The sequence below is a fragment of the Pedobacter fastidiosus genome, from assembly GCF_014306625.1.
Taxonomy (GTDB): Bacteria; Bacteroidota; Bacteroidia; order Sphingobacteriales; family Sphingobacteriaceae; genus Pedobacter; species Pedobacter fastidiosus.
Genome location: NZ_JACRYL010000009.1, coordinates 125,382 through 183,052, shown reverse-complemented (window position 1 = coordinate 183,052; position 57,671 = coordinate 125,382). Strand labels below are relative to the sequence as shown.

Annotated in this window: 55 protein-coding genes (2 of these 55 cut by a window edge); 22 read left to right on the top strand and 33 right to left on the bottom strand. The window is 35.5% G+C overall.

Translation table 11 applies throughout. The annotated features are described in order from the left end of the window. The 3 genes from lnt to H7U22_RS11975 form a co-directional block, all read left to right on the top strand. Positions 1–331 carry the end of an apolipoprotein N-acyltransferase gene (gene lnt, locus H7U22_RS11985; protein WP_187071594.1) on the top strand. Its footprint begins 1,301 nt before the window's first position, so the window shows 331 of its 1,632 coding nt (coding positions 1,302–1,632); its start codon lies beyond the left edge, outside the window; its stop codon occupies positions 329–331. Positions 332–342: 11 nt separating this feature from the next. Next, positions 343–876: a signal peptidase II gene (gene lspA / locus H7U22_RS11980; protein ID WP_187071593.1), complete on the top strand. Its 534-nt coding sequence runs from the start codon at positions 343–345 to the stop codon at positions 874–876. 100 nt (positions 877–976) lie between these two features. Then, a complete protein-coding gene (locus H7U22_RS11975; RefSeq protein WP_187071592.1) occupies positions 977–1,393 on the top strand; it encodes an OsmC family protein in 417 nt (138 codons plus the stop codon). A gap of 47 nt (positions 1,394–1,440) precedes the next feature. On the opposite strand, the gene H7U22_RS11970 is transcribed toward H7U22_RS11975, so the two are convergent. From H7U22_RS11970 to H7U22_RS11960, 3 genes are all read right to left on the bottom strand, one after another. After that, entirely contained in the window at positions 1,441–2,130 is a 690-nt protein-coding gene (locus H7U22_RS11970) for a response regulator transcription factor (protein ID WP_187071591.1), read from the bottom strand. 78 nt (positions 2,131–2,208) lie between these two features. Further along, entirely contained in the window at positions 2,209–3,849 is a 1,641-nt protein-coding gene (locus H7U22_RS11965) for an NAD+ synthase (RefSeq protein WP_187071590.1), read from the bottom strand. Positions 3,850–3,872: 23 nt separating this feature from the next. Further along, positions 3,873–4,553 carry a porin family protein gene (locus H7U22_RS11960; RefSeq protein ID WP_187071589.1) on the bottom strand — a complete coding sequence of 227 codons (681 nt, stop codon included), beginning with the start codon at positions 4,551–4,553 and terminating at the stop codon, positions 3,873–3,875. A gap of 26 nt (positions 4,554–4,579) precedes the next feature. Here H7U22_RS11960 and gldB point away from each other — a divergent pair, with 26 nt between their 5' ends. Together gldB and H7U22_RS11950 are read left to right on the top strand one after the other, a co-directional pair. Continuing rightward, positions 4,580–5,614: a gliding motility lipoprotein GldB gene (gene gldB, locus H7U22_RS11955; protein WP_187071588.1), complete on the top strand. Its 1,035-nt coding sequence runs from the start codon at positions 4,580–4,582 to the stop codon at positions 5,612–5,614. Between the two features lie 103 nt (positions 5,615–5,717). After that, complete coding sequence (locus H7U22_RS11950; protein ID WP_187071587.1) at positions 5,718–6,488, top strand: patatin-like phospholipase family protein; 771 nt, start codon at positions 5,718–5,720, stop codon at positions 6,486–6,488. A gap of 106 nt (positions 6,489–6,594) precedes the next feature. On the opposite strand, the gene H7U22_RS11945 is transcribed toward H7U22_RS11950, so the two are convergent. The 4 genes from H7U22_RS11945 to H7U22_RS11930 form a co-directional block, all read right to left on the bottom strand. After that, the gene (locus H7U22_RS11945; protein ID WP_187071586.1) at positions 6,595–7,305 is read right to left on the bottom strand and encodes a 2-phosphosulfolactate phosphatase; all 711 of its coding nucleotides are present in this window, start codon (positions 7,303–7,305) and stop codon (positions 6,595–6,597) included. A gap of 74 nt (positions 7,306–7,379) precedes the next feature. Further along, positions 7,380–8,459, bottom strand: coding sequence for a glycine cleavage system aminomethyltransferase GcvT (gene gcvT / locus H7U22_RS11940; RefSeq protein ID WP_187071585.1), 1,080 nt, complete (start codon positions 8,457–8,459; stop codon positions 7,380–7,382). A 209-nt stretch (positions 8,460–8,668) separates the two neighbouring features. Further along, on the bottom strand, positions 8,669–9,871 hold the full coding sequence (locus H7U22_RS11935) for a glycosyltransferase family 4 protein (RefSeq protein ID WP_187071584.1): 1,203 nt from the start codon (positions 9,869–9,871) through the stop codon (positions 8,669–8,671). Between the two features lie 22 nt (positions 9,872–9,893). After that, positions 9,894–10,502 (bottom strand): ribonuclease HII, encoded by a 609-nt coding sequence (locus H7U22_RS11930; RefSeq protein WP_187071583.1) that lies wholly within the window; start codon positions 10,500–10,502, stop codon positions 9,894–9,896. Between the two features lie 86 nt (positions 10,503–10,588). On the opposite strand from H7U22_RS11930, the gene H7U22_RS11925 reads away from it, so the two are divergent. Then, positions 10,589–10,930, top strand: coding sequence for a TfoX/Sxy family protein (locus H7U22_RS11925; protein ID WP_187071582.1), 342 nt, complete (start codon positions 10,589–10,591; stop codon positions 10,928–10,930). A gap of 26 nt (positions 10,931–10,956) precedes the next feature. On the opposite strand, the gene H7U22_RS11920 is transcribed toward H7U22_RS11925, so the two are convergent. Genes H7U22_RS11920 through H7U22_RS11910 form a run of 3 tightly spaced genes read right to left on the bottom strand, consistent with a single transcriptional unit; the run spans position 10,957 to position 14,190 of the window. Next, complete coding sequence (locus H7U22_RS11920; RefSeq protein ID WP_187071581.1) at positions 10,957–12,099, bottom strand: ABC transporter permease; 1,143 nt, start codon at positions 12,097–12,099, stop codon at positions 10,957–10,959. Then, positions 12,099–13,235, bottom strand: coding sequence for a glycosyltransferase family 2 protein (locus tag H7U22_RS11915; protein ID WP_187071580.1), 1,137 nt, complete (start codon positions 13,233–13,235; stop codon positions 12,099–12,101). The genes H7U22_RS11920 and H7U22_RS11915 overlap by 1 nt, the downstream gene beginning before the upstream one ends. Continuing rightward, on the bottom strand, positions 13,213–14,190 hold the full coding sequence (locus H7U22_RS11910; RefSeq protein ID WP_187071579.1) for a lysylphosphatidylglycerol synthase transmembrane domain-containing protein: 978 nt from the start codon (positions 14,188–14,190) through the stop codon (positions 13,213–13,215). The genes H7U22_RS11915 and H7U22_RS11910 overlap by 23 nt, the downstream gene beginning before the upstream one ends. A 41-nt stretch (positions 14,191–14,231) precedes the next feature. Between H7U22_RS11910 and ruvC the strand changes: the two genes are divergently transcribed. Then, positions 14,232–14,819 (top strand): crossover junction endodeoxyribonuclease RuvC, encoded by a 588-nt coding sequence (ruvC, locus tag H7U22_RS11905; protein ID WP_187071578.1) that lies wholly within the window; start codon positions 14,232–14,234, stop codon positions 14,817–14,819. Between the two features lie 71 nt (positions 14,820–14,890). Here the strand turns inward: ruvC and H7U22_RS11900 are convergent, their stop codons facing one another. The 13 genes from H7U22_RS11900 to H7U22_RS11840 all read right to left on the bottom strand — a co-directional run bounded on the left by H7U22_RS11900 (position 14,891) and on the right by H7U22_RS11840 (position 25,308). After that, positions 14,891–15,736, bottom strand: a complete 846-nt coding sequence (locus H7U22_RS11900; RefSeq protein WP_187071577.1) for a DUF4349 domain-containing protein — start codon at positions 15,734–15,736, stop codon at positions 14,891–14,893. Between the two features lie 12 nt (positions 15,737–15,748). Next, the gene (locus H7U22_RS11895) at positions 15,749–16,594 is read right to left on the bottom strand and encodes a DUF4349 domain-containing protein (protein WP_187071576.1); all 846 of its coding nucleotides are present in this window, start codon (positions 16,592–16,594) and stop codon (positions 15,749–15,751) included. A 289-nt stretch (positions 16,595–16,883) separates the two neighbouring features. Beyond that, entirely contained in the window at positions 16,884–17,099 is a 216-nt protein-coding gene (locus H7U22_RS11890; protein WP_187071575.1) for a hypothetical protein, read from the bottom strand. Between the two features lie 60 nt (positions 17,100–17,159). After that, the gene (locus tag H7U22_RS11885) at positions 17,160–17,927 is read right to left on the bottom strand and encodes a 5'-nucleotidase, lipoprotein e(P4) family (RefSeq protein ID WP_187071574.1); all 768 of its coding nucleotides are present in this window, start codon (positions 17,925–17,927) and stop codon (positions 17,160–17,162) included. Positions 17,928–17,969: 42 nt separating this feature from the next. Continuing rightward, positions 17,970–19,097, bottom strand: a complete 1,128-nt coding sequence (locus H7U22_RS11880; RefSeq protein ID WP_187071573.1) for an ATP-binding protein — start codon at positions 19,095–19,097, stop codon at positions 17,970–17,972. Between the two features lie 185 nt (positions 19,098–19,282). Beyond that, positions 19,283–20,167: an ATP synthase F1 subunit gamma gene (atpG, locus tag H7U22_RS11875; RefSeq protein ID WP_187071572.1), complete on the bottom strand. Its 885-nt coding sequence runs from the start codon at positions 20,165–20,167 to the stop codon at positions 19,283–19,285. 87 nt (positions 20,168–20,254) lie between these two features. Further along, positions 20,255–21,829 (bottom strand): F0F1 ATP synthase subunit alpha, encoded by a 1,575-nt coding sequence (atpA, locus tag H7U22_RS11870; RefSeq protein WP_131556008.1) that lies wholly within the window; start codon positions 21,827–21,829, stop codon positions 20,255–20,257. Between the two features lie 93 nt (positions 21,830–21,922). After that, the gene (atpH, locus tag H7U22_RS11865; protein WP_187071571.1) at positions 21,923–22,462 is read right to left on the bottom strand and encodes an ATP synthase F1 subunit delta; all 540 of its coding nucleotides are present in this window, start codon (positions 22,460–22,462) and stop codon (positions 21,923–21,925) included. 91 nt (positions 22,463–22,553) lie between these two features. Next, a complete protein-coding gene (locus H7U22_RS11860; RefSeq protein WP_187071570.1) occupies positions 22,554–23,048 on the bottom strand; it encodes a F0F1 ATP synthase subunit B in 495 nt (164 codons plus the stop codon). 88 nt (positions 23,049–23,136) lie between these two features. After that, positions 23,137–23,352 carry an ATP synthase F0 subunit C gene (atpE, locus tag H7U22_RS11855; RefSeq protein WP_055912908.1) on the bottom strand — a complete coding sequence of 72 codons (216 nt, stop codon included), beginning with the start codon at positions 23,350–23,352 and terminating at the stop codon, positions 23,137–23,139. A gap of 41 nt (positions 23,353–23,393) precedes the next feature. Continuing rightward, positions 23,394–24,524: a F0F1 ATP synthase subunit A gene (gene atpB / locus H7U22_RS11850; RefSeq protein WP_187071569.1), complete on the bottom strand. Its 1,131-nt coding sequence runs from the start codon at positions 24,522–24,524 to the stop codon at positions 23,394–23,396. Positions 24,525–24,538: 14 nt separating this feature from the next. Then, entirely contained in the window at positions 24,539–24,946 is a 408-nt protein-coding gene (locus H7U22_RS11845) for a hypothetical protein (protein WP_248284734.1), read from the bottom strand. Between the two features lie 140 nt (positions 24,947–25,086). Then, positions 25,087–25,308: an AtpZ/AtpI family protein gene (locus H7U22_RS11840; RefSeq protein ID WP_187071568.1), complete on the bottom strand. Its 222-nt coding sequence runs from the start codon at positions 25,306–25,308 to the stop codon at positions 25,087–25,089. Positions 25,309–25,419: 111 nt separating this feature from the next. Between H7U22_RS11840 and porW the strand changes: the two genes are divergently transcribed. The 3 genes from porW to uvrC all read left to right on the top strand — a co-directional run bounded on the left by porW (position 25,420) and on the right by uvrC (position 32,487). Continuing rightward, positions 25,420–28,188: a type IX secretion system periplasmic lipoprotein PorW/SprE gene (gene porW, locus H7U22_RS11835; RefSeq protein WP_187071567.1), complete on the top strand. Its 2,769-nt coding sequence runs from the start codon at positions 25,420–25,422 to the stop codon at positions 28,186–28,188. A 102-nt stretch (positions 28,189–28,290) separates the two neighbouring features. Then, the gene (locus tag H7U22_RS11830; protein WP_187071566.1) at positions 28,291–30,507 is read left to right on the top strand and encodes a transglycosylase domain-containing protein; all 2,217 of its coding nucleotides are present in this window, start codon (positions 28,291–28,293) and stop codon (positions 30,505–30,507) included. A gap of 177 nt (positions 30,508–30,684) precedes the next feature. Beyond that, positions 30,685–32,487, top strand: coding sequence for an excinuclease ABC subunit UvrC (gene uvrC / locus H7U22_RS11825; RefSeq protein ID WP_187071565.1), 1,803 nt, complete (start codon positions 30,685–30,687; stop codon positions 32,485–32,487). A 71-nt stretch (positions 32,488–32,558) separates the two neighbouring features. On the opposite strand, the gene porN is transcribed toward uvrC, so the two are convergent. The 6 genes from porN to H7U22_RS11795 form a co-directional block, all read right to left on the bottom strand. Then, a complete protein-coding gene (gene porN, locus H7U22_RS11820) occupies positions 32,559–33,470 on the bottom strand; it encodes a type IX secretion system ring subunit PorN/GldN (protein WP_187071564.1) in 912 nt (303 codons plus the stop codon). A gap of 7 nt (positions 33,471–33,477) precedes the next feature. Further along, positions 33,478–35,010, bottom strand: a complete 1,533-nt coding sequence (gene porM, locus H7U22_RS11815; protein WP_187071563.1) for a type IX secretion system motor protein PorM/GldM — start codon at positions 35,008–35,010, stop codon at positions 33,478–33,480. A gap of 43 nt (positions 35,011–35,053) precedes the next feature. Next, the gene (gene porL / locus H7U22_RS11810) at positions 35,054–35,863 is read right to left on the bottom strand and encodes a type IX secretion system motor protein PorL/GldL (RefSeq protein ID WP_187071562.1); all 810 of its coding nucleotides are present in this window, start codon (positions 35,861–35,863) and stop codon (positions 35,054–35,056) included. A 48-nt stretch (positions 35,864–35,911) separates the two neighbouring features. Further along, positions 35,912–37,240, bottom strand: coding sequence for a T9SS ring complex lipoprotein PorK/GldK (gene porK / locus H7U22_RS11805; RefSeq protein WP_187071561.1), 1,329 nt, complete (start codon positions 37,238–37,240; stop codon positions 35,912–35,914). 221 nt (positions 37,241–37,461) lie between these two features. Further along, a complete protein-coding gene (locus tag H7U22_RS11800) occupies positions 37,462–38,232 on the bottom strand; it encodes a uroporphyrinogen-III synthase (protein ID WP_187071560.1) in 771 nt (256 codons plus the stop codon). Positions 38,233–38,246: 14 nt separating this feature from the next. Next, positions 38,247–39,224, bottom strand: coding sequence for a DUF4271 domain-containing protein (locus H7U22_RS11795; protein WP_187071559.1), 978 nt, complete (start codon positions 39,222–39,224; stop codon positions 38,247–38,249). Between the two features lie 96 nt (positions 39,225–39,320). On the opposite strand from H7U22_RS11795, the gene hemW reads away from it, so the two are divergent. The 6 genes from hemW to H7U22_RS11765 all read left to right on the top strand — a co-directional run bounded on the left by hemW (position 39,321) and on the right by H7U22_RS11765 (position 45,362). Then, entirely contained in the window at positions 39,321–40,451 is a 1,131-nt protein-coding gene (hemW, locus tag H7U22_RS11790; RefSeq protein WP_187071558.1) for a radical SAM family heme chaperone HemW, read from the top strand. A gap of 92 nt (positions 40,452–40,543) precedes the next feature. Next, positions 40,544–41,326 (top strand): SDR family oxidoreductase, encoded by a 783-nt coding sequence (locus tag H7U22_RS11785; RefSeq protein WP_187071557.1) that lies wholly within the window; start codon positions 40,544–40,546, stop codon positions 41,324–41,326. A gap of 581 nt (positions 41,327–41,907) precedes the next feature. Beyond that, positions 41,908–42,459, top strand: coding sequence for a fasciclin domain-containing protein (locus tag H7U22_RS11780; protein WP_187071556.1), 552 nt, complete (start codon positions 41,908–41,910; stop codon positions 42,457–42,459). Between the two features lie 196 nt (positions 42,460–42,655). Continuing rightward, on the top strand, positions 42,656–43,441 hold the full coding sequence (locus H7U22_RS11775) for a DUF3050 domain-containing protein (protein ID WP_187071555.1): 786 nt from the start codon (positions 42,656–42,658) through the stop codon (positions 43,439–43,441). A gap of 138 nt (positions 43,442–43,579) precedes the next feature. Continuing rightward, positions 43,580–44,458, top strand: coding sequence for a cupin-like domain-containing protein (locus tag H7U22_RS11770; RefSeq protein ID WP_187071554.1), 879 nt, complete (start codon positions 43,580–43,582; stop codon positions 44,456–44,458). A 289-nt stretch (positions 44,459–44,747) separates the two neighbouring features. Then, a complete protein-coding gene (locus H7U22_RS11765) occupies positions 44,748–45,362 on the top strand; it encodes a sugar O-acetyltransferase (RefSeq protein WP_187071553.1) in 615 nt (204 codons plus the stop codon). Between the two features lie 105 nt (positions 45,363–45,467). On the opposite strand, the gene H7U22_RS11760 is transcribed toward H7U22_RS11765, so the two are convergent. Beyond that, complete coding sequence (locus tag H7U22_RS11760; protein ID WP_187071552.1) at positions 45,468–45,893, bottom strand: YybH family protein; 426 nt, start codon at positions 45,891–45,893, stop codon at positions 45,468–45,470. Positions 45,894–45,986: 93 nt separating this feature from the next. On the opposite strand from H7U22_RS11760, the gene H7U22_RS11755 reads away from it, so the two are divergent. The 5 genes from H7U22_RS11755 to H7U22_RS11730 all read left to right on the top strand — a co-directional run bounded on the left by H7U22_RS11755 (position 45,987) and on the right by H7U22_RS11730 (position 51,623). Further along, positions 45,987–46,868: a carbohydrate kinase family protein gene (locus tag H7U22_RS11755; protein ID WP_187071551.1), complete on the top strand. Its 882-nt coding sequence runs from the start codon at positions 45,987–45,989 to the stop codon at positions 46,866–46,868. Between the two features lie 407 nt (positions 46,869–47,275). Further along, positions 47,276–48,373 (top strand): vWA domain-containing protein, encoded by a 1,098-nt coding sequence (locus H7U22_RS11745; protein WP_187071549.1) that lies wholly within the window; start codon positions 47,276–47,278, stop codon positions 48,371–48,373. A 91-nt stretch (positions 48,374–48,464) separates the two neighbouring features. Further along, the gene (locus H7U22_RS11740; RefSeq protein WP_187071548.1) at positions 48,465–48,758 is read left to right on the top strand and encodes a DUF3861 domain-containing protein; all 294 of its coding nucleotides are present in this window, start codon (positions 48,465–48,467) and stop codon (positions 48,756–48,758) included. 21 nt (positions 48,759–48,779) lie between these two features. Beyond that, on the top strand, positions 48,780–50,267 hold the full coding sequence (locus tag H7U22_RS11735) for a sigma 54-interacting transcriptional regulator (protein WP_187071547.1): 1,488 nt from the start codon (positions 48,780–48,782) through the stop codon (positions 50,265–50,267). A 90-nt stretch (positions 50,268–50,357) separates the two neighbouring features. Next, a complete protein-coding gene (locus H7U22_RS11730; protein WP_187071546.1) occupies positions 50,358–51,623 on the top strand; it encodes a metallophosphoesterase in 1,266 nt (421 codons plus the stop codon). Positions 51,624–51,843: 220 nt separating this feature from the next. On the opposite strand, the gene H7U22_RS11725 is transcribed toward H7U22_RS11730, so the two are convergent. The 3 genes from H7U22_RS11725 to H7U22_RS11715 form a co-directional block, all read right to left on the bottom strand. Then, positions 51,844–52,533: a response regulator transcription factor gene (locus H7U22_RS11725; protein WP_187071545.1), complete on the bottom strand. Its 690-nt coding sequence runs from the start codon at positions 52,531–52,533 to the stop codon at positions 51,844–51,846. 83 nt (positions 52,534–52,616) lie between these two features. After that, complete coding sequence (locus tag H7U22_RS11720) at positions 52,617–54,284, bottom strand: sensor histidine kinase (protein WP_187071544.1); 1,668 nt, start codon at positions 54,282–54,284, stop codon at positions 52,617–52,619. Positions 54,285–54,287: 3 nt separating this feature from the next. Continuing rightward, entirely contained in the window at positions 54,288–56,174 is a 1,887-nt protein-coding gene (locus H7U22_RS11715) for a S9 family peptidase (protein WP_187071543.1), read from the bottom strand. Between the two features lie 221 nt (positions 56,175–56,395). Here H7U22_RS11715 and H7U22_RS11710 point away from each other — a divergent pair, with 221 nt between their 5' ends. Next, positions 56,396–57,671, top strand: the 5' portion of a protein-coding gene (locus H7U22_RS11710) for a tetratricopeptide repeat protein (RefSeq protein WP_187071542.1). The gene runs 548 nt beyond the window's last position; the window shows 1,276 of its 1,824 coding nt (coding positions 1–1,276); it begins with the start codon at positions 56,396–56,398; its stop codon lies beyond the right edge, outside the window.

Here is a 57,671-nt window from a genome sequence, read left to right as displayed (position 1 = left end):
TATTACTAATGATGGCTGGTGGGGAAACACTTCTGGTAAAGATCAGCATGAAATGTACGCTAAACTGCGTGCCATAGAAACACATAGAGATGTAGCACGTTCTGCAAATACTGGAATTTCGTGCTTCATTAATCAGCGTGGCGATGTTGTTAAAAGAACCCAATGGTGGACTAGAACCGCCTTAAAAGCCGACATCAATTTAAACGATGAAATTACCTTTTACGTTAAAAGTGGAGATGTTATTGCAAAATTATTAAGTGCTTTGGCTATATTAATCGCATTGATCATCCCTTATAAAAAATGGGTAAGAAAACCCTTACCAAAGGGATAAAAATTATAAAAATGGCAAACAAGAATTCGATAAGATTAATAATTCTGACCTTACTGTTATTACTAAATATTGGTTGTGATCAGGTATCCAAAAATATTGTTCGCAACAAAATAAGCGAATACGAGCACATTAGTATAATTAAAGATCGCTTTACCTTAACAAAGGTAGAAAACAGTGGCGCCTTTTTAAGCTTGGGCGATAACATGCCTTATATTTTTAGGTTAATTCTTCTATCAGGATTGCCGTTGCTTGTATTGGGATTTGGATTGTATTTCCTTTACACCAAACCCAATATACCTAGAACGATGCAAATTGCGCTATGCTTTTTAATTGGTGGAGGGATCGGAAATTTATACGACCGCATTGTACATGGTTCGGTAACTGATTTTATGCACATGGATCTTTATATCTTCCAGACTGGCGTTTTTAACTTTGCCGATATTTCTATCATGGTTGGTGTTGGCATATTATTGATTCAATCTTTAAAAGCGCAGATGATTAAAAGAGAATCGATTACCGAAGAAACAGAATCTACTGAAGCCTAAATCATCACAAATTCTTAATGATTTAATTGCATTTTAAAAACAAACATATAATTATCTTTATTGTTAAGAATCTAAAATCAATCAATAAAAAAACCTCAAAATGAAAAGAAATGCAACAGCCGTTTGGCAAGGATCTGGTAAAGAAGGTAAAGGAAATTTAACTACCCAAAGTACAACATTAAACAATACGCAATATTCATTTGGTTCTCGCTTTGCTGAAGGCGTAGGTACAAACCCTGAAGAATTAGTTGCAGCTGCACACGCAGGTTGCTTCACTATGGCTTTATCATTTAAAATTGATGAAGCAGGTTTTACAGCAGAAAATCTGGAAACTAAATGCGTAATTAATTTAGATCCGGCTCAAGGTAAAATCACCGAATCTCATTTAACTTTAACAGCAACTGTTCCAGGATTATCAAAAGAAAAATTTGATGAATTGGTTGCCGATGCAGAAAAAAATTGCCCAATCTCAAAATTACTAGACACAACAATTTCTGTTGATGCTACTTTAGTATAGTATAAATTAGCCTTGGTAACTTTATAACAAGAAGTTATCAAGGTTTTCTAAATCAAATCGAAAGCTCTCGCATATTTCGAAATCTCGAATGATGATTTGGTATTTAACTTTTCTCTGATATTTCTTCTATGTGTATCAACCGTTGTTGGAGAAATACACAGTTCATTAGCAATTTCTATAGAACTTTTTCCCAAAGCCATTTCCTTTAAAATAGTTTTCTCTCGCTTGCTCAACTTCGAGAAAATTGTATAATTGTTTCTAAGAAAATTATTCTCTTCTAACAGCCGGTCTGCTTTTGCAGCCATGTGGTGCATGGCATCAACTGGAATTGAAATGGTTATTGACATTATTGGCACACCATCTTGATCACGCATAAAAATTCTTATACTCGATAAATGCCATCTCCATTGTGGAGAATCAGGAAACTTTAATTGTTGGTAAAAACTTACTGTTGCATCATCACTATTTTTTTGGATTAAAGCTGCAATTTTCGGTACGTAATCCGAAGCATCATCAGCGTTGAAAAATCTTGCGTGGTATTCTTCATTCGTCATTAAATAAAGCTCCTCTTCCACGATTTTTAATTCATTCAATCCACGCTGACTCATAAAAGCAATAGACCAATCGCGAATATCGTGAAGGATGACCACGCCAGAAATTAAGTTAAATGAAGCTTGATGATCAATAATCATTTGATGCATCTCTTCGGTAATGTTATTTGTATAGGATGAAACCATTAGTGACGAGCGTTAATGTAGTGTAAATTACTTAAAACTAAGTACCTACAAAAATAAAGCGCTCCTATTTCCTTTGACTTATATCATATACTTGCCAACAATTGGCATTCTTCTTCCCATTCCAAATGCTTTTGGCGAAACCCTTAATATTGGTGGGGTTTGATAACGCTTAAATTCTGCAATATTTACCATTCGTAAAATTCGTTTAACCAGCACTTCATCATATCCTTGAGCAATAATAGATGTAGATCCTTGTTTTAATTCGATGTGTTGATATAAGATTTTATCTAGAATATCATATTCAGGCAGAGAATCCGAATCCTTTTGATCCGGTCTTAACTCTGCCGATGGTGGTTTCACGATAGTATTGATGGGAATAATCTCTCTCTCCTTATTAATATATTTAGCAAGCTCAAAAACCTGCGTTTTGTAAACATCGCCAATAACTCCAATTGCCCCGCACATATCGCCATATAAAGTACCGTAACCTACAGCACATTCGCTTTTGTTTGAAGTATTGAGCAAAATATAGCCAAATTTATTGCTCATTGCCATAACAACTGTTCCGCGGATTCGGGCTTGGATATTTTCTTCGGCCAAATTAAAGGGCAAACCTTTAAAGGCCGGGGCAAGCATCCCATCAAAAGCTTCAGCAGCTTCCTTAATTGGAATAATTTCATGCATGCAGCCAATGTTATTGGCCAAATCTAAAGCATCTTGTACAGAATGATCAGAAGAGAATTTCGATGGCATTAAAACTGCCATAACGTTTTCTGCTCCTAAAGCTCTACAGGCCAAAGCGCAAACAACAGCAGAATCTATTCCGCCAGATAAACCTAAAACTGCTTTGCTAAAACCCGACTTTCTGAAATAATCTTGAATTCCCAGTATTAATGCATCATGAATTTGTTCAATATCCGTTAACCTTTCTGGCTGAGGATATTTATTACGAACATTCTCTACTTCATCTAAATCAAAAACCTGAAGATCTTCTTCAAAATATTTCATTTCGGCTTTCATTGCGCCTTCAGCATCGAAAACCAAAGATCCACCATCGAAAATTATTTCGGTTTGAGCACCAATCTGATTGACATAAAAAACTGGCAAATGATATTTCTTGGCATTATCAGACAGCACTTTAATCCGCTCATCATCATGTGTATAAGAAAACGGTGAAGCGGCAATATTAATCATCACATCAGGTTGTTCCTTAATTAACTCATCCATTGGGTTTGATACATACAATGGGTTATCGTTAATATTCCACAAATCCTCGCAAATGGTTAGCGCAATCTTTTTCCCTTTAAAATCGATACATTGAAATGCGGTTGCGGGTTCAAAATATCGGTACTCATCAAAAACATCATAAGTGGGCAAAAGCGCCTTTTTAGTAACGGTTTTAACCTTTCCATCCTCAATAAAATAGGCAGCATTAAATAAATCCTTACCCTGCAAAACATCATTTTTAATAGGCAAGCCCACAATGCAGGCAATATTTTGGCAATGTTTTGCAATCTCTTTCGCTGCATCATCACAAAGTGAGATAAACTCATCAAACTCCAAAAAATCTCTAGGTGGATAACCACAAATGGCCAATTCTGCAAAAACAACCAAATCAGCTCCTTTAGCTTTAGCCAAGGTAATATGCTCGATTATTTTTTTTGTATTTGCCTCAAAGTTTCCAATATGATAATTGAGTTGTGCAAGCGCTATTTTCATTTTTTTAGAATCAAGAATCAAGATTAAAAGAATACTCCAAAGTTAAGGGCTAGATAATGATTTTTTACATTTCTATTTTTATCTGCTGTAATATTTGTAAAACCATTATTAAAGGTTAAGCCTGCAACAATACTGGCGTTGCCAGAAATATCAAATTCACCGCCTCCACCAATTACCAAACCGGCACGATAAAATTTGGTATAATCTGAAATATTCACATTATCTATTTTAGTGCTCCCGTTTACCGCATCCTGCTTGGCGCTTAGCATAAATGAATTTGACAGTCCGAACTGACCATAATATCGTTTACCATCAGCTTTAATGGTTTTTAGCTTTATGGTTAAGGGCAATTCCAAATATTGTATTCTATATTTTAAATCGTAAGCTACAGGAATATTTGGATTGGCCGTATTATCCAAGCTTTTAATAAAAACAGGATCTGCCTCGGTACTCTTCCCATTTATAGTGGTTACCGTTAGTGCCGTAGAAAAGCTGTAATTTGGGGCAAAGTTAAAATCGCCCATTAAGCCATAAGAAAAGCCTAGTGCTACTCCATTGGTTTTTCCCTGTTCTGGTTTAATCCACCCAATGGTTGGTGTTGCCGTTAAACCTAATCTAAAACCGTAACTGGTTAAAGGCGAATTTTGCGCCCAAACTCCAAAACTTAAAAAAGTTAAAATTAAAATAGCGGATATTTTTTTCATGCTTTATGTGATTATATTTGTTGTACATGAAGTATAACGTAAAACACAGCCAAATTTATCTATTTTTTCTTTTTGCCATCATATTTATTTCGTGTAAGCAAAGCAACAGACCAGATGTGAGCGATGTTAAACTAAAAATAAAGATCGAAAGGTTTGACCAACAGCTCTATAGCGGAAAAGGGAAAAGCATAACACAAACCAACGATTTTCTCAGCAAAAATTATGGTCTATTTTACGATGATTACATCCATAAAATGGTCGGTTCGCCAGAATATAATTACCAAACTGTTTTAGAAACACTATACAAAGACCAAGCTTATACCGATTTAACTAACGAAGTAAATACCGTTTATCCCGACTTAAAAAAGCAGGAAGAAGGCTTAACAGAAACTTTTAAGTACATAAAACACTATTATCCTAAGGCCAAAATTCCAAAATTTATATCTTTTGTTTCTGGCTTTTCTTATCAAATGCCAGTGGGCGATAATTATTTGGGAATTGGATTAGATATGTTTTTAGGCAAAGACAGCAAGTTTTACAGAGCCATTATTCAGAGTGTTCCAATGTACATATCAAGACGTTTTGCGCCAGAATACATTGTACCGAGAGTTGCTGAAACCTTTGCACACGAAGAACTTTTTACCGAGCCTGATGAAAACAGAACACTCCTATCCAAAATGATTTTTCAAGGGAAAATTTTATACTTTTTGGATCAGGTTTTACCAGAAAACACAGCCGATTCTATAAAAATAGGTTATACAACCAAGCAACTGGATTGGGCACAGACTTACGAAGGCGATATTTGGGCCTACTATTTAGAAAATAATTTACTTTACGAAACGGATTATCAAAAAATTCAGGTTTATTTGGCTGAAGGACCTTTTACGCCGGGTTTAGGTGAAAACAGAAATTCTGCTCCAAAATTAGGCATTTGGACAGGTTGGCAAATTGTTCGAAAGTATATGGAAACACATCCAGATATTACTTTACAGCAATTAATGGCCGATCAAGATGGGCAGAAAATTTTAAATCAATCGAAGTATAAACCCAAGCAGAAATAGCCTTAGATTTAGGCGCAGTTTGTTAATGAGATTGAGTTAAGGAAAACAAATTGTAACAATTAGTCGTTCTAAAATCTAATAGCTACATCTCAGATTTATATAAATGAAAGTTGGCATCGTATTATCAGGCGGAGGAATCAGAGGAATAGCACATCTAGGCGTTCTTAAAGCATTCAGTAATTTAGGCATTACCTTTAGTCACATTAGCGGCACAAGTGCTGGAGCAATTGCCGGAGCTTTTTTTGCTGCAGGCATCGATCCGGAAGAAGGGCTGAATATTTTTCTAAAAACCAAACTTTGGCGATTCGTTCGCCCGGCGGTTGGTTCTCTGGGATTAATCAATATTGAAAACACTGCACTTATTTTAAAAGAATATTTCCCTGAAGATAGCATTGAAAAACTAAAAATACCACTTACCATTGCTGCAGTTAATTTTAGCGAAGGCCGATTGGTTTATTTTACAAAGGGACCATTAATTAGAGCCATTCATGCTTCGAGTTGCATTCCGGGTATTTTTAAACCCATTATGATCGATGGACAAATGTATGTTGATGGTGGAATTTTAAATAATTTCCCTGTTGAACCTCTAATGGATGAATGCGATTTTATTATAGGATCATCCTGTAACCACTTAAAGCCAGTTGATAAAATTACGGGAATTACCAATTTAATGGGCCGAGCAGGCGTAATGTCGATCAATCATGATATGGAACGTAAAGCCAAATTCTGTAATGTAATGATTGAGCCAAAAGGTTTGGGTGCTATTAGTACATTCGATATGAAACGTGCTGAAGATATTTATTGGTTAGCGCATGAGGAAGCCTTAAATGTAATTAAAAACAGCCCAACAATTAGGGAGTTGATAACCAAGTAAATTTAATCGTCATCTCGAAATGAGGCACGATTGAACTAAAAAAGGGAATAATTTTTAAAGATTTCTCCTCATGAAAAATTCGTTCGAAAAGACGATATGCTTAAGTCTATAGCCTTACCAATCTTTCTCCATCTAAAACAGGTATTGATTTGCAAGTATTTAACTGCAAACAGAATACTACATCTTCTTCTATGTTTAATTCTGCCAAGCGGTGGCTGTGCGAAGATTTATGAAGATATTTTCTTAAATCACTTTTAGCCAATGCATATAAATCCTCAGCGGCTACACTAGAATCATCAAAATGCGCAAAGCTTTTACGAAGTTTTTCTACAACTGCACCTGCAAATAAGGTATCTTCTAAATTAAACTGATCTTTCCAACCTGCGCACAGCAAAAGCACATTCTTATTCTGCGCTTTTAAATAATCGCAAAGCGAATCAAGATTTAAAAAAGATCCAATTACAACTTGAAAAGCTCTTTTTTGAGCCAGATGAAGTGCCTTTGTTCCATTTGTTGTAGTAAGTACAATTGTTTTGCCACCAACTTTTTCTTTGGTGTAAGAGAAAGGAGAATTACCGAAATCAAAACCAGTCACAACTTCTCCATTACGTTCTGCAGCAAGTAGAAAACCCTTATCCGCATAAGTTAAACAGTCTTCAACATTGGCGACAGGAATTATCGCTTCGGCACCATTATCTATTCCGTAAGTTATGGATGATGTTGCTCTTAAAATATCAATAACCACCACAATGCTTTCTTCGATATCGTATAAATCGATTAGAGCAGGCGTTAAACAAACCTCTATTTTTTTTGACATGTAAGGAGTTTCAAATATCAGGTATCAGGTATCAAGATGAATTTATATTGATACCTGATACTCACTACTTGTATCTATTTATAAAATGGAAACTTAACAATTTTGGCTTTGATTGGCGTATTACGGATTAAAATGAAAACCTCAGTTCCTTCTTTCGAAAAATCTTTAGCGATATAACCCATCCCAATTGCCTTCTGTAATGATGGTGCTTGAGTACCCGAAGTTACCTTACCAATAATATTTCCTTCAGCATCGGCAATTTCATAATCATGACGAGGAATTCCTCTATCAATCATTTCGAAACCAACCAATTTCTTTTGAATACCAGCTTCCTTTTGCGCTAGTAAAGCTTCAGAATTTGTAAAGGATTTAGTAAATTTTGTAATCCAGCCTAAGCCTGCTTCAATTGGCGATGTTGTATCATCGATGTCGTTTCCATATAAACAGAAACCCATTTCTAAACGTAAAGTATCACGAGCACCTAAACCAATTGGCTTAATGTTATTCGCTTTTCCTGCTTCGAAAATAGCATCCCAAATTTTATTTGCATGCTCATTATCAAAATAAATCTCAAAGCCACCAGCACCTGTATAACCTGTTGCAGAAATGATCACATTATCAACACCCGCGAATTTACCTTTAACAAAAGTATAGTATTCCATTGATGCCAAATCAAAATCAGTTAAGGTTTGTAAAGCATCAGCAGCCTTCGGACCTTGGATAGCCAATAAAGATGTCTTATCAGAAATATTGTGCATTTCAACATCTTTATCATTAAACTGCTGAATCCAGTTCCAGTCTTTTTCTATGTTCGATGCATTAACAACCAACATATAACTTTTCTCATCAATGCGATACACCAATAGATCATCTACAATACCGCCGTCTTTATTTGGCAGGCAAGAGTATTGAACTTTTCCATCGAATAATTTAGAAGCATCGTTACTGGTAACACGCTGAATTAAATCTAAAGCATTTTCGCCTTTCAAAATAAATTCGCCCATATGGCTCACATCAAAAACCCCTACGCTATTACGAACAGTTGCGTGTTCTGCGTTTATACCTTCGTAAGTAACAGGCATGTTGTAACCTGCAAATGGAACCATTTTAGCGCCTAAAGCGATATGTTTTTCAGTTAATGCGGTGTTTTTCATTCTTTATTTTCTTGGGGGCAAAACTACTAAGAAAAAGGCAAAGTTTTGGGCTAATTCAAACGAGATTTTTTCAAGGTTTCGGAAATGAATGGTAGTGTTTTATGGGTTCTGTAGTCCCATGCCACAGATACCCTTTGGGGCTTTTACTGCAATCTTTTTAAACCGCTATCATAGTGAGGCACGAAGAATACTTGTCTATAAGTTTTAGATCACGCACTTACCAAGCCTTCGTAAATTTTCAGCATTTTGGTCGTAATCAAATGGATCCCATGATCGTTCTCAACCGTTTTCCGGGCATTATCGCCAATCTCCATCCATTTTTTTGGGTTGATGATACATTGTAAAATAGAACGGTAAAATTCATCGGCAGAATCGGCAATTAGTATATCATAACCATGTTTACAATTTATACCCTCGGCAGCTGTGGTTGTAGCGATAATACATTTCTTCATTGCCATGCCTTCGATTATTTTCACCCGCATGCCTGTACCAGAAATTAAGGGAACAATCATAATCGCTTTGGAGTTCATAAATTCTATCGCATCGAAAACTTCACCCTCCACAATTAAATTATCAGAATCGTACTCAAAGAAATGCCTTTGCATATGTTTACCGGCAATATAAAATCTCAAGTCTTTATTCAGTTTTTCAATATCTGGCCAAATATCATCTAGAAACCACTCTAGTCCTTCTTGATTAGGTCGCCAATCCATTGCTCCCAAATGGAATAAGGTTGGGAAACTAGTTTTACTTTTATCAACTTTATACCGATCCAAATCTATGGCAACAGGAAAAACCGACATTGGTATTTCGCAACCAAACCTTAAAATACTTTGCCGATCGGGTTCGCTAATTGCGAAAATTTGGTGAAATCTATTAATCTGATCAGTCTCATAAGCTTTTAAACGCTGAGCGAGAAAAGCTAAATATTTCCTTCGAATCAGAAAACTTTCAGAATGAGAAAGTCTTTCCCATAAAGTAAACTCGATATTATGAGCTCGATAAATCAGCTTTGCATTACTATTTTCTTTAACAACATCAAGGTAAGGAACTACAAAAAGTCCTTCAAACTGAATGATATCAAAAACGTTTTCGCGTAGAATATTCTCCAATTGCCGAGCGGCTTCTTCACTGTAATATCTAGAAACGTTGTAAGATTCGTTAGTGAAAATATTAAAAAAAGCCGACCATACATTAACGCTTGTATCGAGTTCGTAACTGTGAAAATTGATTTTTTCGAAAACAGGATCGTAAATTTCCTCTTTATCTATTCTGCCCTTTATGGGGTTCAAACTAAACAAAGTAATATCTGCACCAAGTTGCAGCAGGCCTTTCATGGTGTTGTAAACCACAATTGGATAACCACTATTTGGAGGAAAGGGAACTCGCTTAGTAATTAACAGAATCTTCACAATGTTGTGAAAATACGAAAATTTAGGCGTTTTTTGAAAACAAATCTAGCTGAGGATCGCTTACGTTAAAAGTTTTGCGATGAAAGGGAGATAAACCGATTTCGATTACTGCCTTACGGTGCGCAATTGTTGGATAACCCTTATTTTGCTGCCAGTTGTAATGAGGAAAATCGATATGAAGATTAGTCATAAATTCATCGCGATGCGTTTTAGCCAAAATAGATGCTGCGGCGATATTTAGATATTTTCCATCGCCCTTTATAATGCAACTGTGTGGAATTTGAGGAAATGCCCTAAATCGATTTCCATCAATAACCAAATACTGAGGTTGGGTATGCAATTTTTCAATCGCCCGGTGCATGGCTAAAAAAGATGCATTTAAAATGTTTATCTTATCAATTTCTTCATGATCGCAAGAAGCAACCGCCCAAGCTAATGCTTCTTTTTCGATAATGGGGCGTAAAATGTCTCGTTGTTGATGGGTTAATTGCTTAGAATCATTTAAACCTTCGAATTTAAAATCCCTTGGTAAAATTACTGCCGCTGCAAAAACAGGTCCAGCAAGGCAGCCTCTTCCTGCTTCATCACATCCAGCTTCTAAAAATTCTTCCTGATAACAGTTTAATAACATCAATGCAAAATTAAGATTTATTGATTAATTGAACGATATGATTTTAAGATAAGTATTTTTACTTATTAAATCATTGGTATAACAACATGCGATACGACGAAAACCTAGCTAACCGGATAAGAGAAAAATTAATGTTTCTACCCATTTTAGAGGAAAAAGAAATGTTTAGTGGTTTAGTTTTTATGGTTGATGGCAAAATGTGCATAGGCGTAATGAAGAACAAAATCATGCTCAGAATCGATCCGGAAAGTTTAACATCATTAGAAGACAAAGACGGCTGGGAACAAATGGTAATGAAAATGACGGTAATGAAGGGTTATATCCTAGTTTCTGAAGATGTAGTGAATCAAAATAAGGATTTATATTGGTGGCTAGATTTAGCTTTAGAATTTAATCCACGGGCAAAAGCCTCAAAGAAAAAAAAGTAAATTGATAATGGACAAGATTAATCTATCTAAACAGAAACGTTTTGTCCTTTAACATCAAAAGCATCGCGTAAGCCAATGGCTAAAACATTAAAAGCATATACGGTAAACATAATGGCTAAACCTGGCAAAATTGCCAAGTAAGCTGCATCCATTATAATATAGCCGTAATGTTCTTTAATCATGCTGCCCCAACTTGGCATTGGAGGTTGAGCACCAAAACCCAAAAAACTTAATCCGGTTTCAAGCAATATTGCTGATGCGAAATTAGAAGATGCGACGACTAAAATTGGGCCTGCTATGTTTGGTAAAATGTGTTTAACAATTGTTCTTGCAGTGCTGAAGCCCAATGCTCTTGCAGCTTCAACAAATTCCACTTCTTTTAAAGCCATTACCTGCCCACGAACCAATCTGGCCACATCAACCCAAGTAGATAATCCAACGGCAATAAAGATTTGCCAAAATCCCTTTCCAAGCGCAAAAGATATAGCAATAACCAAAAGCAATGACGGTAACGACCAAACGACATTCATAAACCAGCTGATTGTGGCGTCTACTCTCCCACCGAAATAACCTGCTATTGCGCCTAATGTTACCCCGATAAATAGAGAAATTAAAACTGCCATTAATCCAACGGATAAGGAAACTCTGATTCCTAAAATTAAACGACTTAATAAGTCCCGGCCGTAAATGTCCGTTCCTAAAAGGAAAGTTTGTGTATAGATGTTATTCTTTTCGAAAATTATCTGTGGCGTGCCGATTTTGGATGGCAATACACAACTTGGGCAAATTTCTTTTAATTCGTATTTGCTTTCTTCTGCCTTTTCATCCTCACCAATATATTCGCGAGCATAAACAGTATCTTTTGTTAAACGATAAGAGGTTATCGGAATGCTCTTAAAATTAGGTTCCTGACCATAGAGCATTCTTTCAAAAAAATTAACTTCCTTAACCTTCGGGTTTTTACTCGTAATTAGAAACTGAAAAGATTGGCCAGGTTTTTTATTTGTGAGTTGGAGGTGCATAATGTTTGCACTTGGCGAATCATCGGGCATAATAATATAGCCCAAAATTCCCATCAACATTAATAATAAAATAAAAATTAAACCTCCAAAAGCGAATTTATTTCGCTTAAACTTTAACCAAACTTTTTTAGATGGGCTATTATCCATTATCTAACCATTCTGCCTTTCCAATTGTATTTTCCACTGTTTCCAGCAATGCCGATATAAACCATATAAAGTACGTGCAAAACATTTAAAACAGGGATTAAAATGAGTAGACTTCTGCGTTTTGCGAAGCCTGTAACATCCCATAAAAATAAGGTTTCTAAAATCATTTTAACGAGTAGCTGATAAAATGTGACAGTTAAAAACTCAGGAAAAAACAATCCAGCTATAAAATTTCCAAGAATACTTAAATTGAAGATCCAGATTAAAACGCCTAAAACAATAATTGCTTTGTTTTTATAACGTGTACTTTTTGATGCCCATCTCTTTCTCTGCTGAATAAAAGCACTCAGATTTTCTTTTGCATGCGTATATACAATAGCCTCTCTGTTTTTGAGAAAACCGATTCGATCTGGATATTTAGCTGCAATTTTATGCAACAGCAATTCATCATCGCCCGATGCTAAATCATCTATCCCTTGAAAGCCACCAACTTCATAAAAGGTTTTTTTCTCGTATGCCAAGTTAGCACCATTACAGGTTGAGGGTTGTTTGTTACCGATGGTAGATGCACCCAAGCCAATCAGATACAAGAACTCCAAAGATTGCAATCTTTCGAAAAAGCTTTTCTCTTGAAAGTAGGCAACAGGCGAAGAAATCATTTTATAATCCCTTTCTTCGTATAAACTTACAACTGTAGAAAGCCAGTTTTCGCCCATTCTGCAATCGGCATCTGTGGTGATAATCAAATCGCCAATACAGGTTCCAATTGCCGTTTGAATCGCCTTTTTCTTATAAGAATTAAGCGCCCTATCTTCATTAAGTTTAATTAGTTTAACATTGCGATCCGAATAGCTGAGAACAATTTCTGCAGTTCTATCGGTTGAATGATCATCGATAATAATAATCTCCGTTAGTGCTTTGGGATATTTTTGGGCGATTAAATCTTCTATGGTTTTGGTAATATTTTCTTCTTCATCTCTGGCAGCAACAATAATCGAAACCTTGGTTTTTGGTTCTAAATTTTTTGGATTAAAATAGATTAATTTATGCCAGCCTCTACTAAAACTTAAGACCAAAAAACCATAAATTAAGGTTAGCGCAGCGGATAATAGACTAATGAGTTTTAGGAGTTCCAAAAAAATTAAGTTTAAAGACGAAATAAGTGCCTAATATAGCAGGAATAATAATATTTATAAGCCAAATACTTGCCGTACATGCAATAACTGCTACATGCTGATCGGTTACATGCTTAAATAATTCTACGGCTGTTACACTTCTAACGCCAACATCAAAAAGATCTAATGAGGGCAAGGCCGATTGAATTAGAAACAATATACAGGTCATCATAACGATATCTGCGTAATGCAAACCTGGTACTAGCCAAACAAATAATATGAAATATTGCGAACTAAACACAATGTATCTAGCCAAACAAAAAAGTATAATTTTAAATAGCTCTCCTTTTCTGTATCGACCTAAAATGCTGTAGAATTTCTTGTATTTTCTAGTGAATTTAAAGGATAACAAAATCCCGTTAAGCCATTGAATGTTAAAATAAAAAACAATAAAAAACAGACAAAAAGCGGAGGCCAGAATTACCACAGCCGTAAACATTAAATGATCTATTGGAATAAATCTATAAATAAAGAAACAGGCTGCAATTGCACCAAAAACATTGGTTAAAACCAATTGACCGATATTACCAACCGTCATAGCTACAATGCCAACAATCCTTCTTTTAGGTGATAAAAAGAAAACTCTTCCTCCATATTCTCCCAAACGATTTGGAGTAAAAATAGCTAAGGTTAATCCACAAAAAACCGATTCTATGGCTCGCCAAAAGCTTATGCGCTCAATATGGCTCATTAACCTTTTCCATTTTGCAGCCTCCAAAAGCCAGTTAACCAGCATCAAGAAAAAAACGAATCCAATAACGCTAACAATCTCTGTCCACTGAATATCCTTTAAAAGACTTTCAAAATTTTGAAGATTTTTGTTGGCTACAATTTTATGATAGATAAACCAAAAGGCAAATACTATTATTGCAGCTTTTATTAAGATGGATAATATTTTTTTATGCTTACCTGTCAAGATTCTCCTTTTAGTTTGCAAATATGCTTAATATTGCTGTAATGTTGAACGAAAAAAAGGAACGGGTAATTATGGGCATTGATCCAGGCACTGCGGTGATGGGTTATGGGGTAATTTTAGAGACAGGAAACAAAACAGAATTAATAAGTTTAGGAGTTGTAAAGATGACTCATTTAGACGACCCCTTTTTAAAACTACAACGAATTTTCGAAAAAACAGTACTTCTTATTGATCAATATAAACCTGATGTATTAGCAATTGAAGCTCCTTTTTATGGCAAAAACATCCAGGTACTTTTGAAATTGGGCAGGGCTCAGGGCATTGCAATTGCAGCTGCATTATCTCGGAATATTTCGGTAACAGAATATGCTCCGAGAAAGATTAAACAATCTATTACTGGAAACGGTAATGCTACGAAAGAACAAGTGGCTTCTATGTTGCAACGGTTGCTAAACTTTAAAGAAACACCAGAGTTTTTAGATGCCACCGATGGATTAGCGGTTGCCATGTGCCATTCCTTTCAAAAAATTGCAACCGGAGGAAAATCTAAAACCTATTCTGGATGGGAATCTTTTGTTAGTGATAACAAAACTAAAGTTAAGGGATTGGCTGTAAAGGTTAAGAAGTAATTTTTATCGTAAAGCTGTCATTTCAAGGCACGAAGTTATACAGCAGCTTCGTGCCTCCCAATAAGGTGATGCTAAATACTTTTGGCTTTATAATATTTAAAAACGAGGAATCCTGCAATTCCCAATACCAACAACATCCATAAGTTAGAAATGGCAATGATAATTTCTTTGAAAATAGTCCAGCCATTTACAAAACCAAGCCAAAGCCTGTTTACAAAAGCGGGGCGATAATCATAAAGATTATCATTAGCAACAATCATCGTTTTAACCGTATTATCCTGATAAAAATTTAGCTTGATCGTGCTGAATTTTACACGACTATCGATTTGCATATTTTCAATTTTCTTATCTACATAATCATCCTTTAGGTACAGGGAGGTTTCTACATTAGCGCTTTTCTTGGATGCTACTCTGTTAATCTTATTAATGGCATCTACCCTATTTTCTGCTTTCAATTTGTTGGCTAGATAAGCAATACTTTGATCGTCCATTTTCATGGATTGGTTATCAACAAATACCGACATTTTTGCAATTTCATTTGTAAAATCATCTAGCTTCTCTGACGGAACTTTAGCCACCAAATAACCTTCAGTTCTATATGAAGTGATCTCTTTCAGTGAATCTGTAGATTGTTTCACTTTATTGGTTTCTTGGATGGAGCTTTGAATGGAAAACTCTGAAACGGTTCCGCCTTGCCCCTTAATGGTTTTGCTCAGTTGCTCTTTTGTATTTTGAACATCTTTTACTCTAAACCGCATATCTGCAGTTTTTACAATTTTTTCTGCTACTGTGCTGTCGGCTGTTTCCGTTTGCAACTCAGCGGTGCTAACGGTATCAGCACTTGCATATTTTTTGTTTTCTCCTTTACAGCCAAATAATCCTACGATTATGGCTATAGCAATAATATTTCTTTTCATGATTTTGTGGTTCTAGGCTTGTGTTGGTTTATTTCTGAAATATTTGAAGGCAATAAGACCGATGAGTATAATTAAAATAAATACCCATGAATGTGCAATGAATAATAAAAACTCCTGAAACATTTGCCAGCCAGAATTAAATCCCATTCCTAACCTCTTGTTAAAAGCGGGTCTATTATCGCTCAGGTTATCGTTTGCCACAATTACTTTTCTAACCCCTTTGTCTTGATAAAAACTGAGCGTTACTGTGCTAAGTTTACTCTTCTCGTTGATATCTAAATTATTGAGCTTCTTATCCACAATAGCGTCTTTCATAGCAAGTATCTCTTCTGTTGATTTTGATGCTTTTCCCTTACCAATTTTTGCGTCCTTTAGAGCATCTTCGCTATTTTTAGTTTTTAAACTATTGCGTAGATACGCTATACTTTGGTCGTTCGCTTGCATTTTGGCGCTATCAACTTGCTCTGCAGTTGCGGTAACTAAATCGCTAAAAATATTGAGATAAGCTGGAGGTGCCCGGGCAATAATTACACCCTCTGCTTTAAAAACGGTTGTTTCTTGCAACGAGTCGACACTGTACGCTATGCGTTCTTGATTTATTGTAGTGCTTTGAATCGTTGATTCGACAATTGCGCCATCAAGATCTGCTACTATTTTACTAATTTGAAGTTTCGTTTTTACTGCGTCTTTAACTTTAAAACGCATGTCGGCAGTTTTTATAACTTTAGTTACCAGTTCGGTTTGAGCTGCCGTTCCTTCACTATTTACCGAAGTTGTATCGGTTGATTCTGATTTTTTTTCGCTATTGCAGCCAAATAATATGGCACATAAAGCCAAAGCAATAATATTCCTTTTCATGATTTTGTGGTTCTAAAAAATTAATCATTTTAAATATTTGCTTCAAATGGCCATTAGAAGTCGGATGTTTTGGTTAGTATTTATAACATCCTATTTTCACCTTAATACAACAAACTGTTTTAGGTAACCCAACTACCTTTTTAGATGGCTTTGAGAGAGGATAATGCCGTTTTATCTCAATTTTAAATTACAAAGCCCCGCAGGTTTTGAAAACTTGCGAGGCTTGATAAAATAAAAAAAGCCGATTATGTTTAACATAATCGGCTTCTATATTTAGAAAAAAATATTGTTATGCGTCTAAAATTTTGAAAACACCTTTGATGCAAATAATCGCACCGATAAATAAGATAATCCAAGAAACTAAAGATAAAACCCAAGAATCAAATGCAAAACGTGCATAAGTACCAACCATACAAACCAGTACGCCAAAAATCATCATTTTATAAATACCAGGCTGGTTAGCCGTTTTCATGCTTTCTGTATTGTGTTTTAATTCGTTTTCCATAATGAATTTTATTTTATGATGTTGCAAAAGTAATACTTATTGATGAATATTTATATATACTTAGTAACTTTTTAATCGTTCTAAACGCTGTTTGGCTTTATCTTTTTCACTTAGCTTTTCTCCTTGATAAAGTGGCTTTTCCCAATCGCCATACATTGGGTTAGGCAATACGATAAATTTTGTCCCAAAAAGGGCTTGATTTCCATTTACCTGTTCAAAAGTATTCTTTCCATCACGATAAAAAATATTACTGAAATCGCTCAGGTTATCTCCGCAAAGCAATAAAATATTGTGGGTTTCTGCAATCTTCTGGCGACGAGGTTCTTTATTTGAGGTTCCTTTTGAAACCACTAAATGTGCGTCATCGGCATAAGGAAATCCAAATTTTTGAAGGTTTTTTAAAGTTGCTCTATAATCCTTTTCGTCTCGGTTACTCACATAAAAAGTTTCTATATTTTTTGAAGCCGCGAACTTTAAAAAAGCCAAAGCTCCAGGCACAGTATCTGCTTGAGATAGATTTGTCCATTCCGTCCAATCCGCAGGATTATAACTTAAGTCTTTTTTTATCTCATGACCTTGAAACGCAGAATTATCCAAAACGGTTTCATCAATATCGACAATAACGCAGTTTAATTTTTTGCTTGTATCTGCCCAAAGCGCTTCTTTTAATGATAAACGAGCAAAGTTATAAGCCTGAAAACATAAAGCTCTGTATTCGCCCGAAGTTTGTTGCCAAAGCACCGCATTGGTGTAATCTCTGACCGGAGATTGGGCTGAGACACCAATTGGCAATGCAAAAGTTAAAATGATGAAGATATATTTTTTCATGATATTGAATTATTGTACAAAGATAAAAGATGCAATTTGAATTTACCCATTCAAAAACCTTCCTCTATCCACTTGAGCTAATATTAATGTTTCTGCACTGGGATAAGCCTTGGTAAAAGTGATTGGAATTTTATCTTTCGCTTTTTCATTCCACTTAAATTCTACCGCTAAAAGTTGATCAGCTCTTTTCTCAATGTAATCTATTTCTTGTTGTTGCGTGGTTCGCCAGAAAAACAGCTCTGCTTCTATTTGATTTTGTTGAAGGTATTTTTTGCGCTCGCTTATCATATAATTTTCCCAAAGCGCACCAACATCATTTCGGTTATTTATTGTATTAAAGTTTCTAGTTATCGCATTTATCACACCGGTATCGTAAAAATATATTTTTTTATTCTTCTTAATCTCGTTACGAACATTGCCTGAAAACGCAGGTAAAACAAAAATTACAAAAGCCTTTTCTAGTAAATCAATATATTTATCTACAGTCTTTTGATCAGCTTTTACCAATTGAGCCAACTCTGAAAAGTTTACTTCACTTCCAACTTGCAACGCCAAGGCTTTTACAATTTTCTCGAATAATAGTGGTTTCTTAACTTCCTCCAAAGCAAATAAATCCTTATATAAATAACTATCAGTTAATAACTTTAAGTGTTCTTCTGCATGTTCGGGTTGATTAATTACTTCAGGATATGAGCCGTAAATTAAACGTTTCGCTAAAGAGCGTTCTTCAGTAATGAAATCAGTTTCTTTCACTAGTTCAGCGTACGAAAAAGGCAATAGCATCATTTCATATTTACGCCCTGTTAATGGTTCGTTAATCTTCCCAGATAATTCAAATGCCGAAGAGCCAGTTGCTATAACCTGTACTTGCTTAAATCTATCTACAATTATTTTTATAAATAAGCCAATATCGGTTATGCGTTGGGCTTCATCAATAAAAAGGATTTCATAATCGCCCAATAATTGTGCAATCTGCATAGCATTGGGTTTGGCCAAATTTTCGCGAACATCAGCATCATCACCATTAAGATACAATGTCTTTTTATCAACCTTAGCTAACAATTGCTCTACAAATGTAGTTTTACCCGATTGCCTCGGACCAAAAACAATAAATGCTTTGCCCTTAAATAGCCTTGCCAAGGCATAGTCCATTTGCTTTCTTACTATCATGATCAATAATTACTAAACAAAAGTATAATAATTTTGGATTACATTCCAATAAAAACATAATAATTTTGGATTACAATCCAAAATAAACATAATAATTTTGGATTACCATTTTATCAAGAATAAAAAAACCCATCTCAGTTAAGAAATGGGTTTGTATTTTCAGTCCCCTTGAGGGGATTTAGGGGTTATCCATTCAATGCTGCTGCACCACTTACAATCTCAGTTAACTCAGTTGTAATTGCTGCCTGACGAGCTTGGTTATAAGAAAGTTTTAAGGCTTTTAATAACTCACCAGCATTTTCAGTTGCTTTATCCATTGATGTCATACGTGCGCCGTGCTCGGATGCGTGAGAATCTAATACTGCTTTGTATAACTGAATTTTAACTGACTTAGGAATTAATTGTTCTACAATCTCTTCTTGCGACGGCTCTAAAATGTAATCGACATTGGTCGTTTTAGCATCAACTTTAGTTTCTTCTGCTTTTGGTAATGGCAACAATTGTTCGGAAGTAATAATTTGAACAGCTGCGTTTTTAAAACGATTGTAAACTAACTCTACCTTATCAAAGTCGCCTTTGATAAAACCATCCATAATCGCATCGGTAATTTTAGTTACGTTTTCGAAAGTTAAAGCATTATAAACCTCATTGTTATTACCAATAACGTTGTAATTGCGTTTCTCGTAAAAATCTTGAGTTTTCTTACCGATAGAAATAATACTCACATTTCCGTTTTTCAACTGATCGCTATATTTCTCAGCAATTAAATTGTTGGCCGCTTTAATTACGTTCATGTTAAAAGCACCAGCCAAACCACGGTTTGATGATACAGTTACGATTAAAACCTTATTAGGTTCACGCTCTTGAATAAAAGGCGATGAAGAACCTTCTAAACTTGCAGATAGATTCGCTAAAATCTCTTTCAGTTTAGTTGCATAAGGACGTAAAGCGATAATTGCATTTGTTGCACGTTTCAACTTCGCTGCCGAAACCATTTTCATAGCTTTGGTAATCTGCTGGGTTGATTGTACCGATGCAATTCGGTTTCTTACTTCTTTTAAATTAGCCATTCTTTAAGTATCGAGTATTAAGTATCAAGTATCAAGATTGGATTCGTTCACCTGTCTTAATACTTGATACTCGTTACTTGTATCTAATTAGTATTTACTTGAAATCTCTTTTGCTACTGTATCTAAAACACCTGTAATGGTATCATCAAATTTACCAGCTTTTAATGCCGCTAAAGTTTCTGGATGACGCATTTCCAATTGTGTTAAATATTCAGTTTCGAATTCTTTTACTTTATCAACTGGTACGCTACGCATTAAGTTTTTAGTACCTGCATAAACAATTGCAACTTGTTTTTCTACCGTGAATGGTGTAAACTGTGCTTGTTTCAACATTTGTACGTTACGTGCACCTTTATCTAAAACCGATTTTGTTGCAGCATCTAAATCAGAACCGAATTTAGAGAAAGCCTCTAACTCACGGTATTGAGCCTGATCTAACTTTAAAGTACCTGCTACTTTTTTCATCGATTTAATTTGAGCATTACCACCCACACGTGATACCGAGATACCTACGTTAATAGCTGGACGAATACCTGCATTAAATAAGTTCGATTCTAAGAAAATCTGACCATCGGTAATCGAAATTACATTGGTTGGAATATAAGCAGAAACATCACCCGCTTGAGTTTCGATAATTGGAAGTGCAGTTAACGAACCACCACCTTTAACGATATGACGGATAGATTCAGGCAAATCATTCATCGCTTGTGCGATATCATCATTTGCATTGATTTTTGCAGCTCTTTCTAACAAACGACTGTGTAAGTAGAAAACGTCACCTGGATAAGCCTCACGGCCTGGTGGACGACGAAGTAATAATGATACTTCACGGTAAGCAACAGCTTGTTTAGATAAATCATCATAAACAATTAATGCTGGTCTACCTGTATCACGGAAAAACTCACCAATTGCAGCACCAGCAAACGGAGCATAAAACTGCATTGGAGCAGGGTCAGCAGCTGAAGCAGCAACAACAACTGTATATGGCAAAGCGCCGTTTTCCTCTAGTGTACGTACAATGTTTGCAACAGTAGAGTTTTTCTGACCGATAGCTACATAAATACAGAACACAGGCTGGCCTGCTTCATAAAATTCTTTTTGGTTGATAATGGTATCGATACAAACCGCAGTTTTACCAATCTGACGATCGCCAATAACCAACTCACGTTGACCACGACCAATTGGAATCATTGCATCGATTGCTTTAATACCAGTTTGTAAAGGCTCATTTACCGGCTGACGGTAAATTACACCTGGTGCTTTACGCTCTAAAGGCATTTCGTAAGTTTCACCTAAAATTGGGCCTTTACCATCTAAAGGTAAACCCAAAGTGTTTACTACGCGGCCAAGCATACCTTCACCAACTTTAATAGAGGCAATTTTTTTGGTGCGTTTAATGGTATCACCTTCTTTAATCTCGTCAGAAGCACCCAAAAGTACCACACCAACGTTATCTTCTTCAAGGTTTAATACAATTCCTTGTAAACCGTTTGCAAATTCAACCAACTCACCCGATTGAACTTTAGTTAAACCGTAAACACGGGCAATACCGTCGCCCACTTGCAACACGGTACCAACTTCTTCCAGTTCGGTTTCTGATTTAAAGCCCGCCAATTGCTGTCTGATAATTGCCGATACTTCGTCTGGTCTTACCTCTACCATAATCTTAATTATATCTTTTTGTAAATGTAAATCTTGTAATTCTTTTGTTATTCCGGTTCCGCTATATTTTGCTGTTAGCCGCAGGGGCTAACGCTACAGCGCAAATTCCTTTTTCAGTTTACTTAAACCGCTGGCAATACTTGCATCAAATTGCTTATCACCAACTTTTAATATAAAACCACCAATTAGTTTTTCGTTAATTTTCTGCTTAACAATAACTTGATTGGCGCCTAATTCTCTTTTTACAATTGCAACAATCTGCTCTTCAGCTGCTGGGCTTAGAGCGGTTGCTGTAGTTACTTCAGCAGTAACAATACCCTTAATTAAGTTGTATTGTTGCACAAACTGTTTTGCAGTAGCAAATAAAATAGCAGAACGACCTTTGCTAATCACTATTTTGAAAAACGTTATGGTTAGCTTGCTTACTTTATCAGCAAAAATACCAGTTAAAATACCTGTCTTTTTATCTAAAGGTACAATTGGATTTTTCAATATCGCTTCCAGCTCAGGGGTTTCATCAACCACTTTTTCAAACAAAACCATATCATTATAAGAAGATTCTAACGCGTTGTTTTCAACGGATAAATCTATTAATGATTTGGCGTATCTGCTTGCAACTTTAATTTCTGACATATTTTTAGGTGTGAGATGTGAGATGTGAGATGGAAGATGTGAGATGATTCTCAAATCTAATATCTAATGTCTCAAATCTATTTTCTCAAAACTAGTTTAATTCAACGTCTTTTAACAAATTAGCTACTAAAGCTTCTTGTTTAGTTTTATCATTCAATTGAGTACGTAAAACACGTTCTGCAATTTCTAACGATAAAGAAGAAACTTGATCTTTAACTTCTGCTAAAGCTGCTTTCTTTTGGTTTTCGATCTCAATCTTAGCTTTTTCAATTAATTTAGAACCTTCTACCTGAGCTTGCTTTTTAGCTTCGTTTAAGATTCCGTCTTTAAGAGTTTTAGCTTCCTTTAAAATTTCATCACGTTCAGCACGTGCTTGTTGCATCAAATCTTGATTCTGAGCAGTTAAGCGAGCCATTTCTTGTTTGGCTAATTCCGCTTTGTTTAATGCCTCATCAATGCTTTGCTCACGTTCGTGTATGGCGCCCAAAATAGGTTTCCATGCAAACTTCCTAAGTAATATTAATAAGCAGATGAACGATATTGTGGTCCAAAAAACTAATCCTATGCTCGGGGTTACTAATTCCATCTTATCTAATTTTTAAAAACAATCTTTTGTAATAAGGTGGGTAAATAACCAATCGTTAAATACCCAACCTAATCTTTTTCAGTTTGAATTATTTAAGGCTATTACCTAATAATGCAACTACTACACCGAATAAAGCAACACCCTCAATAAGAGCTGCTGCGATAATCATTGCAGTCTGAATTTTTGATGCAGCCTCTGGTTGACGAGCAATACCTTCCATTGCTTTACCACCTACTTGACCGATACCGATACCTGCACCGATTACTGCTAAACCGGCACCAATTGCCGCGATTGAACCTACCATAACTAATTTAATTTATATTAATTGTAAAAAATAGTTTTCTATTAATGATGCTCTTCTACTGCCATACCTATAAATAAGGCAGTAAGTAATGTAAAAATAAAGGCTTGTAAAAATGCCACTAACAATTCCAATACATCCATAAATAGTACAAATGCAACTGAAACCGGAGCGATAGCCAATGTTTCGAAAATAAATATTAAGGATATTAAACTCAATACGATAATGTGACCTGCTGTAATGTTCGCAAACAAACGAACCATCAAAGCAAATGGTTTAGAAATTATACCTATTAATTCCACAGGAATCATAATTGGATATAACCAAAGCGGCACATCTGGTTTAAAAATGTGTTTCCAATAGTATTTGTTACCATTGATATTTACGATAATTAATGTACCAACGGCCATAACAAAAGTTAGGGTAATGTTACCCGTAACGTTAGCACCACCCGGAAAAATAGGGATTAAACCAAATAGGTTGTTTATTAAAATAAAGAAAAATACGGTTAACAGATAAGGCATAAACTTGGCATAGTTATGACCAATATTAGGCTTGGCAATATCATCTCTAACAAAAACAATAATAGGCTCCATAAAAGATTGCAATCCTTTTGGCGCTTTACCAATGCGTTTCTTATACGTATTAGCAACAGAAATGAACAATATCAATATAACAGCAATCGCAACAAACATTGATGCAACGTTTTTTGTAATCGAAAAATCCAAAATGCTAGCGCTTGCAGTTTCATCAACTTTACCATCGGTACCAATCACTTTTACATGATCTTCATCTAAACGATAAGTATGGAAACTACCTGTGTAATCATGTTCACCATGGTGAAAGTTTTCAGAAGAAAAAACCTCTATTCCACTCGGAGTGTATAAAATTACCGGAAGAGGCAAAGAAGTATGTCCCCATAAATGCCACATATGCGAATCTGCAATGTGCTCCATAATCACCTTAGTAGGCTCGAATTTTTCTTCTTCCTTTTTTACAGAACCGTGTTCGCCAGAAACTGCTTCAGCAGATTCAGCTACAACGCTATCAACAGGAACTACGGCACTATCAACTTGGGCGAAAGCATCAATTTTTACTGATAAAAACGCTACTAAAAGCGTGAAAACAACAATTAGCCTTTTAACTTTCGACACAAAAACTTGGTTACAATCCATTTATTGGCAGATTTTTACTTTAAATTTTGGTGGCGCAAGTTACGTAACAAACAGTAAATTTCAAAGGCTGAAAACAATAAATATAAAGAAAAAAAATTAAGCATAAATATTAGCCCACTTCCCTTCACTTTAATACTGTAAATCAGCACAAAAGCCATACAAAATAACATCTTTATAGCAATAGATCCCATAATAGCCATAACACCTACTTCGGGATCGCGTTTAATACCAATATCAACAAGCAAATAAGCAATGTAAGTTATGCCAGCTAAAAAGCCAAACACGAGCCAAAAGTTAGGCACAAACAATTGCAATCCTGAAAACACTAAGGGTAAAACAGCAACAACGCCAATTAAGACGCCAATGAAAATGAGATAGATACTTGTAAATTTGGCTAGAGTCAATGGAATAATTCTTTGCAAATAAAAATTTTAGCAAAGATAATATTTTAGAGCGATAAGCATTGTGCTAATGTTAAATTGTTTGATTGATAGATCATTGAGTTACAAAAGATCTACTTCTTATTATTTTTGGAGGATTTAGTTACTTATCAATAAAGCAATTATCTAGTTGCTTGCCGAATGGCTTGATATAGTGCAATTCCGACTCCTGCCAGCGCAAAAAGTGCCGTAATTAGGTTTGTTTTGCTATTTCGATGTTCATCAATTTTATAACCTATAAAAGTAAGTAAGCCAATTGTGGCAAACATCTGAAAGCCGATAGCTGAATATTTAGCCGCCGAATTTATCTTTTTCTCGGGTTTTTCTTCTTTCTGATTTTCCATTTTTTAATGCAATAATTAAATTAACTTTGAATAATTAAAATTTGTTGACCGATAAAATAATTTTGCATACTTTTTGTTAAATGTATATCCACTTAAAGACATTTATTATACTTGAAAAAACGCACCTACAAACCCTTAAATCCCTTCCTCTTCTGCTTATATCTGTTATTTGCCTTCGGGTGCATAACACCTAAAGATACCACTGTTAGCCGCAAGATGCAAAACTTGACGGCAAGATATAACTATATCTATAACTCAAATGTTTTACTCACCGAGTATTATGAAAGTTTAGCGCAAAGCTATTCGGACAATTATGAAAAGATTCTACCTGTTTATTTGGATCCAGAGCCTCAGATAAATTTGGTTTTAACCCCAGGCGTTGCTAACAAACAGTTAGACGAAGTCATTTTTAAAGGGCAAACGATCATCAACGATAAAAGCTTTAGTAATTATATTGATGATGCCTATATGTTATTGGGTAAGGCAAACTATTTAAAGGGCAATTATTTTATTGCTTCAGAATATTTTGATTATACCGCTAAAACCTATGGGAGCAATTTAAAAACTTTCGTTATGGCGCTTAATTGGAAAGCAAGAAGCCAGATGGAGTTGAATAACATGGGCTATGCCGATAAAATTTTAGATACCATGTTGCGTGCTGCTGATGAACTTAAAAAAGATCTGGCAGAGCCTTTAGCCACAACTGCACAAATGCGGATTTATCAAAAACGCAATAAAGAAGCCATCCTTTTATTGGAATCTGCCATTTCGAGTTCTTCGAATAATCAGGATCGAATCCGTTGGAAGTTTATTCTTGCGCAGTTGCAGGAAAAAGAAAACAATCTTCAAGATGCTTACGCCAATTTTACCAAAGTTGAAAAAAGCAATGCACCTTTTGAAATGTATTTCCATGCCAATTTAAATCGGATAAAATTAAAGGCTTTATTAAGCGGAGAGAAACTGAATAAGGAACAACAGTTGCTTGCCTTACTAAGAGACGATAAAAATTTCGATTATACTGATCAGATTTATTACCAAGTTGGAGAATTATTTTCTGCTCAAGGAAATTTTGTAAAGGCAGAGGAAAATTATCAGAAATCGGTTCAAAAAAGCACCAGAAATCAAAACCAAAAAGCACTCTCCTACTTAAGAATTGCCGATTTAAACTTTAAAGAGTTTAACAATTATATTAAGGCGAAATTATATTACGACAGTACGGTAATGATTTTGCCTAAGAATTTTCCTGATTATGATAACATTGTTAAAAAGGCTGATAATCTTCAATATCTAACCGATCGATATTCAATTATATCAAAAGAAGATACCTTACAAGCCATAGCCAAATTACCGGAAACAGAACGCGAAGCTAAAGTAAGAGCATTTTTAACGCCTAAAGTTACCTTAACCAATACTGGATCTAATGGGAATCAGTTTCTAAACGATCCTAATGCACCAAACCAATCTTTAAATCCATCATTAGGTACTGGAAACACTTTTTATTTTAACAACAATGCGGCGATAAGTAATGGTTTCTCTGATTTTAAAAAGAGATGGGGAAATAGACAACTGGAAGATAATTGGCGTCAAAGTGTGCGCTCTTCTGCTCAAGAAAACAACCAGATTTTAGCTGGTGGAAATGTTGCCAATGGAATTACACCAGCAAATGATCCGAATGCACCGTTAGCAAATGATCAAACTTCGTTAGAAAAACATTATTTAAATGCTTTACCGGTTACTGCAGATTTGATCTCCAAATCAAACCAAAAAATTATCGATGCTTATTTTGAAATCGCAAGTTTTTATCAGCAGGAGCTAAATGATAAGGTTGAAGCAAATAAAGTGTACCTAGAATTGCTTAAACGTTTTCCTGATAATAACCATTTAGTAGCGGTTTATTACAGTCTGTATTTAAATTATCAAGTTATTGATCAGGTGAAATCTGATGAATATAAACAGCTGGTTTTAACTAAATTCCCGAATTCAAACTTCGCAAAAACCATTTTAGATCCTTCTTATTCAGCAAAACAAACTCAGCTGGAAAACGCAGCGAACAACAACTATAACCTTGCTTTTACTGCTTATGCCAAAAAAGATTATCCTAGTGTAGTTAAGCAGGCAAATGAAAATATTAGCGCTTTCCCAGAAAATGATCTGGCGCCACAGTACGCTTATTTAAAAGCCATTGCGGTTGGTAGAACTTCTAAAGTTGATGCATTGTTAACCGAGTTCAACTCGATTAATACACTTTATCCAAACGATAAAATTATTACACCTTTGGTTAGAGATCACTTAAAATATATCGACTCAAACTTGGTTGAATTTAAACAGCGCCGAGTTGCGTTAATTGATTTTGATGCCACTGAACCACGATTCGTTAATCAGGCAAAAACTGAAGCCACACAACCTAAGGCAATTGAGAAAGCTATAAATGCTGCTGATGAACCCAAAGTAGTTTTAGCTAAACCGGCAGAGAAACCTGAAGAAAAGCCTGTCGTTAATCCAAATAAACCTGCAAGTATTTTCAGTACCGCAACATCAGATACTTATTATTACGTTATTGATGTAGCAGATGCTACGTTAACCTTAAGTTCTTCGCGTTTCGGACTGGGCCAATTTAATCGTGGAAATTATCCTGACAATGATTTGGTTCATAAATTGATAGAGTTGGATAATGATCAACTAATTTATGTAACCAGCTTTATTGATTTGGAGGATGCTAAAATTTATGAAGAGAGCATTAAAGGGCAATTGAAAAACATTATGAAAGTGCCCGAAAATATTTATAAAGGATTCATCATCAGCAAAGAGAATTTCGATAAACTAAAAGATAGATCAAGAATTAACGAGTATCTTGAGTTTTACAAAAACAATTATCAATAAGGTTGCCGATATTTGCAACATTATTTAGCTAAGGATAAAAAAATAGACACATCAATAAGGTGATGTATATTATTTATCCAAAGCCAACAAAACAACATTACAATGAACAAGCCCCTTTCAAAAGAAGAAACAAAAAGATACAGTCTGCGCATTTGGAAAGTATTAATTGGTGGAATAGCCGTTTTTGCAATATTCATTTCTATGATTGGATTTGGCCTTTTTGGTGCGCTTCCATCTTTCCGAGATATTGAACATCCAAAAAGTAATCAAGCTTCGGAAATTATTGCTGAAGATGGCAGAACTTTAGGAACATATTTTGTTCAAAATAGATCGAATGTTAGTTATAAAGATATTTCTCCAAACGTAATAAATGGACTAATCGCTACGGAAGATACTCGTTTTAAAGAACATTCGGGAATTGATTTTAAACGTACATTTTCTATTATTGGTTACAACTTAATAGGCAAAAAACAAGGTGCAAGTACAATTACACAACAACTTGCCAAAAATCTTTTCCCAAGAGAATCGAACCTAAATTTCTTCTCGCTGGTTTTAACAAAATTCAAAGAATGGATTGTTGCCGTTAAATTAGAGAGGAATTATACGAAAGAAGAGATTATTACGATGTACTTAAATACCGTAGATTTTGGTAATCAAGCCTACGGAATAAAGTCTGCTGCAAGGGTTTACTTTAACACCAGTCCAGATAAATTAACTTTAACACAAGCCTCTACTTTGGTGGGCATGCAAAAAGGAATTACCATGTATTCGCCTACTCGTCATCCGGAAAGATCAAAAGATCGAAGGAATACTGTCATGGCCATGATGGTGAAATTGGATTTACTTACTCCGCAAGAGTTTGAAAAGCAGAAAGATAAACCATTGGACCTACATTTTAACGCGGCAACGGTTAACGATGGGATTGCGCCTTACTTCCGTTCAGTTTTAAAGAGTGATGTTAAAACTATTTTTCAGGATCAAGGGATAACAAAATCTGATGGCACTCCTTATGATTTAGATCGTGATGGTTTGAAAATATATACCACTCTGAATTATGATATGCAGGTTTATGCAGAGGAAGCGCAGAAAGAATACATGAAGGTTTTGCAACAGCAATTTATAAACAGCTGGAAAGGCAGAAATCCTTTTAAGGATAAATCTTTACAGATTGAGCAAGGAATAAAACGTTCTGACCGTTATAAATCATTAAAAGCAGAAGGAAAAACTGATGAGGAAATTAAACAGGATTTCAACACGCCTACCGAGCTAACCATATTTACTTGGAAGGGAAATGTAGATACAACGATGAAGCCAATTGACTCTGTTCGTTACTATAAAATGCTTTTACGTAATGCTATGATGACCATGGACCCAACCAATGGCCATGTTAAGGCTTGGGTTGGCGGGATAAATTTCGAGCATTTTAAATATGATCAGGTTAAAATGGGAACAAGGCAAGTGGGTTCTACAGCAAAACCATTTACTTATGCCGTGGCTATTGAAAACGGATATTCGCCTTGTTATACGGTGCCAAATGTTCCGGTAACGATTGAGGGTTATGGAGAACCTTGGACACCAAAATCTACAGGAACTTTACCAGGAGTTTTAACTTTACAAAAGGCTTTGGCTTATTCTCAAAACTACATTACCGCTTATTTAATGAAGCAGGTTGGCCCGGTAGCAGTAGCAAACTTGGCAACCAAAATGGGCATTCCAAATGTTCCGGCCTATCCATCTATCGCACTTGGAACTTTTGATTCGTCCATTTACAATATGGTTGGCGCTTATGGTGCTTTTGCCAACAAAGGTTTTTATACGCAACCGATTTATCTTTTAAGAGTGGAAGATAAGAATGGTGTAGTTTTATATTCTCAAAAAGCAATTCCAAAACCTGTAATGAGCGAGGAAGTTGCGTACGTAATGACGAGAATGTTAAAGGGCGTAATTACTAACGGAACAGGTTCTAGATTAAACTATAAATATAAAGTTAACGCACCAATTGGTGGCAAAACCGGAACTACACAGAATAACTCTGATGGTTGGTTTATGGCCATCACGCCTCAGTTGGTAACGGGCGTATGGACAGGCTGCGAGGATAGAGCGTTTCACTTTATTAGCACTGGTCAAGGTGAGGGTGCAAATACTGCCTTGCCAATTTTCGCAGGTTTTATAAAGCGTGTATATGCAAATCCATCATTAAAGATTAGTCATGCTGATTTCGAAGCACCCAAAGCCGGCGTTTCCATTGTTTTTGATTGTAATCAGTATCAAAAACAAGAAGAAGGAACAACAGAACTTGATGAGAAATTAGGTTTTTAATACTATGGGTTTTGCGTGAAGGATAGAAATGAAAAGCCCGGAGAACCGTTTTTTTCGGTTCGAGGACTTGCAATGAATAGCCTGACCCTTTGCGTAGCTTAGGGGCACGCCAAAATTCTTTAAACAATAAATCATATCTCTGAAGATTTCCCCAATTGAATCCTATTTTTGTAATCCATGAGCAGTTTCGACCATAAAACAGCATTAACCGCAATTCCGCACAAACCGGGCGTTTACCAGTATTGGGATGCGGATGGAAAGCTGATGTATATAGGAAAAGCCAAAGATCTGCGCAATCGGGTTGGATCATATTTTAATAGCGATAAAAATCAATTTAATGGTAAAACGAGAGTCTTAGTATCTCGGATTAGGAAGATTACCTTTACCATAGTTGATACTGAAATTGATGCTTGGCTGCTTGAAAATAGCTTAATAAAAAAGCACCAACCAAAATTTAATATTAACCTAAAGGATGATAAAACCTACCCTTGGATTATTGTTAAGAATGAAAATTACCCGAGAATTTATTGGACCAGAAAAGTAATTAAGGATGGATCAACCTATTTTGGACCTTATGGTTCGATTGGGATGATGCACACCATTTTGGATTTAATTAAGGAAACGTACACCTTACGTACTTGTAGTTTACCTTTAAATGAAAAAAACATTGCTGAAGGAAAATTTAAAGTTTGCTTAGAATATCAAATTGGGAACTGTAAAGGTCCTTGTCAAAACTATCAATCGGAAAGTGATTATGATAAAAATATAGGTGAGATTAAAGAGATTTTAAATGGGAAGATTGGCAATGTAATTCGCGATGTTAAGGGAATTATAAAAACGGCTTCAGAGGATTTGAACTTTGAGTTGGCGCATCAATATTCTAGAAAATTACAGGTTTTAGAGAAATATCAAAGTAAATCTACAGTGGTAAATAGTGCAATTACCAATGTTGATGTGGTGAGCATTGCATCGGATGAACGTTATGCCTTTGTGAATTATTTAAAAGTAATGAACGGTACGATTATTCAAACTCAAACCATAGAGATTAAAAAGCAATTGGATGAAAGTGATGAGGAGCTTATAACCATTGCAATGTTGGAGTTCAGAACGAAATTTAATAGCACATCTAGAGAAATAATTGTGCCTTTCGATTTATCGCTGGAAGATGAAAGCTTAAGATTTACAGTTCCTAAACTTGGGGAGAAAAAGAAACTTTTGGAGCTTTCGCAAAAGAATGTGCTCTTCTTTAAAAGGGAAAAACTAAACCAATACGAAAAGTTAAATCCAGATTTACGCACCGACCGTATTTTAACTACGATGCAAAACGATTTGCGTTTAACGCAATTGCCAAAACACATCGAATGTTTTGATAACTCGAACTTTCAGGGAAAATATCCTGTTTCTGCTATTGTAGTTTTTAAAGATGCAAAACCATCTAAAAAAGATTATCGCCATTTTAACGTGAAAACGGTTGAAGGCCCGAATGATTTTGCAACCATGGAAGAAGCTGTTTTCCGTCGTTATAGACGAATGTTGGATGAAGATCAGCCTTTGCCTCAGCTAATCATTATTGATGGCGGTAAAGGTCAGCTTTCTTCTGCCATGAAGAGTTTAAAATTATTGGGAATTGAACATAAAGTTACGGTGATTGGAATTGCGAAGCGATTAGAAGAACTTTTCTATCCTGGAGATTCGTTCCCGTTATATCTGGATAAAAAATCAGAAACTTTAAAAATTATTCAGCAGTTAAGGGATGAAGCACACAGGTTCGGAATTACCTTTCACCGTAAAAAACGCGATCAGGGAACGCTCAAAACGGAGCTTGAGCAAATTGAAGGAATCGGGAAAACTACTGCAGATAAACTTTTAACTCATTTTAAATCGGTTAAAAAGATTAAAGAAGCTACAGAGAAAGAACTTAGCGAAGTGCTGAATAAGAAACAGTTGGTCACTTTGCTTGAATATTTTAAGTCGAGTTAAATAAGACAAGCGTCAAGCTATGACGACTCTTATAACAGAAAAGGCTTCGATAAAAATCGAAGCCTTTTCTGTTAGTATTCCCAAAGACCTTGTTCGTAGTCTAGAACAGATTTTTTAATTCTTTCTGATTCTAAAAGTCTTTCTCTAGGATCAGTAATAATATCTCTTAACTTGTTATCGCCTGGATTAGATTCTTTAACAATGTAACTGCTAAATAAACGACGGATAAAGAAATCATCGAAGCTTAAAGTAGAGGCATCGTTATTTGTATTAATTAAACGTTTTTTGGTTAAGATTTCTCTAGCTTCTGGATAATAAACCCAAAAAACTGGTTGCCATTGTTTTGAAACTTCATTAAATTTTAATGGTGCAATACCTACAATTCGGGGTTCGAAAATAGAACGCTTTACATCAAAAATCCAATCTTCTTTAATTCTGAATTTTAAAAATAAATCAGGATTAAAATCATTTACAACAGTGGTAACGGTTCCTGTTTTATTGTTCGAAACTTCCGCAGTTCCTAATGCAGATTTAGCCGCAGAATCTGCTGATAAAGGATTAAGAAAAGCATCATCTTCATTTAATGCACTATCAATTGGAGAATAAGCGGTTAACTCTTCTGATTTAATTGCTGAAATTAACACATCAATTAATCTTGATTTTGGTGATTTTAAAGCTGAATTAACCGTATCACGTAAATCAATCTCTCTCCAAATTCGTTTTGCATAAAAAACATCTTCTTCACGTACATCAGCCAAAGGCACCATTTCTGTACTATCTATGTCTTTACGAGCATAAAAGCCATCTTTTGGTGGTACTTTTAGTTTTTTCTTAGCCGTTTTTACCGGAGCTTTAACTGTATCCACAACGGGTGCAGCAATAGCTATTGCAGGTTTTTTTGGAGCTAATTTTGTCGCCTTTTTTTGAGCAAAAGCAAACGTTGCAATTAAGACTAAAACAGCTATACTTAAAATCCTTTTCATAATCTTCTTATTTTACGCTAAATGCTAATGAAGGTAAAATTCTCTGACGGCCATCTGGACCAACCGAAACGATATCTTCGAAAAACACTCTAGTATTTGGAGTAATTGAATTTAATGCAGCTTTTACCGCTCCAGCAAAATTACCACCACTTCCAGATATTGTTACCGCATCTGAGCGAGGTTTAATGATTGTTAATTTAAAACGTTGAATTTTGAATTTAACATCAAATGGAAAATCATCCAAATCTGCTTCAATTTCGGTTTCACTTTTTAACTGCACTGAAGCAATATCACCACCTGCACGTCCTCCAACTTTAGCAACTGGAGCAGGGATAGCTTTTACTCTGAATTTTTGAGAACCTAAACTAACACTTTTTCCAGCATTGCTCGCCGTTACATTTACGGTAACTTCTTGACCAACTTGACTGCCACTTGCTAAAACATTGTATTTACCAGCGCCAACTTTACTCATTGATGCACCCGAAGCACTTGCATTTACAGTTTCCAAAGGAAAACCTGCGGCAGATACCGAAAACGGATTTGGAATACCTGCATAAATTACATTCATCTTATCTGATGAAACGCTTGCCGATGGTTTTGCAACCTGATAAGTTTGTTCAGGAGTTTTGTACTCTTTAATCTGTCCATCAGTTTGACGAACACGAACAGTACCCACCCATTTAAATACACCTACACTACCTGTACCGCCAGTATAAGTACCTTTACCATCTTTAACAGATAATTTTCCACCACCAACAGTAATATCTGGATTTGATCTAGAATCACTAGCCGTTAAAAATACTTCAGCAGTATAAGGTTGCCCTTGAATAACATAAGAAGTTGGAGCCACAGCAACTGCAGCAAATTTATCTATGTTAACTACGGCTTTATCCATATTTCCGAATAACTTTTTAACTACTTCAGCTTCTGCATTTTTAGTATCTGCTTGAATTTTAGTTAGGTTAGTCATTGCCGCTGTTAAAGGCGTTCCTTCACCGAAGTTAACTTCTTTCCAATCGCCTTTACCCTTTTTAGGATCTTTAGCTTCCAAAGAGAATGAAACACCCGCTCTATCTGTTGGATCCAATAAAGAGATTAATTTCTCTCTAGTCGCATTAATTTTTGCTTTTAACTTTTCGCCTTCACCTTGATTGATCATAATACCTTGAGCGATATCCATGTTCTCTCTACGTTTTAAATCGCCTGTTAAAGTATCAACGCCATCACCAGCTTCGGTGAATTGTTTTTTAATACCCTCAATAAAGTTATTCAAATCATCGGCCGCTGCTTTTGCTTGTTTAGCTCTATCGTAAATAGGTTGTGCACGAGCTGGTTCTTCTTTCAATTTTGAGTTTTCAAACGAAGAAAAAAGTTGCTCAATACTTACGTTAACGTTGTCTCTAGATGTGGCTAAACTGTCGTTAATATTTTTAAAAGCATTTAATACTGTATCTGATACGTTTAAGGCAAGCATAGCCAACAATACCAAATACATGATATTGATCATCCGCTGCCTTGTTGTTTCTTTTCCGCCTGCCATGTTTTATGTAGCTTTCTTTTTTATAAATTAAAAACTAGATAAATTATACACGTGGGCTATTCATAGCCGATAGCATATTGCCATAAATTGCATTAAGTGATGAAAGGTTTTTAGCCAACTTGTTCACTTCTTCTTTAAACTGTTTCGAATCTTCCATCGATTCGTTGAAATTTTGCATGGTAAGTGAAAGGTTAGAATAGAATTTATTCATCGATTTTAAGTGTGCGCTAGAATCTTGTAATTCTAATTCGTACACTGCGTTTAATGCCGATAGGTTTTTTGCTAAGTTATTTACTTGATCGTGGTAAGCTTGAGAATCTACATTGCTTTCGCCCATAGCTTTCAAGTTTTTAGTTGCGTTATCAAAAGCAGCACTTAAGTTATCGAAACCAGCTGAAGCAGTTTTCACTTTTCCTGTAAATTCAGTTGTTGCAGTAGATGCATCAGCTACATTAGAAATAGCCGCAACTTTATCGCCAAAAGTACGTAAACCTGTACCTAAGCTTTCGATTAAATCTGGTCCAATTTTAGCATCTGATAACATTTTATCTAGTGCAGCAGTATTAGCAGATGAAGCTGGTGCAGCAACAGGTCTAATTGTGGCAGTTGGTAAATCACCTTTAAAATCTTCTCTTAATTCAGGATAAACCTTATCCCACGCTGGTTCTGGTTCTGGTGGGAAAAATCCTGTTAAGAAGAACAAAAATGCTTCTACTCCAAGTCCAACACCAATTGCAATATTTCCAAAGATGCCGCCAATGTGCAAAATTTTAAATAGTGCTCCGATAATTACAATACTTGCTCCCCATGAAATCGCTACGTGTAACCAGCCTGGTTGTTTTTTTGCTGCCATAAAATTTTGATGTTTTTCTTTTAGTTTTAGTTTTTGGTTGTTTGGTTTTTAATTTCTTAAGTCTGTTCCAGGGTAAGCAGATACGCACCTGAAGCCAATGTATGATCTTTGTTGATCTTGATATTCGTAAGTTGCAACGGCATTTTGTAAAAAGTAGCCGGTATCTTTCCAAGAGCCACCTTTAACTACTTTACGTTTTAAGTATTTGCTATCGTTTTTACCAGCAACATAAGTAAAGTTTGGATTTAAATCGTGTAATAATGGAGCTGACGATTTGTTATAAGCAGTTTTTGTCCACTCGGCAACATTACCAGACATATTATACAATCCATAATCATTAGGAAAATAAGATTTAACGCCTACAGTGTAAATACCACCGTCGCTTGAATAATCTCCACGCCCTGGTTTAAAATTTGCCTGTAAACATCCTTTGGTATTTCTAATGTATGGACCGCCCCAAGGATATTTGGTTTTAGTATTACCACCTCTAGCAGCATATTCAAATTCAGTTTCTGCCGGTAAATCGTAATCCATTCTAGCATTCATCGGCATTTTTCTAGCAGAAGCTACACCTTGATATAATTGAGTTCTCCAATGCGAGAAAGCTTTTGCTTGTTCCCAGCTTACACCAACAACAGGATAATCATCATAAGATGGGTGGTTGTAATAACCACGCACCATTGGATCGTTTTGAGAATAAGAGTAATCCGTTTTCCAGACCATTGTATCAGGATAAACTGCAATTACATACCTATCAATATAATCTTGACGTTTGCTATTTGGATCCTTGTGCCCTAAAGCAGCTTTATCTAAGTTTAGAATGCCATAAGAATATTCAAGTTTACGAACATCAAATTCCTTTCTTCCAGGAAGCGCGTCTAAACCAGAATAATACATTCCATCCAATTGGCTGGCTTGTGCGCCAGCAGTAGCGCCTTTACCTTTATTTTTCCAAAGATTCGCCCCATTTCGACCAACCTTTCTCCAATCGATATAATTTTCGCCACCCACTGCATTTGCAGCGGCGCCTTTTTTGGTCATCATAAACTGAGCAGGATTTCCCATCATCGCAATTGCAATCGAATCACGAACCCAATTTGTAAACTGACGATATTCAGCATTAGAAATTTCGGTTTGATCCATAAAGAAGGCACTGATGGTTGTCATTCTACTTGGCCCAGCTTGAGAAAAAGTAATGTCTTCATCAGAACCTCCAAGTGGGGTATGACCAGGTGGAATATAAACCATTCCCAAAGGGATACGGTTATTCTTGAATTTGCGGTTATAAGCACCTACTAGTTCGCCTTGACCTCCATGGCCACAACTTGCCAGCAATACGGTTACACCCATTAGAGCTAGAAGGTAAATTTTCTTCATATTAGTTATGTTGTGCTAAGCACTGTTAGGAGCAATTTTATCAAAAATCATTGAAATTATCAACAATTACAAATATTTTACACGAAATCATTGTTAAAATACGATTAAACCGCTAAAAAGGCTTTTTTGTCTAATTTTTTTGTTACAAAATAAAGCGTAACTCTCATATAACTGAAAAGTTACGCTTTTATTGCGAGACATTGAAAGTTTTATTCAAAGTCTTATTTATTAGATACTTTGATATAGTTCTCTATAGCCATTGTCATAGAAGGAACTCCGGGAGTTGGAGCCGCAATATCTACTACTAAATCCATATCTGTTGCTGCCTTACTTGTATTTGTACCAAATGCAGCGATACGGGTATTATTTTGTTTAAAATCGGGAAAGTTTTTGAATAAAGACTGAATGCTAGATGGGCTAAAAAAAGCAATCACATCATAAAACACTTCGGCAAGATCGGATAAATCACTTACTACTGTTCTAAATAAAACAGCTGGAGTGAAATCATAGCCGCTTTTTTCCAAAAACTTCATAGTGTCTTCAGTAGCTACATCCGAGCATGGATATAAAAACTTTTCATTTGCATGTTTTTTTAACACTTCTGCTAAATCTGACGCAGTTTGTTTACCGAAGAAGATTTTACGCTTACGGTATTGAATGTATTTCTGTAGATATAAAGCTATCGTTTCAGAAAGACAAAAATATTTCAGCTCTGCGGGCACGTCATACCTCATTTCTTCACATATTCTAAAGAAGTGGTCAGCGGCATTACGGCTCGTAAAAATTACGGCTGTAAAATCGGCAAGGTTAATTTTATCTTTCCTAAAATCCCTTGCAGGCACACCTTCCACGTGAATGAAAGATCTAAAATCAACTTTTAAATTGTGCTTTTTAGCCAAGTCGTAATAGGGAGATTTTTCTGTTTCAGGCTTCGGTAAAGTAACTAAGATACTTTTTACTTTACGAAGTTTAGCGTCATTTTTTTCTTGCATTTTCCTTTTTCCTGCTACAATCCTATCGTTTTAATTAGTATTAAAATAGGACATATTTCGAGGGCGCAAAAGTACAAAATTAAATGCATTCTAGAAAACTTATTATTAGAAAGAATAGTAATGCCAGCCCTAAGCAACTGGAACGCAAAAATTACGCCTAATAACAAGTACGCCAGCACAATATATACTCCTCCGTACTTTAATGGCGATAAGGCAAAAGCAACCACCAACGGGATAAACAACAAAGATGCGTTAAAGTAACTTAAATATAATATAGAGATGTATTCTCCTACTGCTTTTTGCACATTAAAAAGGTGACCTAAAAACCTAAGAATGATAAGTTTAAGCGCATAAAAGACAATTATGATTATAGAAATAGTGAAGAAAAACCTAAAGCCATGTTGGGCCTGATACATATCGTAATATTGCGCAACCAAAAAGAAAAACATCCCTAAGATAAATCCAAACTGAATAAAAAGCAGAAGAAATGGCCAAGAACTAAATAGATTATCTTCCTTATTGATGTTATTTAAAATCCGATTGCTAAAAAAAGATTGAACTATCGCAGATAATTGCTTTGAAAACGCATTTTTAAGGATGGCGAAAATCACCAGCATCACAAAAATAAAGCCGAGCAAGCCAACGTTTCCTTTTCTAATTGGCTTACCCAGTTGATAAGGGTTTTCCTTCTTTTTTAAATATTGATATTTCTTTTGCCAAGCCAATAAATTAAGCGTTGGGAAAAGATATTCCTTTTGAACGCTATCCAGTAAGGCATTTTTATTTAGCGCACTATCTGGTAAAACCCAGGTATGTGATAGAATTGAATCTGTTACAATTTTTTGTCTTGCAAGAGTTGCAGAATCCAGTCTAAATCTTCTGAACTTGTAAGGATTAACAATAACAGAGTCTGATTGTACAGGAACTTGCTGCCCATCAGCAAAATTTGCAAAGCATAAAAAAGCAAATAAGACGAAAATAAACTTGGGCATTCCTATTAAAAATTTAACAGCACAAAAGTACTCCAATAATCATTGTTTACCTAAAGAAAATAAATCGAATTGGTTTTATCACTTATCTTTGCGTCAATGTCCGGTATATATATCCACGTTCCCTTCTGCAAAAAGGCTTGCCATTATTGCGATTTCCATTTCAGCACCTCTTTAAAGTATGCTGATGAAATGGTAGAAAGCATTTGCAAAGAAATTAAATTAAAGAAAGATCGGATAACTGGCCAGGTTGGAACCATTTATTTAGGCGGTGGAACGCCATCTATTCTTTCTCAAGTTGCACTACAAAAAATATTCGACACCATAAACCACACTTTTTTAGTTGATTCTAATGCGGAGATAACAATAGAAACCAATCCTGATGATTTAACCGCTCAGAAATTAAAAGAGTTGAAACAGCTTCCAGTTAATCGCTTTAGCGTTGGGATTCAGTCTTTTTATAATGAAGATTTAATTTGGATGAATCGTGCACATAACGCAGATGAAGCCGAAAATTGTATTAAGAGAAGTCAGGATGCAGGTTTTGAAAACTTAACACTTGATTTAATTTATGGCTATCCCCTACTTACCGATACCAAATGGTTGGCAAATATCCAAAAAGCAATCGAGTTACAAGTGCCTCATATTTCTGCCTATGCACTTACTGTTGAACCTAGAACGGCATTAGCGCATGCAATTAAAAACAAAAAACAAATTCCCGTAAGTGATAATCAAAGCGCAGAACAGTTTGTAATTTTAATGGGACAACTGCAAAAAGCTGGATTTGAGCATTATGAAATTTCAAATTTCGCTAAGCCTGGATGTTATGCCGTACACAATACAAACTATTGGAAAGGCGTAGATTATATTGGCATCGGTCCATCAGCTCATGGTTTTGACGGACAAAACAGATACATGAATCCGGCAAACAATGCTTTATACATGGAGAAATTAGAAGCCAATAAATTGCCTGAAACTGTGGAGGAATTAAGCTTGAATGATCGCTTTAACGAATACGTTATGACTTCATTAAGAACTATGTGGGGAATAGATTTGCAAAAAATAACAGATGAATTTGGCAAAGACTTCTTGGAAGAAACGAAACATAATCTCAGAAATTTTGAGGATAAGGATTGGTTGATAATCACTGAAGAAAAAATAAAGCTCAATCAGAGCGGAAAGCTTTTTGCCGATCATATTGCTTCCGAACTGTTTATTATTAATGATTAAATTTTGATTTAGAGCATGAGTGAGCGAAGAATATTTGAAGCTAACTTAACCACTATCATTCCAAATTCTATCATTCAAAATTAAAAAAGTATATGTCTAAAATTGTATGGATTACTGGTGCATCTTCTGGAATTGGCGAAGCGCTTGTTTATAAATATTTTAAAGCTGGAGATAAGTTAATTATTTCTGCCCGCAATCGCGATGAATTATTTCGCGTAAAAAGCAATTGCCAAAACTCTTTTAATGTTCACGTTTTACCATTTGATTTAAGCGAAACTGAAAGCTTAAAAAGCAAAGCGGAAGATGCCATTCGGATTTTTGGAAAGGTTGATGTTTTAATTAATAGCGGAGGTGTGAGTCAGCGGGGATTGGCTATGGATACCGATTTATCTACTGAACAACAAATTATGAATACCAATTTTTGGGGTACTGTAATTTTAAGCAAGGCAGTTTTACCAATCATGATTGCAAATGGAGGTGGCCAAATTGTGGTTGTGAGTAGCTTGGTTGGCAAATTTGGCACAAAACTTAGATCAGCTTATGCTGCATCGAAACATGCCTTACACGGATATTTTGATTCATTAAGATCTGAAGTTTATGATCAAAATATTGCCATTACAATTGTTTGTCCTGGTTTTATAAAAACCATAGTTTCTATCAATGCATTAACAGCAACCGGTAATAGCCAGGGAACGATGGATGAAGCGCAAGAAAACGGAATGACTGCCGAAGCCTGTGCAACGGAAATTGTAAAAGCCGTTAAAGCAAAAAAAGAGGAAGTTTATATTGGCGGCAAAGAAACAAGAGCTGTTTTGCTGAAACGGTTTTTTCCAAGCTTTTTTTCTAAAAAAGTTAGGGAAGCGAAGGTTACATAAAGGTATTGGTTAACATTTCGAATTGCTTATGTACTCAAAGTTTGCAGTAATTCCACAGTTTGGAGAGCAGTTTCAGTGCTAATCGGTTCCGATATTCCCGCTTTCCTTTTCGCCAAGAAAAATGGCTTCAATACAATCGGGTCTATTTAACTTCAGCTTGATGTTCTTTTGATAGACTGCTGTTCGATGTATTTTTTTAGTGGATTTGAAAATTCACAGTTCTTTGGTCGAGAAAACATTTCTCGACCAACATTAAACATTATGTAGCCTAAGCAACTTTATTATTCGTTATTTATAATCGCTTCTTAAAATCTCTGGATTTACAATCCTGCATTTTCAAAACCCAAGTTTTCTAGACCGTATTGAAGCGGTATCCCCCGATTTTTTTCTATCGGGGATTTAGCGGAAAGACGGACGACTGAAAGCGAAGAACTTCTACAGCACCTTTCCAATGCAGAAATATAAAATTTTAAACACCTAACTATCAGTGTTTTAAATTATTTTTCAACTTCTACAAAAACCAAGTATCTGCAAGGCCTCGTAAATGGAATCAAATAACAGAAACTTAAATAAAAGAAATAATGAAAAATTTAATCCTATCTGCAATTGCCGTTGTTACTATGGCATTTACAACACAAGTTTACGCTCAAAAAAATCCAATGGTTGGTGGTGCTGCAATGTATGCAACTAAAGATATTGTTGATAATGCTGTAAACTCTAAAGATCATACTACACTTGTTGCTGCTGTTAAAGCTGCCGGTTTAGTAGAAACTTTAAAAAGCGCTGGACCATTCACCGTTTTTGCGCCAACTAACGAAGCATTCGATAAATTACCTAAAGGAACTGTTGAAACTTTAGTTAAACCTGAAAACAAAGCTACGCTTACAAAAATTTTAACTTACCATGTTGTTGCTGGCAAAATGGACAGCAAAGCAATAGCAGCTGCAATTAAAGTTGGTGGTGGTAAAGCTGAGTTAACAACTGTTGAAGGTGGCAAACTTTGGGCTTGGATGGAAGGTAAAAAATTAATGTTGAAAGACGAAAAAGGTGGAATGAGCACAGTTACTATTGCTGATGTTAATCAAAAAAATGGTGTTATCCATGTGGTTGATACTGTTTTAATGCCTAAATAATTTAATCACATCCCTAGATTATAAATAGAAACCTTTCTGCAAATGCAGAAAGGTTTTTTTGTTTTCATTTCCCTTTGTCAGTTTTTATTCAAGATTTTGCTAACGTGCTGATAGATTTGTTCAAGTACTTAGATTTGCACTAAATAAATATTTGAATTACCCTCTCATTCAAATCAACATTTAATAATTAGGATAGATGCATCCCAACATTATCAAAATTCAACAGAACATTGAGCCGTTAAGGCAACAGATTATTAATCACAAAGTTTATTCGGCAATTAGTGAGCTAGAAGATCTCCAGATTTTTATGGAGCATCATATTTTTGCAGTTTGGGATTTTATGTCGCTTTTAAAAGCACTGCAAATAAATTTAACCTGCACAACCTTGCCTTGGTTTCCTGTTGGTGATGCAGTTACGAGACAGTTAATAAATGAGATTGTTGCTGGAGAGGAAAGCGATGTTGATGCAGATGGAAATATAAAAAGCCATTTTGAGTTGTATTTGGATGCAATGAAACAATGTGGTGCTGATACAGAACCGATAAATAATTTCTTGCATTCTTTGCAAAAAGGTCGTGATTTTGATATGGCTTTTGAGCTTGCTCAGGTTCCGGCTGCAGCCAAAGATTTTGTAAACTCTACTTTTGAAACCATTAACAGTAACAAAACTCATTTACAGGCTGCAAGCTTTACTTTTGGGAGAGAAGATTTAATTCCGAATATGTTTTTTAGCATGGTGAATGATTTAAATAGTACTCAACCTGATAAAGTTTCTATTTTTAAATATTATTTAGAACGTCATATTGAGGTGGATGGCGATCATCATAGTTATTTGGCTTTATCTATGACAGAAAAACTTTGTTCGAAAGATGAAAGTTTTTGGCTCGAAGCGGAAGAAACAACCAAGATAGCATTACAGAAAAGAATAGATTTATGGGATGCTGCATATGTGGCTATTGCGAGCAGAAAGGTTCTTGCCTAGCCATAATTCGCCATTTAATGTTAACAAAGTATTAATTTCTAATTAAGTAATTTTCGTCACATTTATTGTCGGATATTCAATTTGTAAAATAAAATTTACACATTTGTTGTTCGGCCACAAATAACCGATTTTAAGCGCATGAGTTTCATTTTAAAACCAGTAGACATTGTCGAGAGTATTACTCCAGAAGATTTTAAAAAAAATTATCTGAAAACAAAACGCCCATTAGTAATTAAAGGCTTAACCAAAGATTGGCCAGCTAGAGAGAAATGGACGACTGAATATTTAAAAGAAATTGGTGGCGATTTAGAAGTGCCACTTTACGATAATTCTAAAGCAGATCCATCTAAGCCAATTAATGCAGCCACTGCACACATGAAATTTGGCGATTACCTGGATTTAATTAAACGTGAACCTACTGAATTGAGAATTTTCTTTTTCAATCTATTTAAGAAAGTTCCGAGCTTAATTAACGATGTAAAAATTCCGAAAGATTTAATGGGCGGTTTTATAGAAAGTATGCCTGCAATGTTTTTTGGAGGTTCTAACTCGGTAACTTTTCTACATTACGATATCGATTTACCTCATATCTTCCACACTCACTTTGGTGGAAGAAAACATATTGTGCTTTTTGATAATAAATGGAAAGATAGGCTGTATTGCTTACCAAACGCAACTTATGCTTTAGAGGATTACGATGTTGCCAATCCCGATTTTGAAAAATTCCCGGCTTTAAATGGTGTTGAAGGTTACGAAGTTTTCTTAGAACACGGCGATACCTTATTTATGCCTACCGGAATGTGGCACTGGATGAAATATCTAGATGGGTCATTCTCATTAAGCTTACGTGCTTGGGATCAATCAATTACCCGCAAAGTTGCCAGCGTTTGGAGTTTATTTACTCATGGCGCTATCGACAGCTTAATTAAAATGACTTTTAAAGAAAAGTACGCTCATTGGAGAGAGAAAAAAGCGGTTAAAATTGCAGAAAAAGCATTAGCTAACGGCAGACCGTAAAATAATACTGATCCAAGTTCGTTTAAAGGATTTGGGAAAAGCAAATACAGCGGGGCTATCGATATCGATAGCCCCGCTTTTTTTAACAGCCGTTATTAAATGTTCTTTTATATTGAATTGTCGTTATTGCGAAGCAAGAAGTTAAATAGCAATCCCCTTTGGCTCTATCCTCAAGCTTGAGGTTTTATGCTTGGCCTGCAATAATTAGCTTATAGATTTTTCACTATGTTCAGAATGACAGAAGGGGAAGTGCATAATCTTATCTACATTCGCAAAAAGTAAAACAGAGATGGAAAACAATATACTTACCGAAAAACAAAAAATGCTTAAGGGCAAAGCTTACCAAGCTGGCGATGCAGAATTATCAAAAGAAAGGTTAAAAGCCCGTGAAGTTATTTTTGAATTTAACAATCTGGCTCCAAAATTTATTAAACAACGCAAGGAGTTATTAAAAAAATTGTTTGGCAAAACGGAAAAGATGTTTTATCTAGAACCACCATTTCGATGCGATTATGGCTATAACATTGAAATTGGCGATAATTTTTACGCAAACTTCAACCTAGTTATTTTAGATTGTGCTAAAGTGAGCATTGGCAACAATGTTTTCATTGCGCCAAATGTAGCTATTTACACGGCTGGGCATCCCATCCATGCACATCTCCGTGATCAAGAACATGAATGGGCACAAGAAATTACGATTGGCAACAGTGTTTGGATCGGCGGGAATGTGGTTATAAACCCAGGTGTAAAGATTGGATCGAATGTAGTTATTGGTTCAGGAAGTGTGGTTACGCGAGATGTTCCAGACCATGTTTTTGCTGCCGGAAACCCTTGTCGAGTAATCCGCCCAATTACAGATGAAGACAAAGATTATTATTATAAAGATTTTAAGTTGGGGGAATAGCTTCTTTCTTAATATCATTTTGAGCCTGTCGAAAAAAGATGGGTCTTCGACAGGCTCAGACTAACAAACAGAACTTAATATATCATCTTCCAACTTACATTTACCTTAACTCGAATGATCAACAACAACTTTCCATTGGCCATTAATTTTCTTCAAGAGTAAAGTAAAAAATCCTTTGAGTTCATCCTTTTCTCGCCTCACATTCCAACTGCCCAAAACAAAGGCTACATCCTTAGTTAGAAAATCTACCTTTTTAATCCCAAAAGTTAAAAAGCCCATAGCCGATTTATCAGGATAACCCCGTTTATAATTATCTAAAGTTTTTTGCCAACCGTATGTTGGCCCACTCTTACCTACAAAAAGTAAACTATCGCTTTTGGCGTAACCTTGCATGTATGCCTCAACATCGCCCTTATTCCATTCCTGTCTTTGTTTTTCAAGCACGTCGAGTATTGCTTGTTTATCTTTCGAGGATTGAGCAAAAGAGTTTATGGCAATAAAACATAATAGGGTTATTAAAATTTTTCTCATTTGGGTAACTGTATTAGTGATGAATAAAGATATTAAAACATTTATTTCTTTACGTCGGTAAAAATTGTTTCTTTACACTTCCAAAATTACTCCATGCAAAATAAAGTTATTACGATAGGCGAAATACTTTGGGATGTCTTCCCAGAAGGTAAAAAAGCAGGCGGTTCGAGTATGAATGTTGCCTTAAATCTTCATAAACAAAGCGTAGATAGCAATTTTATTAGTGCCGTTGGCGATGATGAAAACGGAAAAGAATTGTTGAATTTTCTTGAAGCAAGCCAATTCTCTACTAATTTAATTCAAGTAAATACCGAGTTGCCAACGAGTACGGTTGTAGTTCAGCTGGATGAAAATCATCAAGCCACATATACCATTAAACAACCTGTCGCCTGGGATGATATTAAAATTACGAATCAAAATATTGAAGCGATAAAACAAGCTGATGCTTTAGTTTATTGTAGTTTAACTTTTCGTGATGAAAGATCTAAAAAAACAATTTTAGAATTCATAGAAAACGCGAAAACCAAAATCTTTGACATTAATCTTCGTGCTCCTTTTTTTGAAAAGGATTTAATTGATCAACTTTTAAAAAAGGCCAATATTTTAAAAATTAACGAAGATGAAATTGTTTGGGTTCGTGATACTTTTGGCTTAACTGGTAATACTGATGAACAAATTTTAAAACAGCTATCGTCTCAATTCAACATCGAAATTATTTGCTTAACGCTTGGCGATAAAGGTGCCTGTGTTTTAAAAGATGGTAAATTGTTTAAGCACACGGGCTATAAAGTTCAGGTAGCGGATACAGTTGGGGCTGGCGATGCTTTCCTAGCTACGTTTATTGCTTGTTACCTACAGGGCTATCCTATGGAAACTATTTTGGATAACGCTTGTAAGGTTGGAGCTTTTGTGGCATCTCAAGTAGGTGCAAACCCTGAATACAATAAGAAAATTTACCACATGGCGCTGGGGTAGTTTTTGACACGGAAACACGAATTGACACGAAAAATTAAGCTCATCGTCATTGCGAGAAGGCTTTTTCAGTCGACGAAGCAATCTTACAACTATCCATATTTACCCAAAGCATTAAGATTGCTTCGTGCCTCGCAATGACGACCGTAATAGGCATCCTTATTATTACGCTGGGTTTTGCGTTAGGGATTATAAGGGTTCAATACCGATTTTTTATCGGTACCGCAGCGAAGCGAAGCCCTGAAAAGCCCGACCCTTACGTAGCTTGGGGAACGCCCAAATCAGTTTTCAGGTGGATGTTTTCAGTTGCAATTTCACTTTGGTTTTCAGCTTTCCTCCCAAATATGACATCCCGCTTAAATTAATCCAAATCGAAACTTTTATCTTCGATAATTCGTTAATACAAGCACATGAGAGGTTTTCGTTTTTCTGATTATAAGCCCGGCGACAAGCCAAAGGGTGGGTTCGATGAGTTGCTGAAATTATTTAGCGAGTTGCTGAATTATACTTCGGGTGATGCAGCTGAGGCTTTGAGCTGGCTGAACGAGCTCGACAAACAATACAAGCTTACAAATAATGATTACGGCATCGGGAATTTCATAGATGATTTGAAAGATAAAGGTTACCTGACCGAAGACAATAAATCTGGAGAGTTTAAAATTACAGCCAAAACGGAGCAAACAATTCGTAAATCGGCGCTTGAAGAAATTTTCGGAAAGCTAAAAAAAGCCGGAAAAGGAAACCATAACAGCAATCAATCTGGTATTGGTGAAGAGAAAAATGCGGATAGACGCGAATATAGTTTTGGAGATAGTTTAGATCAAATCGACATGACTGCCTCCATCCAAAATGCGCAGATTAACCACGGCATTGGCGATTTCACACTAACTGACAGAGATTTAGAGGTTGAGGAAAAGGATTTCAAAACGTTAACTTCTACGGTACTGATGATTGATATTTCGCACTCGATGATTTTATACGGCGAGGATAGAATTACGCCTGCCAAAAAAGTAGCCATGGCTTTAGCCGAATTAATTAAGACAAAATACCCGAAAGATACGCTAGATATTGTTGTTTTTGGAAATGATGCCTGGCCGATTACTGTTAAAGATTTACCTTATTTACAAGTTGGCCCTTATCATACCAATACTTATGCTGGTTTAGAACTTGCGGCCGATTTACTTCGCCGCCGTAAAACCCACAACAAGCAAATTTTTATGATTACCGATGGGAAACCAACCTGCCTTAAAGAAAATGGCAAGTATTATAAAAACAGCATGGGCTTGGATAGAAAGGTAATTAATAAAACCTTAAATATGGCTGCTCAGTGTAAACGGATGAAAATTCCAATTACTACGTTTATGATTGCCAAAGATCCTTATCTGCAACAATTTGTTCGCCAGTTTACTGAAATAAATGGAGGTAGAGCATTCTACAGCTCTTTAAATGGATTAGGCGAATACATTTTTGAGGATTACATTAAAAATAGAAGAAAAACGGTGAAATAGTCGGAGGTCTTTAGTCTGAAGTTGGAAGATATAGCGCAATTGCTAATCCAACATCGAGCTGGGGATTTGCTATTAATTCAATAAATTAAGGATGGCAAAGCGCACAAATAAATATAAGTTAACATTAGAAGAATTAGCTTTAGCAAAGGAAGATGATGTTACTGGTAAAACATTAACGATAGAGTTTGATAATCACGATAACATCTTCAATATTATTACGGCCATTAAAAGTAAAAATATATTCGAGGATGAAAATCAAAGTACAGAGTTTGCCATCGGCTTAAAAATGTTTACCGAAGTAATATTAAAAAATAGAGACAACGAACTTTTTCAAGAACTACAGCCGGCTATTGGTGAGTTCATGAAAAAACTAAAAAGCAAGTAACAAATAGAATAAATTCTATATATGCAAAACACAACTTTAGGCCAATTAAAGGCAACAAATTATAAATCAAGAAGCGTTAAAGAAGAGCTTAGAGAAAATCTGATTAAGCAACTTAAAGGTAATAAGGCGGAGTTTGAAGGTATTATTGGTTACGATGAAACCGTAATTCCAGAGTTGCAGACTGCAATTCTATCTCGCCACAACATTTTACTTTTGGGTTTACGCGGCCAAGCTAAAACCAGAATTGCCCGCTTAATGGTTAACTTATTAGACGAGTATGTTCCGTACGTTGCCGGAAGTGAGATTTTTGATGATCCATTAAATCCGATTTCTTGGTTTGCTAGGAATGAAATTGCTACCAAAGGTGATGCTACTGAAATTGCCTGGATGCACCGCAGCGAGCGTTATACAGAAAAATTGGCTACGCCCGATGTTACCGTTGCCGATTTAATTGGTGATGTTGATCCGATTAAAGCAGCCACATTAAAGTTGACCTATAACGATGAACGTGTAATTCATTTTGGATTAATTCCAAGAGCGCACAGGAGCATTTTTGTTATTAACGAACTGCCAGATTTACAAGCGAGGATTCAGGTGGCGTTGTTTAATATGCTTCAAGAAAAAGATATCCAAATCCGTGGTTTTAAATTGCGTTTACCTTTAGATATTCAGTTCGTTTTTACAGCAAATCCTGAAGATTATACCAATCGTGGAAGTATTGTAACGCCACTGAAAGATAGAATTGAAAGTCAGATTTTAACGCATTATCCAAAAAGCATCGAGATTTCGAGAAAAATTACTTTTCAGGAAGCAAAACTTACTGAAGAGCAAAAAGCTAATATCGAAGCGGATGGTTTGTTGAAAGATTTGATTGAGCAGATTGCTTTTGAGGCACGTAAAAGCGAATATATTGATCAAAAATCAGGTGTTTCGGCAAGGTTAACCATCTCAGCTTATGAGAATCTAATCAGCACAGCTGAGCGTAGAATGTTAATTTCCGGAGAGAAAAACACTGCTGTTCGCTTAGCCGATTTAGCTGGAATTATCCCAGCCATAACGGGTAAAATAGAATTGGTTTACGAAGGTGAATTGGAAGGACCAGCGCATGTTGCAACAACTCTAATTGGTAAAGCTGTAAAAACTTTATTTGCACGTTATTTTCCTGATCCAGAGAAGGCAAAGAAAAGCAAAACGGCTAATCCTTACACCGAAATAACCGAATGGTTTACCGAAGGAAATAACTTAGATGTAACCGATACTTTAACAAATGCTCAATACAAAAAAGCATTAATGTTAGTACCAAGTTTATATGATACGGTTAAGAAATTCCATCCGAAGCTAAGCGAAAACCAGACTTTACTTCTAATGGAATTTGTATTGCATGGTTTAGCAGAATATTCTCAATTGAGTAAGAATTTCTTAAATGGAGGCTTCGGTTTTTCAGATATGTTTGGCAGTTTATTTAATGCCGAATTTGATGAGGAAGAGGATGAAGACGATTTTAGGTAATAATTAAATAACACAATTTGTTTAGCTTTGAATGCTCTCTTTCCTTTGAAAGAGGTATTTAAAGCTTTTTTATTTATCACAAATTTTTAAATGGGAAGATTACCTTTAATCATAGTTGCCTGCCTTTTCATAATTGCTTTTGATGTTTACTGCTTCAAAGCAATTGTTTCTGTTTTCAAAAAATGGAAACCCACTACAAAAAGAATCTTTGGAATTTTATATTGGGCGTACAGCATTTTGCTCATCATTGGCGTTTTTGCAGGGATCTATTTGAATCTTTTCCTCACTTTAAGAGCGATTATTTTAGTGGCCTTCTTTTTAACAGTTGCATGCAAATTGGCTATGTTGCCGTTTTTAATTTTGGATGATTTGCGTAGACTTTTTATAAAACTATTCAGAAATAAGAAGGAAATTGTTGTAGAAGATGGCTCAAAAACTGCTGAACCAATCAACACAAATGATCCAATTTCCCGTTCAGAATTTTTGGTTAAGGCAGGTTTAGTTGCAGCAGCCGTTCCGTTAACATCACTAAGTTGGGGCATTATTTCTGGCGCTTACGATTATCAAGTTAGAAGGGTAAATCTTATTCTCCCAAACTTACCAAAAGCTTTTGACGGCATTACCATGGGGCAGATTTCGGATATCCACTCTGGTAGTTTTTACAATAAAACAGCAGTAAAAGGTGGTGTTGATATGCTCCTTGCAGAAAAACCGGATTTCATATTCTTCACTGGCGATTTAGTAAACAACCTAACCAATGAAGTAAGGGATTATCAAGATATTTTCGCGAAAGTAAAGGCGCCGCTTGGGGTTTATTCTACGCTAGGGAATCACGATTATGGCGATTATTACTTCGGAAAGGAATCATCACCTGCTAAGGTGAAAAACCTTCAAGATATTATCGATGTACATAAAGTGATGGGTTACGATTTATTAATGAATCAAAACCGACGACTGAAAGTTGATGGTGAAGAAATTGGAATTTTAGGAATTGAAAACTGGGGAATGGGCCGTTTTCCTAAATATGGAAAAATGGAATTGGCTGTTCAAAACACTGATGATTTGCCAGTTAAATTGTTGCTCAGTCATGATCCTTCGCATTGGCGTGGCGAAGTTTTACAAAAATACCCTCAAATAGATGCGATGTTTAGCGGTCATACCCATGGTATGCAATTTGGTGTTCGTTTAAAAGAATATCAATGGAGCCCTGTTCAATACATTTACAAAGAATGGGCCGGCCTATATCAAGAGCAAAAACAACAGCTTTATGTAAACGTTGGCTACGGTTTCTTGGGTTATCCGGGAAGAGTTGGGATATTACCTGAGATTACGATATTTACGCTGAAGAGGGCTTAAAAGCCTATCCCTTTTAAAGATATTACTTAGGCTAAATTAGTAAGCCCTTTCCAAAGGAAAGGGAAACAAAGCAACTGCACTCCACTTAAAGTTTAATGCAGCCGCAATAAATCTTAACTTTTTTATATTTAGGTTTTATTCGCTGTCCGTAAAAACCCTCTCTTTTGGAGAGGGCGGAACCAAAACCAGGTTTTACTAATTACTTTAAAAGGAGAGGCTTTTACCCCGCATTAAAACGATAACCAACCCCACGAACGGTTTGTAATAGTTGCGGGTTATCAGGATTCAATTCTATCTTCTTACGCAAACGTACAATGTGCATATCAAGTGTTCTTGTATTTACATCAGAGTTATAACCCCAAACTACAAGCATCAATTCATCGCGATTAATTACTTTACCAGGGTTGCGCAAGAAATAAAGCAAAATGCGATTTTCCAGTATCGTTAATTCGATTTTCTTTCCTTCTCTAAATAATGTATGGATGTTTGGATGATGTTCCATATTTCCAAAACGGTGAATTTCGGCAGTATCTTTATTTACAATAAATTTAACTTTACTCTCCAACATCGCTACCAAAACATCCATATTAAATGGTTTGGTAATGTAATCTGAGGCACCGAAGTTATAGGCATCAATTTTATCTACATCCTGTGCTTTTGCAGTCATCATAATGACCAAGTTTTCGAAACCCTGCTTGCGAACGCTTTCACAAACTTCTGAGCCTTGTTTGCCTGGCAACATCCAATCTAGAAGCACAATATCTGGCTGATCGGCAAGAATCATTCTTTCACCTGCATCGCCATCATTTGCCTCAAGTACATTATAACCTTCGGTTTTTAAACGATGCGCTACTAAAAAACGTAGGTTTTCATCATCCTCTACAATTAATATTTTTACTTCTTTAGACATTTGTGTGTTATTAGGGTTGTAATATTATCTTGTTGAAATACTTTGGCTTATAGAGCAAAATTTCAACATCCAATTTTAAACATTTAACTATTATATGGGAGTACAATTTTAAACTCTGTTCCTACACCCACTTTACTTTTTACGGTAATTTCGCCATCCATAAAGTTAACCAGTTCTTTGCAGAATGCCAAACCTAAGCCTACGCTTCCCATTTGGTTGTATTCGTTCTGAATTCTGAAAAACTTTTTAAAGATATTATTTAATTCGCTAGATGCTATACCAATTCCTTTATCTGCAAAACGAAAAACCAAAACGCCCTTAATTAGCTTTGCGCTCATGTGCAACTTCTTATTGGCTGGCTTAGAATATTTGTAAGCATTCTCTGCCAAGTTATCAAACAAACTTCCCAATAAAACTGGATCCGTTATAAACGTTTTAAAACCAACAACTTCATAAGTCATGTTAAAATCTGGATGCTTTAAGGTATGCGATTCTATTGTACTTTCTATAAAATCAACAATATTAACTTCCTCTTGGTTTAACTTAATGGCCTTATTTTCTATTTGCGTAAAGGCAAGCAACTTGTTCATTAAGCCATTTAATTTATCGGCTTCTTCATCCAAAATCTTACCATAGAGCTGTTGTTCTTTTTGGCTCAGCGAGGTTGCACTTTTAATGTTGTTCCCGGCTATTTTAATTACACTTACGGGCGTTTTAAACTCATGCGTTAGGTTATTTACAAAATCGTACTGAAGCTTAAACATTTTGCTGTTGATGTTCAAGTTACGATAAATTAAAAAGGCAACCAACAAGAGTACGCCATAAACCAGCAAAAGAACCAAAGCAATTGGCATAAAGTAAATAAAAATCTCCTTTTTGATGTAAGATTTCGAAGAGATGAAATACAACTTAAAATCAGAAAAAGCACCGGGAAGTGCAATTTCAGTCGACATATTTTCATCAGAAGTATCAATAGGGTCGTAAGTTAAAGGCTCTACCCGTATGCTTTGATATAATAATGGTCTTGTATTGATAACTTTGATTTTATTTGGATCAAGCAGAAAAACAAGCATGTCTTGTTGATATATCAGACCTGGTTCCAAATTTCTTTGCAACATCTCTTTATAAATTTTCAGATCCTCGCGACGAGGAATATTTAGGTAAGTTATTTTATTAGAAAGTACAACTGAAAAATTTGTAAATAATTCCTCCTGTGTTGGTACTGTCGTTGTATCAAGTTGATCGAGAAAGCGAACTAACTTTAGTGCCATACTGTTAAAATCATCATCAACTCTAAAAGAACTCGGACCATAGTCTGAAAACAATTTCACGGAATCGGGCTTTACTAATTTTCCAAACTGGAAGATCGATTTTGGTCCTATAGAAAAATGACCTACATTGATTCCATCCCTAACAGGAGTGTTTTTAACTTCGGAGTCGTAAAAAGTTACTTTTGAAACAAAAGGATATTTGAGAATAACAGTATCTACAAATTTTGATGCGGTAGCAGAATCAAGGAACCCATTATAGTAAGAAATCTCAGGCATTTTATTCTGAAAGAAATCGTTATATGGCTTAATGCTCTGCTCTAAAACATTTACCTTTTCTGATACAAATTCGTTTTCTATAGATTTTTTGCTGAAGTTGAAAGCAAGAAATAAAGAGAGAATAAAGAGAATCGAAATTAGGGAAATGAAAATTACGCCGAGCGAGAAGTTTTTACGATAACCACTTTTCTTATCTAAGGCCATAACCTATTTTTTGCTTAGGTTTTGTTGTAAAAATTCTTCGAGTGCTTTATAAAGCGCCGTTCTTCCTTGTTGGCGCATAACCGGATTTGGGCCTTCTTCTTTTTCAATATATGTAACGGGTACATTTCGTTTTTTAAGCTCCTTAATAAACTGAACACCTTCGGCTACATTTACACGTGGGTCTTTAGGATTTTGCGCAATAAATACTGGCGATTTAAATCTATCTGCATGAAAAACAGGAGAGGCGAAACGCATGTAATCGGTATCTGTAATGGGATTGCCTACAAGCTCATAATACATTTGTAAATTCGATTTTAAGAATGGAGGAATCGTTTTAAGGTAACTAAATAGATTAATTACGCCAGAATTTGAACCACCACAACTATAAATATCGGGATTTTTATACAAACAATTCAATGCAATGTAACCGCCAAAACCTGTACCATAAATGGCCACCTTTTTCGGATTAGCAATTTTCTTAGCAATTAGCCATTTAACACCGTCGTTAACATCTTCCTGTATTTTATCGCTCCATTGTTTAAAACCCGCTGCGTAAAATGCTTTCCCATAACCTGTAGAGCCACGGTAATTAACTTGTAAAACCGCATATCCCCTATTGGCCAAAAATTGAACATCGGCATTATAACCCCAAGTATTTCTTAAACCTGGGCCATTATGGGGCACTACAACAATGGGCAAATTTGTGGCTTTCTTGTTTTTTGGCAAGGTTAAATAGCCGTTAATGGTTAAGCCATCAGCACTTTTATAACTAATCGGCTTCATCTCACTCATCTCCTCTTCTTTGATAGATGAATTGATATCCGTTAATTTTTTAAGCTTATTTTCTTTCGCTACATACAAATAATAAGAGCCTGGATTTTTATCTGTAAAAGTTCTCACAATAAAAACATTATCAGCTTTATCCTTATCCATAATTCGCCACTCGCTCCCCGGAAGAAGTTGATCAATTTTTGTATAAGTTACCCTTGTGCTATCATCTAAATAGAATTTTTCTTTCTTCCAAGTTTCGCAGGTTACAAAAATCATTTTCCTTTTGGTGCGAGAATATTTAGCATCAACTACATTTAAGGTATCATTCCCGAACAAAACCTGTTTTTCCTTCCCTGTTTTTAAATCTAACGCAACTAAGGCATTCTTATCTCGATCTACATTCGAAATTGCATACAGAACATTTGCCTGCGCTTCAGAAAAGGCAATTGGTTGCAAAGTTGTTTCAAAATTATTGGTAATTACGGACTTAAACGGCTGACTTTCATTTTCGCGATACATCAGCGTTTCATTTACGCCATCACTCGTTACCGCAATTTTTAAAACGCCCTTATTGTCCGTCATCCATTCGGTAACGTTACCGGGATTTTTGGCCGCAATATCCATTTTGCCGTTCCGAACATTTAATCGGTAAACATCAAAAACGGTAGAATCTCGCTTATTCGATGCTACAATAATATATTTATCATCTATTAATTGATCTTCAATTACACGGACTCGGGTTTTCTCGTTCGAACTTAATTGAACTTGCTTAGTTCCGTCTTTATTAATTACAAACAAATCAGATTTCCGCTCTTTCGATTCATCTTCAGTATAATAAACCAATTCGTTATTGCTCGTCCAAAAGTAAAAACTAATACTTTTTTCGGTCAAATGTGTAAGTTGAACATTGTTTCCAGAGGACAGATCTTCGACAAATAAATCGAGTTTTTTATCTTGAAGTTTAAGATAAGAAAGAGACTTTCCATCAGGAGAAATGCGATAATAAGCTTTATCCTGTGTTTTAAAAAAATCATCAACGGGTATAGTTTTACCCTCTTTGTTGCCTTTACAAGCACAAATTAAAGCAACCAATACCAACACGATAATTCTTTTAAACATAAATAATTTCCTCACGGGATGACAAAAATAAGTATCCCAACTGCTTTACCACGATATACACCAACAATGTTACTTATTCATATAAGTTGTGGTTCAATTTAGGATTTAAAATATATAGACAAAATAAAATACAGGTAACATTTAAAATACGTTTTATACAAACTTGTGCCTTAGCATAAACTGTATTAAAATGTTACATTTAAATCTTTTAATTTAGGATTATGAAGCGTCTGATTTTCCTCATTTTTTTACTTTTTTGCTTAGATGCGAATGCGCAGATTTTCCGCCCGAATCAACAAATCGGGAATGATGACGGCGCACTTGCCGTTCAATATTATCAAGATGGAGATTATGAAAAAGCTTCGGTTCTTTTAGAAAAACTTTTTGCAAACCCTGCCAATGAGGGCTATTTCGATCTATATTTCAATTCTTTATTAAAGTTGAAAAAGTATGATGTTGCAGAAAAAATGATTAAAAAGCAAATGAGGCAGACCCCACAAAGTGAAGTTTATCCAATTGCTTTAGGTAAGCTCTATCAAGAAAAAGGCGATGTTCAAAATGCTACCAAAATTTTTAATGATGTAATCAGCAAACTTCCGAAAGACGAATTTAAAATCAGGATGTTGGCCAATAGCTTTTATCGTTTCGAGAATTATGATCTAGCGGTTCAAACTTTTAAGCAAGGCAGAAAACTTTTGGATAACAACCAGCTTTTTGCTTTTGAATTGCTGAATATTTATCGTTTTAAAAAAGATAAACCAATGCTGATGCAAGAGTATTTAGACGTACTAGATTCTATGCCACAAATTTTGCCCCAGGCTGAATCTGTTCTATCGAATATTTTTGAAGATAAAAACGATTATCAAACTTTTCAGGCAGGCATTTTAAAGAAAATGCAAAAACAGCCCGATGCAGAAATTTACGTTCAGCTTTTAACTTGGAACTACATTCAACAGCAGGAATATGATATGGCTTTACGCCAGTTAATTGCTTTCGATAAACGCACTAAAGCAGATGGCGGAACACTTTTTAATGCTATTTATACTTTTGTTGATAATGGCGCTTACGAAACAGCGATTAAAGCTTACGATTATTTACAGACCAAAGGAAAGGAAAACCAATATTATTTGCCCTCAAAAATAGAATCGCTTAATACAAAGTATGCCCTACAAACTAAAGGTAAATACAACACCGCTGATTTGGATTTACTGGCGAAAGATTATCAGGTATTGATAGATGAGAATGGCAAAAACAGGAACACTTTATTCGCCATTAAAAAGCTGGCAACATTACAGGCTTACTATTTAAACCAACCTGCAAAAGCAGAAAAAGGATTAGAGGAAGCCTTGCAAATTCCCGGTGTAAATCCACAAGATATTGGTCAGCTGAAGTTAGATTTAGGCGATGTTTATATTTTAACAAACCAGCCTTGGGAAGCCTTTTTGGTTTACGAACAAGTGAGTAAACAATTTGAAGGACAAGCAATAGGAAACGAAG

What these genes read in the sequence shown, in the direction of transcription:
- lspA (WP_187071593.1), top strand. Translation starts at nt 343, where the DNA reads ATGGCAAACAAGAATTCGATAAGATTAATAATTCTGACCTTACTGTTA.
- H7U22_RS11975 (WP_187071592.1), top strand. Translation starts at nt 977, where the DNA reads ATGAAAAGAAATGCAACAGCCGTTTGGCAAGGATCTGGTAAAGAAGGT.
- H7U22_RS11970 (WP_187071591.1), bottom strand. Translation starts at nt 2,130, where the DNA reads ATGGTTTCATCCTATACAAATAACATTACCGAAGAGATGCATCAAATG.
- H7U22_RS11965 (WP_187071590.1), bottom strand. Translation starts at nt 3,849, where the DNA reads ATGAAAATAGCGCTTGCACAACTCAATTATCATATTGGAAACTTTGAG.
- H7U22_RS11960 (WP_187071589.1), bottom strand. Translation starts at nt 4,553, where the DNA reads ATGAAAAAAATATCCGCTATTTTAATTTTAACTTTTTTAAGTTTTGGA.
- gldB (WP_187071588.1), top strand. Translation starts at nt 4,580, where the DNA reads ATGAAGTATAACGTAAAACACAGCCAAATTTATCTATTTTTTCTTTTT.
- H7U22_RS11950 (WP_187071587.1), top strand. Translation starts at nt 5,718, where the DNA reads ATGAAAGTTGGCATCGTATTATCAGGCGGAGGAATCAGAGGAATAGCA.
- H7U22_RS11945 (WP_187071586.1), bottom strand. Translation starts at nt 7,305, where the DNA reads ATGTCAAAAAAAATAGAGGTTTGTTTAACGCCTGCTCTAATCGATTTA.
- gcvT (WP_187071585.1), bottom strand. Translation starts at nt 8,459, where the DNA reads ATGAAAAACACCGCATTAACTGAAAAACATATCGCTTTAGGCGCTAAA.
- H7U22_RS11930 (WP_187071583.1), bottom strand. Translation starts at nt 10,502, where the DNA reads ATGTTATTAAACTGTTATCAGGAAGAATTTTTAGAAGCTGGATGTGAT.
- H7U22_RS11925 (WP_187071582.1), top strand. Translation starts at nt 10,589, where the DNA reads ATGCGATACGACGAAAACCTAGCTAACCGGATAAGAGAAAAATTAATG.
- H7U22_RS11920 (WP_187071581.1), bottom strand. Translation starts at nt 12,099, where the DNA reads ATGGATAATAGCCCATCTAAAAAAGTTTGGTTAAAGTTTAAGCGAAAT.
- ruvC (WP_187071578.1), top strand. Translation starts at nt 14,232, where the DNA reads ATGTTGAACGAAAAAAAGGAACGGGTAATTATGGGCATTGATCCAGGC.
- H7U22_RS11900 (WP_187071577.1), bottom strand. Translation starts at nt 15,736, where the DNA reads ATGAAAAGAAATATTATTGCTATAGCCATAATCGTAGGATTATTTGGC.
- H7U22_RS11895 (WP_187071576.1), bottom strand. Translation starts at nt 16,594, where the DNA reads ATGAAAAGGAATATTATTGCTTTGGCTTTATGTGCCATATTATTTGGC.
- H7U22_RS11890 (WP_187071575.1), bottom strand. Translation starts at nt 17,099, where the DNA reads ATGGAAAACGAATTAAAACACAATACAGAAAGCATGAAAACGGCTAAC.
- H7U22_RS11885 (WP_187071574.1), bottom strand. Translation starts at nt 17,927, where the DNA reads ATGAAAAAATATATCTTCATCATTTTAACTTTTGCATTGCCAATTGGT.
- H7U22_RS11880 (WP_187071573.1), bottom strand. Translation starts at nt 19,097, where the DNA reads ATGATAGTAAGAAAGCAAATGGACTATGCCTTGGCAAGGCTATTTAAG.
- atpG (WP_187071572.1), bottom strand. Translation starts at nt 20,167, where the DNA reads ATGGCTAATTTAAAAGAAGTAAGAAACCGAATTGCATCGGTACAATCA.
- atpA (WP_131556008.1), bottom strand. Translation starts at nt 21,829, where the DNA reads ATGGTAGAGGTAAGACCAGACGAAGTATCGGCAATTATCAGACAGCAA.
- atpH (WP_187071571.1), bottom strand. Translation starts at nt 22,462, where the DNA reads ATGTCAGAAATTAAAGTTGCAAGCAGATACGCCAAATCATTAATAGAT.
- H7U22_RS11860 (WP_187071570.1), bottom strand. Translation starts at nt 23,048, where the DNA reads ATGGAATTAGTAACCCCGAGCATAGGATTAGTTTTTTGGACCACAATA.
- atpE (WP_055912908.1), bottom strand. Translation starts at nt 23,352, where the DNA reads ATGGTAGGTTCAATCGCGGCAATTGGTGCCGGTTTAGCAGTAATCGGT.
- atpB (WP_187071569.1), bottom strand. Translation starts at nt 24,524, where the DNA reads ATGGATTGTAACCAAGTTTTTGTGTCGAAAGTTAAAAGGCTAATTGTT.
- H7U22_RS11840 (WP_187071568.1), bottom strand. Translation starts at nt 25,308, where the DNA reads ATGGAAAATCAGAAAGAAGAAAAACCCGAGAAAAAGATAAATTCGGCG.
- H7U22_RS11830 (WP_187071566.1), top strand. Translation starts at nt 28,291, where the DNA reads ATGAACAAGCCCCTTTCAAAAGAAGAAACAAAAAGATACAGTCTGCGC.
- uvrC (WP_187071565.1), top strand. Translation starts at nt 30,685, where the DNA reads ATGAGCAGTTTCGACCATAAAACAGCATTAACCGCAATTCCGCACAAA.
- porN (WP_187071564.1), bottom strand. Translation starts at nt 33,470, where the DNA reads ATGAAAAGGATTTTAAGTATAGCTGTTTTAGTCTTAATTGCAACGTTT.
- porM (WP_187071563.1), bottom strand. Translation starts at nt 35,010, where the DNA reads ATGGCAGGCGGAAAAGAAACAACAAGGCAGCGGATGATCAATATCATG.
- porL (WP_187071562.1), bottom strand. Translation starts at nt 35,863, where the DNA reads ATGGCAGCAAAAAAACAACCAGGCTGGTTACACGTAGCGATTTCATGG.
- porK (WP_187071561.1), bottom strand. Translation starts at nt 37,240, where the DNA reads ATGAAGAAAATTTACCTTCTAGCTCTAATGGGTGTAACCGTATTGCTG.
- H7U22_RS11800 (WP_187071560.1), bottom strand. Translation starts at nt 38,232, where the DNA reads ATGCAAGAAAAAAATGACGCTAAACTTCGTAAAGTAAAAAGTATCTTA.
- H7U22_RS11795 (WP_187071559.1), bottom strand. Translation starts at nt 39,224, where the DNA reads ATGCCCAAGTTTATTTTCGTCTTATTTGCTTTTTTATGCTTTGCAAAT.
- hemW (WP_187071558.1), top strand. Translation starts at nt 39,321, where the DNA reads ATGTCCGGTATATATATCCACGTTCCCTTCTGCAAAAAGGCTTGCCAT.
- H7U22_RS11785 (WP_187071557.1), top strand. Translation starts at nt 40,544, where the DNA reads ATGTCTAAAATTGTATGGATTACTGGTGCATCTTCTGGAATTGGCGAA.
- H7U22_RS11780 (WP_187071556.1), top strand. Translation starts at nt 41,908, where the DNA reads ATGAAAAATTTAATCCTATCTGCAATTGCCGTTGTTACTATGGCATTT.
- H7U22_RS11775 (WP_187071555.1), top strand. Translation starts at nt 42,656, where the DNA reads ATGCATCCCAACATTATCAAAATTCAACAGAACATTGAGCCGTTAAGG.
- H7U22_RS11770 (WP_187071554.1), top strand. Translation starts at nt 43,580, where the DNA reads ATGAGTTTCATTTTAAAACCAGTAGACATTGTCGAGAGTATTACTCCA.
- H7U22_RS11765 (WP_187071553.1), top strand. Translation starts at nt 44,748, where the DNA reads ATGGAAAACAATATACTTACCGAAAAACAAAAAATGCTTAAGGGCAAA.
- H7U22_RS11760 (WP_187071552.1), bottom strand. Translation starts at nt 45,893, where the DNA reads ATGAGAAAAATTTTAATAACCCTATTATGTTTTATTGCCATAAACTCT.
- H7U22_RS11755 (WP_187071551.1), top strand. Translation starts at nt 45,987, where the DNA reads ATGCAAAATAAAGTTATTACGATAGGCGAAATACTTTGGGATGTCTTC.
- H7U22_RS11745 (WP_187071549.1), top strand. Translation starts at nt 47,276, where the DNA reads ATGAGAGGTTTTCGTTTTTCTGATTATAAGCCCGGCGACAAGCCAAAG.
- H7U22_RS11740 (WP_187071548.1), top strand. Translation starts at nt 48,465, where the DNA reads ATGGCAAAGCGCACAAATAAATATAAGTTAACATTAGAAGAATTAGCT.
- H7U22_RS11735 (WP_187071547.1), top strand. Translation starts at nt 48,780, where the DNA reads ATGCAAAACACAACTTTAGGCCAATTAAAGGCAACAAATTATAAATCA.
- H7U22_RS11730 (WP_187071546.1), top strand. Translation starts at nt 50,358, where the DNA reads ATGGGAAGATTACCTTTAATCATAGTTGCCTGCCTTTTCATAATTGCT.
- H7U22_RS11725 (WP_187071545.1), bottom strand. Translation starts at nt 52,533, where the DNA reads ATGTCTAAAGAAGTAAAAATATTAATTGTAGAGGATGATGAAAACCTA.
- H7U22_RS11720 (WP_187071544.1), bottom strand. Translation starts at nt 54,284, where the DNA reads ATGGCCTTAGATAAGAAAAGTGGTTATCGTAAAAACTTCTCGCTCGGC.
- H7U22_RS11715 (WP_187071543.1), bottom strand. Translation starts at nt 56,174, where the DNA reads ATGTTTAAAAGAATTATCGTGTTGGTATTGGTTGCTTTAATTTGTGCT.